This window comes from Mesobacillus zeae (assembly GCF_003570705.1).
GTDB lineage: Bacteria > Bacillota > Bacilli > Bacillales > Cytobacillaceae > Mesobacillus_C > Mesobacillus_C zeae.
The window spans coordinates 1-57,671 of record NZ_QWVT01000018.1 but is presented as its reverse complement, the minus strand read 5'-3'; the positions used below and the strand labels follow the sequence as shown (position 1 = coordinate 57,671).

The 57,671-nt window shown below is 42.7% G+C and carries 54 protein-coding genes and 1 pseudogene; 15 read left to right on the top strand and 40 right to left on the bottom strand.

The genetic code is table 11. The features are described from left to right. Positions 1 to 24: 24 nt before the first annotated feature. Positions 25 to 561 (bottom strand): CueP family metal-binding protein, encoded by a 537-nt coding sequence (locus D1970_RS22400; protein ID WP_181213356.1) that lies wholly within the window; start codon positions 559 to 561, stop codon positions 25 to 27. 283 nt (positions 562 to 844) lie between these two features. Then, positions 845 to 982 (bottom strand): hypothetical protein, encoded by a 138-nt coding sequence (locus D1970_RS22395; RefSeq protein ID WP_181213355.1) that lies wholly within the window; start codon positions 980 to 982, stop codon positions 845 to 847. Between the two features lie 250 nt (positions 983 to 1,232). On the opposite strand from D1970_RS22395, the gene D1970_RS23010 reads away from it, so the two are divergent. From D1970_RS23010 to D1970_RS11185, 3 genes are all read left to right on the top strand, one after another. Continuing rightward, positions 1,233 to 1,424, top strand: a complete 192-nt coding sequence (locus tag D1970_RS23010) for a hypothetical protein (protein WP_246370195.1) — start codon at positions 1,233 to 1,235, stop codon at positions 1,422 to 1,424. 407 nt (positions 1,425 to 1,831) lie between these two features. Beyond that, on the top strand, positions 1,832 to 1,990 hold the full coding sequence (locus D1970_RS23600) for a YybI family spore inner coat protein (RefSeq protein WP_498071987.1): 159 nt from the start codon (positions 1,832 to 1,834) through the stop codon (positions 1,988 to 1,990). Positions 1,991 to 2,054: 64 nt separating this feature from the next. Beyond that, positions 2,055 to 2,546, top strand: coding sequence for a hypothetical protein (locus D1970_RS11185; RefSeq protein WP_119112954.1), 492 nt, complete (start codon positions 2,055 to 2,057; stop codon positions 2,544 to 2,546). A 97-nt stretch (positions 2,547 to 2,643) separates the two neighbouring features. Here the strand turns inward: D1970_RS11185 and D1970_RS23405 are convergent, their stop codons facing one another. The 3 genes and pseudogenes from D1970_RS23405 to norA all read right to left on the bottom strand — a co-directional run bounded on the left by D1970_RS23405 (position 2,644) and on the right by norA (position 4,505). Beyond that, positions 2,644 to 2,757 (bottom strand): IS3 family transposase, encoded by a 114-nt coding sequence (locus tag D1970_RS23405; protein WP_374978552.1) that lies wholly within the window; start codon positions 2,755 to 2,757, stop codon positions 2,644 to 2,646. Between the two features lie 23 nt (positions 2,758 to 2,780). Further along, positions 2,781 to 3,263 (bottom strand): annotated as a pseudogene (locus D1970_RS23005) (IS3 family transposase); the annotation flags it as partial. A 48-nt stretch (positions 3,264 to 3,311) separates the two neighbouring features. After that, complete coding sequence (norA, locus tag D1970_RS11165; RefSeq protein WP_119112952.1) at positions 3,312 to 4,505, bottom strand: multidrug efflux MFS transporter NorA; 1,194 nt, start codon at positions 4,503 to 4,505, stop codon at positions 3,312 to 3,314. 119 nt (positions 4,506 to 4,624) lie between these two features. Between norA and D1970_RS11160 the strand changes: the two genes are divergently transcribed. Beyond that, positions 4,625 to 5,458 (top strand): MerR family transcriptional regulator, encoded by an 834-nt coding sequence (locus D1970_RS11160; RefSeq protein ID WP_119112951.1) that lies wholly within the window; start codon positions 4,625 to 4,627, stop codon positions 5,456 to 5,458. 425 nt (positions 5,459 to 5,883) lie between these two features. Here the strand turns inward: D1970_RS11160 and D1970_RS11155 are convergent, their stop codons facing one another. The 3 genes from D1970_RS11155 to D1970_RS11140 all read right to left on the bottom strand — a co-directional run bounded on the left by D1970_RS11155 (position 5,884) and on the right by D1970_RS11140 (position 8,002). Then, complete coding sequence (locus tag D1970_RS11155; protein WP_119112950.1) at positions 5,884 to 6,093, bottom strand: hypothetical protein; 210 nt, start codon at positions 6,091 to 6,093, stop codon at positions 5,884 to 5,886. Between the two features lie 883 nt (positions 6,094 to 6,976). After that, positions 6,977 to 7,213 (bottom strand): DUF3953 domain-containing protein, encoded by a 237-nt coding sequence (locus tag D1970_RS11145; protein ID WP_119112948.1) that lies wholly within the window; start codon positions 7,211 to 7,213, stop codon positions 6,977 to 6,979. Positions 7,214 to 7,390: 177 nt separating this feature from the next. Then, positions 7,391 to 8,002 carry a histidine phosphatase family protein gene (locus tag D1970_RS11140; protein WP_119112947.1) on the bottom strand — a complete coding sequence of 204 codons (612 nt, stop codon included), beginning with the start codon at positions 8,000 to 8,002 and terminating at the stop codon, positions 7,391 to 7,393. Between the two features lie 396 nt (positions 8,003 to 8,398). Here D1970_RS11140 and D1970_RS11135 point away from each other — a divergent pair, with 396 nt between their 5' ends. Next, complete coding sequence (locus D1970_RS11135; protein WP_119112946.1) at positions 8,399 to 8,881, top strand: DUF2975 domain-containing protein; 483 nt, start codon at positions 8,399 to 8,401, stop codon at positions 8,879 to 8,881. Positions 8,882 to 8,891: 10 nt separating this feature from the next. Continuing rightward, entirely contained in the window at positions 8,892 to 9,107 is a 216-nt protein-coding gene (locus D1970_RS11130; protein WP_119112945.1) for a helix-turn-helix domain-containing protein, read from the top strand. Between the two features lie 476 nt (positions 9,108 to 9,583). Here the strand turns inward: D1970_RS11130 and D1970_RS11125 are convergent, their stop codons facing one another. From D1970_RS11125 to D1970_RS11090, 8 genes are all read right to left on the bottom strand, one after another. Then, entirely contained in the window at positions 9,584 to 9,922 is a 339-nt protein-coding gene (locus tag D1970_RS11125) for a DsrE family protein (protein ID WP_119112944.1), read from the bottom strand. A 779-nt stretch (positions 9,923 to 10,701) separates the two neighbouring features. After that, positions 10,702 to 11,895: a PDZ domain-containing protein gene (locus D1970_RS11120; protein ID WP_119112943.1), complete on the bottom strand. Its 1,194-nt coding sequence runs from the start codon at positions 11,893 to 11,895 to the stop codon at positions 10,702 to 10,704. A 184-nt stretch (positions 11,896 to 12,079) separates the two neighbouring features. Further along, a complete protein-coding gene (locus tag D1970_RS11115) occupies positions 12,080 to 13,522 on the bottom strand; it encodes a S41 family peptidase (protein WP_119112942.1) in 1,443 nt (480 codons plus the stop codon). Positions 13,523 to 14,357: 835 nt separating this feature from the next. Next, positions 14,358 to 15,626: a murein hydrolase activator EnvC family protein gene (locus tag D1970_RS11110; protein WP_119112941.1), complete on the bottom strand. Its 1,269-nt coding sequence runs from the start codon at positions 15,624 to 15,626 to the stop codon at positions 14,358 to 14,360. 102 nt (positions 15,627 to 15,728) lie between these two features. Then, positions 15,729 to 16,628 (bottom strand): permease-like cell division protein FtsX, encoded by a 900-nt coding sequence (gene ftsX / locus D1970_RS11105; RefSeq protein WP_119112940.1) that lies wholly within the window; start codon positions 16,626 to 16,628, stop codon positions 15,729 to 15,731. Continuing rightward, a complete protein-coding gene (gene ftsE / locus D1970_RS11100; RefSeq protein ID WP_119112939.1) occupies positions 16,618 to 17,304 on the bottom strand; it encodes a cell division ATP-binding protein FtsE in 687 nt (228 codons plus the stop codon). The genes ftsX and ftsE overlap by 11 nt, the downstream gene beginning before the upstream one ends. Positions 17,305 to 17,707: 403 nt before the next feature. Beyond that, positions 17,708 to 18,016, bottom strand: a complete 309-nt coding sequence (gene cccB / locus D1970_RS11095; protein ID WP_119112938.1) for a cytochrome c551 — start codon at positions 18,014 to 18,016, stop codon at positions 17,708 to 17,710. Between the two features lie 52 nt (positions 18,017 to 18,068). Then, a complete protein-coding gene (locus D1970_RS11090; protein WP_119113041.1) occupies positions 18,069 to 18,908 on the bottom strand; it encodes a YitT family protein in 840 nt (279 codons plus the stop codon). A gap of 342 nt (positions 18,909 to 19,250) precedes the next feature. Here D1970_RS11090 and D1970_RS11085 point away from each other — a divergent pair, with 342 nt between their 5' ends. Beyond that, the gene (locus D1970_RS11085) at positions 19,251 to 21,728 is read left to right on the top strand and encodes a CoA-disulfide reductase (RefSeq protein WP_119112937.1); all 2,478 of its coding nucleotides are present in this window, start codon (positions 19,251 to 19,253) and stop codon (positions 21,726 to 21,728) included. Between the two features lie 768 nt (positions 21,729 to 22,496). Here D1970_RS11085 and prfB read toward each other — a convergent pair. Then, a protein-coding gene (gene prfB / locus D1970_RS11080) for a peptide chain release factor 2 (RefSeq protein WP_119112936.1) occupies positions 22,497 to 23,598 on the bottom strand; the annotation gives its coding sequence in 2 pieces (ribosomal slippage) (positions 22,497 to 23,525 and positions 23,527 to 23,598; 1,101 coding nt in all). A 178-nt stretch (positions 23,599 to 23,776) separates the two neighbouring features. Continuing rightward, entirely contained in the window at positions 23,777 to 26,293 is a 2,517-nt protein-coding gene (gene secA, locus D1970_RS11075) for a preprotein translocase subunit SecA (RefSeq protein ID WP_119112935.1), read from the bottom strand. Positions 26,294 to 26,871: 578 nt separating this feature from the next. On the opposite strand from secA, the gene D1970_RS11070 reads away from it, so the two are divergent. The 6 genes from D1970_RS11070 to D1970_RS11045 all read left to right on the top strand — a co-directional run bounded on the left by D1970_RS11070 (position 26,872) and on the right by D1970_RS11045 (position 34,986). After that, on the top strand, positions 26,872 to 28,233 hold the full coding sequence (locus tag D1970_RS11070) for a cytochrome c3 family protein (RefSeq protein ID WP_119112934.1): 1,362 nt from the start codon (positions 26,872 to 26,874) through the stop codon (positions 28,231 to 28,233). Positions 28,234 to 28,261: 28 nt separating this feature from the next. After that, positions 28,262 to 29,440 (top strand): NapC/NirT family cytochrome c, encoded by a 1,179-nt coding sequence (locus tag D1970_RS11065; RefSeq protein WP_119112933.1) that lies wholly within the window; start codon positions 28,262 to 28,264, stop codon positions 29,438 to 29,440. 25 nt (positions 29,441 to 29,465) lie between these two features. Next, positions 29,466 to 30,149 carry a tetratricopeptide repeat protein gene (locus tag D1970_RS11060; RefSeq protein WP_119112932.1) on the top strand — a complete coding sequence of 228 codons (684 nt, stop codon included), beginning with the start codon at positions 29,466 to 29,468 and terminating at the stop codon, positions 30,147 to 30,149. Between the two features lie 34 nt (positions 30,150 to 30,183). Beyond that, on the top strand, positions 30,184 to 31,152 hold the full coding sequence (locus D1970_RS11055) for a 6-bladed beta-propeller (RefSeq protein ID WP_119112931.1): 969 nt from the start codon (positions 30,184 to 30,186) through the stop codon (positions 31,150 to 31,152). Between the two features lie 108 nt (positions 31,153 to 31,260). After that, positions 31,261 to 33,000 (top strand): cytochrome c3 family protein, encoded by a 1,740-nt coding sequence (locus D1970_RS11050; RefSeq protein ID WP_119112930.1) that lies wholly within the window; start codon positions 31,261 to 31,263, stop codon positions 32,998 to 33,000. Between the two features lie 240 nt (positions 33,001 to 33,240). Beyond that, entirely contained in the window at positions 33,241 to 34,986 is a 1,746-nt protein-coding gene (locus D1970_RS11045) for a cytochrome c3 family protein (RefSeq protein ID WP_181213353.1), read from the top strand. A gap of 123 nt (positions 34,987 to 35,109) precedes the next feature. Here the strand turns inward: D1970_RS11045 and hpf are convergent, their stop codons facing one another. From hpf to D1970_RS10940, 21 genes are all read right to left on the bottom strand, one after another. Next, positions 35,110 to 35,655 carry a ribosome hibernation-promoting factor, HPF/YfiA family gene (hpf, locus tag D1970_RS11040; RefSeq protein WP_119112928.1) on the bottom strand — a complete coding sequence of 182 codons (546 nt, stop codon included), beginning with the start codon at positions 35,653 to 35,655 and terminating at the stop codon, positions 35,110 to 35,112. Positions 35,656 to 35,852: 197 nt separating this feature from the next. Further along, positions 35,853 to 36,197: a flagellar protein FliT gene (fliT, locus tag D1970_RS11035; protein WP_119112927.1), complete on the bottom strand. Its 345-nt coding sequence runs from the start codon at positions 36,195 to 36,197 to the stop codon at positions 35,853 to 35,855. Continuing rightward, complete coding sequence (gene fliS, locus D1970_RS11030) at positions 36,197 to 36,598, bottom strand: flagellar export chaperone FliS (RefSeq protein WP_119112926.1); 402 nt, start codon at positions 36,596 to 36,598, stop codon at positions 36,197 to 36,199. The genes fliT and fliS overlap by 1 nt, the downstream gene beginning before the upstream one ends. Before the next feature lie 20 nt (positions 36,599 to 36,618). Then, complete coding sequence (gene fliD, locus D1970_RS11025; protein ID WP_119112925.1) at positions 36,619 to 38,649, bottom strand: flagellar filament capping protein FliD; 2,031 nt, start codon at positions 38,647 to 38,649, stop codon at positions 36,619 to 36,621. 12 nt (positions 38,650 to 38,661) lie between these two features. Further along, positions 38,662 to 39,024, bottom strand: a complete 363-nt coding sequence (gene flaG, locus D1970_RS11020) for a flagellar protein FlaG (protein WP_119112924.1) — start codon at positions 39,022 to 39,024, stop codon at positions 38,662 to 38,664. 443 nt (positions 39,025 to 39,467) lie between these two features. Beyond that, positions 39,468 to 40,697 (bottom strand): flagellin lysine-N-methylase, encoded by a 1,230-nt coding sequence (fliB, locus tag D1970_RS11015; protein ID WP_119112923.1) that lies wholly within the window; start codon positions 40,695 to 40,697, stop codon positions 39,468 to 39,470. 125 nt (positions 40,698 to 40,822) lie between these two features. Continuing rightward, complete coding sequence (locus D1970_RS11010) at positions 40,823 to 41,656, bottom strand: flagellin N-terminal helical domain-containing protein (RefSeq protein WP_119112922.1); 834 nt, start codon at positions 41,654 to 41,656, stop codon at positions 40,823 to 40,825. Positions 41,657 to 41,803: 147 nt separating this feature from the next. Further along, the gene (gene csrA, locus D1970_RS11005; RefSeq protein ID WP_119112921.1) at positions 41,804 to 42,028 is read right to left on the bottom strand and encodes a carbon storage regulator CsrA; all 225 of its coding nucleotides are present in this window, start codon (positions 42,026 to 42,028) and stop codon (positions 41,804 to 41,806) included. A gap of 6 nt (positions 42,029 to 42,034) precedes the next feature. Continuing rightward, positions 42,035 to 42,463 (bottom strand): flagellar assembly protein FliW, encoded by a 429-nt coding sequence (fliW, locus tag D1970_RS11000; RefSeq protein WP_119112920.1) that lies wholly within the window; start codon positions 42,461 to 42,463, stop codon positions 42,035 to 42,037. 15 nt (positions 42,464 to 42,478) lie between these two features. Beyond that, positions 42,479 to 43,069, bottom strand: coding sequence for a DUF6470 family protein (locus D1970_RS10995; RefSeq protein ID WP_119112919.1), 591 nt, complete (start codon positions 43,067 to 43,069; stop codon positions 42,479 to 42,481). A gap of 107 nt (positions 43,070 to 43,176) precedes the next feature. Further along, positions 43,177 to 44,094 carry a flagellar hook-associated protein FlgL gene (gene flgL / locus D1970_RS10990; RefSeq protein ID WP_119112918.1) on the bottom strand — a complete coding sequence of 306 codons (918 nt, stop codon included), beginning with the start codon at positions 44,092 to 44,094 and terminating at the stop codon, positions 43,177 to 43,179. 10 nt (positions 44,095 to 44,104) lie between these two features. Next, positions 44,105 to 45,625 (bottom strand): flagellar hook-associated protein FlgK, encoded by a 1,521-nt coding sequence (gene flgK, locus D1970_RS10985; protein WP_119112917.1) that lies wholly within the window; start codon positions 45,623 to 45,625, stop codon positions 44,105 to 44,107. A gap of 43 nt (positions 45,626 to 45,668) precedes the next feature. Beyond that, complete coding sequence (locus D1970_RS10980; protein WP_119112916.1) at positions 45,669 to 46,145, bottom strand: flagellar protein FlgN; 477 nt, start codon at positions 46,143 to 46,145, stop codon at positions 45,669 to 45,671. 54 nt (positions 46,146 to 46,199) lie between these two features. Continuing rightward, entirely contained in the window at positions 46,200 to 46,469 is a 270-nt protein-coding gene (gene flgM, locus D1970_RS10975; protein WP_119112915.1) for a flagellar biosynthesis anti-sigma factor FlgM, read from the bottom strand. Between the two features lie 143 nt (positions 46,470 to 46,612). Then, a complete protein-coding gene (locus D1970_RS10970) occupies positions 46,613 to 47,005 on the bottom strand; it encodes a TIGR03826 family flagellar region protein (RefSeq protein ID WP_119113040.1) in 393 nt (130 codons plus the stop codon). A 123-nt stretch (positions 47,006 to 47,128) separates the two neighbouring features. Next, positions 47,129 to 47,839, bottom strand: a complete 711-nt coding sequence (locus D1970_RS10965) for a ComFC family protein (protein ID WP_119112914.1) — start codon at positions 47,837 to 47,839, stop codon at positions 47,129 to 47,131. A gap of 18 nt (positions 47,840 to 47,857) precedes the next feature. Further along, the gene (locus tag D1970_RS10960; RefSeq protein ID WP_119112913.1) at positions 47,858 to 49,369 is read right to left on the bottom strand and encodes an ATP-dependent helicase ComFA; all 1,512 of its coding nucleotides are present in this window, start codon (positions 49,367 to 49,369) and stop codon (positions 47,858 to 47,860) included. A 1,237-nt stretch (positions 49,370 to 50,606) separates the two neighbouring features. Continuing rightward, the gene (gene fakB / locus D1970_RS10955; protein WP_119112912.1) at positions 50,607 to 51,446 is read right to left on the bottom strand and encodes a fatty acid kinase binding subunit FakB; all 840 of its coding nucleotides are present in this window, start codon (positions 51,444 to 51,446) and stop codon (positions 50,607 to 50,609) included. Between the two features lie 137 nt (positions 51,447 to 51,583). After that, a complete protein-coding gene (gene sda / locus D1970_RS10950; protein ID WP_246370194.1) occupies positions 51,584 to 51,739 on the bottom strand; it encodes a sporulation histidine kinase inhibitor Sda in 156 nt (51 codons plus the stop codon). A gap of 262 nt (positions 51,740 to 52,001) precedes the next feature. Further along, positions 52,002 to 52,724, bottom strand: a complete 723-nt coding sequence (locus D1970_RS10945; RefSeq protein WP_119112911.1) for a response regulator — start codon at positions 52,722 to 52,724, stop codon at positions 52,002 to 52,004. A gap of 123 nt (positions 52,725 to 52,847) precedes the next feature. After that, positions 52,848 to 53,993 (bottom strand): sensor histidine kinase, encoded by a 1,146-nt coding sequence (locus D1970_RS10940; RefSeq protein ID WP_119112910.1) that lies wholly within the window; start codon positions 53,991 to 53,993, stop codon positions 52,848 to 52,850. Between the two features lie 535 nt (positions 53,994 to 54,528). On the opposite strand from D1970_RS10940, the gene D1970_RS10935 reads away from it, so the two are divergent. Both D1970_RS10935 and D1970_RS10930 read left to right on the top strand, forming a co-directional pair. After that, the gene (locus D1970_RS10935; RefSeq protein ID WP_119112909.1) at positions 54,529 to 55,170 is read left to right on the top strand and encodes a YigZ family protein; all 642 of its coding nucleotides are present in this window, start codon (positions 54,529 to 54,531) and stop codon (positions 55,168 to 55,170) included. A gap of 124 nt (positions 55,171 to 55,294) precedes the next feature. Next, entirely contained in the window at positions 55,295 to 56,329 is a 1,035-nt protein-coding gene (locus D1970_RS10930; protein ID WP_246370193.1) for an LCP family protein, read from the top strand. A 75-nt stretch (positions 56,330 to 56,404) separates the two neighbouring features. On the opposite strand, the gene D1970_RS10925 is transcribed toward D1970_RS10930, so the two are convergent. Next, positions 56,405 to 57,466 carry a glycosyltransferase family 4 protein gene (locus D1970_RS10925; protein WP_119112908.1) on the bottom strand — a complete coding sequence of 354 codons (1,062 nt, stop codon included), beginning with the start codon at positions 57,464 to 57,466 and terminating at the stop codon, positions 56,405 to 56,407. Positions 57,467 to 57,671: the final 205 nt, after the last annotated feature.

The following is a 57,671-nucleotide window of genomic DNA, read 5'->3' as shown; positions in this document are numbered from 1 at the left end:
CACTGACCTTTTGGAGACCCTCGTTTACCTCAATTGCATGGTCGTTATACACGTGTTATCACCTTCAATAGTAGAAAGCTCCGCCTCCACCATTTTCCCGCCATACTCGATTTTTGTTCGGTACGTTTTATCCCTTGGTAGCCACAAATCGATAAATCCGTTGGATTGGGATTTCAGCGTTTTATCCAGAATTACTTTGCCTTCACTGTCTTCGATGTATACATCAAACTCTTCATTCTCCATCTCTCCTTGACAACCTGTCAAGCTGTGGTTAGTTCAAGGATGTGTTTCATTGACATAAGGCGCAATGGAAACAAAAAATTCGTCTTTTGGCAAGTCATATTCATGTTTGTTTCCATCGCTATCCTTAACAAGAAGCTGTTCTGATGTGATGGAGGCAGACTCTGCTTTTTTATTGCCTGAGCTGTAATCCTGCACCAATTCTTTAACATTCTTCGTGTCATGATCTTTTGAAGCGTTATCCTCGTTTGTACTTCCTCCGCCACAAGCGGCCAACGTTACTGCAGTCAACAAAGTAACTGCAAGACCCCTCAATTTCAACTGGCATTCACCACCTTTTCTTACTCAATTTAACTGCTAACAATTGTAGATTCAAACAAATAATATCATTAAAGTTTGCAGAAATTATGGATTTGTACTAAATTATGATTTCTTTCCAGCCCCCCCTCATTCTCTGGCATGCTGTCCACTTGGAGTTAAACAAAAGAGACTTGGAAGTTAAGCAATTCTTTTCACTGAAAATAGACACTACCCACTCTTCAATAGTTATGGCACTGTTTTTTGAATCATTTGAGAAAGCCTTTATGCTAAGATGTATAGCCACCTAAGGGTTATTATTGAGTTTATCTTTGATTTCGGCAACTTCTTGTAAGGGAAGATTTAACTCTTTAGCAATTTCATCAGGATACATAAAATGCACTCCTTTACTTTTTAATCTCACATCATCAAATTCTTTAGTCATTTACCTATCAACTTGTACTCTCATAGATGTGTACTTATCTATAAATTAGTTATTTCTTGGTAACACTCCTTGCAGACCTTACAAAATTGTTAGCTCTTTCATGGTTCTATCAACAATACGCATTTTTTCACTTTGAATTCCCTTAGCATTACTATACAGAACATTTTCTTAACCTTTATTCGTGTCATATCGGTATTGACCTGCATATGGTACACAAAGTAATTGCCAAATGTTTATAGGGGGGAGTTATTTGTACAGGCAATTTCAAGAACAAACATATGGTAACTATACTTATTCTGGAAACGCAGCGCTGCTTGACCTGAAGCAAGGTGACGTTACAGGTGACGGTATAATTGATTACGTCTATTTATACGGAAGAAAAAACGTTGAAACCGAAATCTTCGCAGATCATATCACTTGTAATTCAAGATGGGCGTTCTAACCAGATTTCAACAATTAATCTTCAAAAGATTGCAGGATACAATGCTAAGCACTTCCTTGGGGATTTTTCTAAGATAACATATTGGATATTTTAGTAAGTATTGAATTGGGAGGAAGCGGGGGTTACAGTACTTTCTATATTTACTCCTTCAGAAATAATATTCCACGCCAATTGTTTGATTTCGAAAAATATAATAATAGCTATACATTCAAAGTCAATTATGAAGATCTTTATAAAGTAAGTGTAGGAAGTCCACTACTAGACCTGCTTTTCACCCATGACTTAGCTTCACAGGCTATGATTATCTATCACAGCTTTACCATGAAAATGGCAAATTAATACAACCAGTTCAAGGCGAGGTTCTTTCTGCTGGTGCTTAAAGTCCAATTGTTACTAATCAAAAAAGCATGAGTTTTGATTTACTTGTTATTCAACGGATTATTGGCATTTCTAATTCAGATACATTAGGATATGTTGAAAACCTTTTAACATGGAATGGCACTCAATTTATATCCACAAGATTGGCAACAGCGACACTTGGAACAAAGTTAATTAGTCTCTACTAATGTCGAAATAAAAGATTGCTTTATAGTTTAATGTACTATCTTTTTAAAGCAATGGAGGTATTGTATGACAAATTTTTATTCTTTTCACGGGACTGTCACTTTGATTAGTGATTTTTTTACAGGTCAAACTGGTAAAGGAGAAGGCTGCTATAAATTAATATCTGTAGAAAACGGATTGGGAGCATTAGTAAATTTCGTGGTGTCACCCACAACTTACTTTGTAGACCATGTAATGGTGGCAGTAGGAGATCGCGTGACTGGATATTATGACGGGAATGCACCTGCTCTACTTATTTACCCTCCACAATATCAAGCACTTGTCATGGTAAAAGATAGCCCATATCAGAATGTAAAAGTAGATAATTTTAATAGTGAGTTGGAGAGTAGTGATGGACGTTTACGATTAAATATTTCTCCATATACTCAAATAGTATTAACAAATGGGCAACTCTTTTCAAGATACCCAGCGAACCGAGATCTAATTGTTATCTATGGACCTGCCACGAAAAGTATCCCCGCGCAAACCACACCCTATAGAATAATAGTTTTGTGTTAGGGGCTATTATAGAAAATTTCCGTTTGGAATAAAAATTGGTATATAAAAACACAAAAAACTCATTAGTTTTGAAGTGACCCCATAAAGTTAGACACGGTTATTTCATTAGGCAGCGTCTAGGGCTTGAACCCGGTACTGTACCGGGGCTCATGCCTTTTAATTTTTCCTTAATCCGTTTGTGGTTATAGTATTCTATATATTTCCAGTTCATGTTTAAAGTATGCGCATCAGTCATTTAAGACCCAGTTCCTTCATGATAAGCTGCACTTTTTTATGGTTTACCTTAAGCCCACGATTTCTAAGTTCATCGCGAATACGGCGGTAGCCAAAACGGCCTTCATGTTCATCATAAATGGATTAAATCAATTCGTTCAGCTTTGCATCTGGATCCGGCATACCCGTGTTTTTCACCCCATAATAATACGTACTTCGCGGATTTCAGCGAGTTGTAGAAGTGCTTTCACCGGAAATTCATGCCTTAATTCATAGACTACTTGGGCTTTGTCTTGTTTGGTGATTTTTTTCCTTGTTTTGAACTAAGTCATTCAACTTTTTCAAATACACGTTCTCCATGCGCAAATGCTCTACTTCAGCCTGAAATGCTTCTACAGATCCTTCAACAAGTGTTGTTTTCTTCGAGTCTTTTTTCATGATTGCACGCCCCTTTTTTTTGTTTTTTAGGGCGTCTACTCCTTCTGATTCGAATTGAGTTTTCCACTTTAGAATGTACAATGTTTTACAATCGTCGTCTTTATTTCATTTTGATTAATCAGTTACACTAGCCTTCACTTTATTAAAAGAGTCATTTACTGGCTTCTTCCAGAACAATGTTAAAACTATTCCTAGAGTTAGTATTACAGTCGCAAAATAATAAGGGTAGTTAATATCTATATCAAATAATATACCCCCTAGTATTGGTCCACTAATGTTCGCTAAACTTGTAAACATAGAGTTCATTCCACCAACAAAACCTTGTTCATTCCCGGCGATATTCGAAAGATATGAAGTAACAGCCGGTCGAAATAAATCGAATCCTACAAAAACAATAAATGTAACAAGTAAAATTGAGAAATATGAATGAGCAACGGTCATTAAAAAGACAAGTAATGCTGATAATATTAAGCTGTATCGGATCAGTTTAATTTCACCCCAAATTCGTGTTAGCCTTTCAAATAGTATGACTTGTGACACTGCACCAAAAATTGCACCAACTGTGATAACAATGGCTATATCAGATGTTTTAAATTGAAATTTGTGGTCCACAAATAGACTAAAGAACGATTCAAAAGCAGCTAAACCAAATGAGGTAATAAAAACTAAAATAAACGCAACGAAATATTTTGGTGCAATAATACGTTTGAATCCAATCTTACCTTCTAAGGCTTGTTCATTATTTTCTTCTGTACGATTTGGCTCAGATAATAGAATAATAGAAAGAATAGCAGCAATTGTACCAAGTGCACCTGCAAAGAAGAATGGTATACGTGTTCCAAATTCCGCTAAAAATCCACCGATACCTGGTCCAATTATAAATCCTGTACTAATTGCAGCTGACATATAACCGAGTGCTTTAGGGCGAGTATCCAAATTTGTAATATCAGCAATAAAAGCTGTAACAGCTGGCATAATGAATGCAGCACTAATTCCACCTAAAATGCGAGAAATAAATAACATTTCGATTTCTTTGCTGATCCCGAATAAAAATTCTGAGATACCGAAAATAAATAAGCCAATTACAATCATAACTTTCCTACCCAATTTATCTACTGCTTTCCCTGCAAATGGTGAAACAATCAATTGAGCAAATGCAAACGCTGCTGTTAAATAACCAACTGTTGTTCCAGTTATGCCTAATTCATTCATCAACGTAGGTAAGACTGGAATTACCAGACCAATTCCCAAAAAGGCAATGAATAAATTCATTAATAATAATCCTAAGGTGACTTTATGAGTCTTCATCTTCTACATCCTCCTTAACAAAACTAATTACTGCAAACTAACTTGTTTTGTTTTTTTGTTTTACAAATTTTTATCCTAGTGTATATAGTAACTATATAGTCAAGGGGGTGCTGTAAAAAATGAACAATAAAAATGGAAAATATTTAACTACAGGTGAATTTGCAAAGCTTTGCAAAGTAAACAAACAGACACTTTTTTATTACGATCAAATTGGACTTTTGTCTCCAATATTGAAAGATGAAAAAGGATACAGATTTTATTCAATTCGCCAATTAGAGCTATTCATTGTTATTGGTTTATTAAAGGATTTTGGTATGTCGTTAAACGACATACAACAATACATGCAAAATAAATCGCCTGAAAGTTTTTTGACTTTAATGTATCAAAAAAAAGAAGAAATTGTGAAAAAACGTCAAGAAATTGAAACGAAGGAAAAAATTATTGAGGCAAAAATAGAGTTAATGGAAGAAGCGTCACGACTTGATTTTCATCAAGTACGGCTTGAACGATTACCAGAAGCAAAACTTTATTTAAGTAGAAATATTGAAAATATATCTGATGATGAATTTGTAGAAGTCGTTTCAGATTTTGTTGATGAATTGTACGTATCACAGCTTGATACAGGATATCCAATAGGTGGTATAACGAAACGGGAGCAAGTATTAAAGGGAGAATTCACTAATTATAGCTATTTATATATTGAGCAACCAAATCCAAAGGAAGGATATCCGTATTTTCAAACTGTTAAGGGATATTTTCTCATTGGATATCATATCGGCGATGAGCAAACAATACATAAAACATATAAGCGACTTTTTTCAGAGATGGAACGGTTAAATTTAGCCTTAGGAGATTATGTTTTCGAAGAGTATATTTATAATACAATTGTAAAGAACCATAAGGAACATTACGTCACCAAAATTATGATACATGTTGATCAAATAGAGAGCTAATTGTAGCTAAAAATAAATTCTAAGGTACAAATAGTACAACAAATCCCAAAAATACTACCAAACCAAGAAATAAAGCACTAACCTTTACCCAACCGCTGTCCTTAAACAAATTAAAAATTATTACCGTTTTGACAACAAACAAGCCTTTTGATATATCTTATTGGAAGTACCATTTTATCGAGTGCTTTAAGTATTGCAATTTTCGTGTTGACAATTTTTCATCATTTCACCACCCAGAAAAAAATTGATGAACTAAAGAAGGTTTAGAACGCTCTAGAAATAATTTGTTCATTTTAATTAAGTTGCCTTTCTACTTTAGATAATTTCATTCACTAACTCATCATCCATCATATTACTCCTGTAAAATAAAAATAGCGCCAACTTCTAATTAATAGAAATCGGCACTTCGTTTATTCGCTATACGTTTAGCGTGACACTTTTGGCGGTTGGCACACGTCACATTTACGTTGGCTATTATTTTTAAATTTCGTAAATGTTTTTTCAAAGTTGCTACCACATGCACATTTAAATAGTAACTTCTGAGAAAAACCGTGATATTCCGTCGTTAGCAACTTACTTTCCGAATTGTTCTCAACAAATTCTTTAATTTTACCGATCGTCCATCGTTTATTCATTCTCTTACACCTCCATATTTAATCGCTAGGCGAAGGCTTTTCTTGGCATCCGTTCAATTATGAGCAAAAGTCGTAATTATCCTAAGTTCCTCATTATAACATGAGCTGGCACACAATTAAACAGATCGTTATTTTGAACGCTTGATTAAATTAACAATGTTAGACTTGATATGAGAAAAAATAAAAAGGGGAGCGTCAATAACTTTGTGTAAATGACGAAATTCCTTTTCTTGTAATCCGTCATTAATCAGCGGTTTTGAACATGGCGGCGAGCTCTGCCCGGGCCTGATCGAAACCGATATGGCACCGCACGGCGAAGCGCTGGTTGTATTCTTCGAATTGTGAAACAAGAAACCGCTCTGCTAAACGATTTTATTATAGTGTTGTCTTTTTATTCTTCAGCCAGAGGGCAGGTTAACACAACAAAGAGCCATTTAAAGTTTTTTTGATTTCGTTTAAGGTGCAGTTCGGAGAAATTCATCTATAAATTCCATAATTAGAGTGTAAACAATAAGACTGATAGGCAATAAATTTACAATTAAAGCAAAAATTCTTTTAGCTAAATTTTCTTTGCTGAACATTGAAATGATGCTAAAAGGAATACTAATCAAGGAAATGAGAAATGCGAGTAATGCAAACACTCCTATGATAGAATCCACGCTCTCGTTTGAAGTTCTTGATAATATGTATACAGAAATTGGTAAAACAATAATCGTAGCCATTGCTATAAAGAACGAGATTTTAGTGAATATCTTCAGACCTTTCCTTTCCAAAAAATTCACCTCTCTTTAGATAATTAAAACAATAGGATTAGTTACCTCTCGTTAGCACAATAAGGAATTCAACAAAAAAGGCGTTAATCCTTCTTGGATCAACGCACCCGTTACTTCAATAAGAACCCTTCTATGACAACAAAAAAGGCAAATAAAGAAGCAATAATACTCATATACCCCCAAAATCCTTTTCTGTCTTGTTTAAGTTCAACTAATCCTGTCACCAACATAAGTGCCCCTAAGAAAAAAATCATATATGAAGATAGCTCAAAATTTTTAGTAATTAAACCATAACCTGATAAAGTAAGAACAGTTATCGAAAAAATGATTCTTAATATTTTTAACAAAGTATCCCTCCATTTCTTCCATATTCGCACCCGTTTGTTTAAGAAATAAGGCTGCTATTAACAACTGGTGACTCTGTTTATTTGTTCAGTTTATTTACTGAAGTGAAACGCCTTAAATTTAATAAAAATTATATCTTATTTATTCGCTAAATAAAGTGGCAGCTCAATTGCCTTCTATTAATAAAAATCATCATAATCTGAACAAAATCTTTCTATCTGGTTATCTGACAGCTTGAAGAAAGTATTCTGGGACACTTCCAAGACTAGAGCTTGCTCTTTATTTAGATTTTTATATACACCCCTTAAGATTCTTCCTGTAAGTCCATGTGACATCACTATTACTTTTTCTTTATTCCGTATAGTTTTTAACCAATCTGATACTCTCTCTACAACCGAATCATAGCTTTCTCCATTTGGAGAATTAAAATACCAATTGTAACTATTTGTATTTTCCATAAGCTTTGGCCAAGAATTTTCAATTTCTTTTGTGGTTAAACCAGCCCATTTACCGACTGAAACCTCTCTTAAACGATTGTCCATTGTAACTTTGGCTTTATCATATCCTATAACTTCACATATAATGTCAGTGCTCTGTAGAGCTCTCCCTAATGGACTGGAAATAAAATCCCACTCTCTAGGATTGTCTATAAACAATTTTAACAATTTAGCATTATTTTTTACTTGTTCAATTCCTTCAGTAGTTAATGGTGAATCAAGTTCTCCCTGATATCTACCTTTTACATTTAATTCTGTTTCTCCATGTCTAAGTAAATATATTATTTGACTCAAATGCTGCCCCTCCAAATAAATAGAATCCAATTCCTGTTTTGTATGTATTTAAATAGTTCCTAGCTTCATTTTAACCTGTTTGAATTAGAAACAAAACTTGCCTGTGGAATAGAAAGCATTTGAGGTCCATTCACAAATTTGATTATACTATGGATTAACAGATTTCTTACAAATCTTAAATAGTTCCTTTTAAGCTAAAGGGGCAGATTAGTTGAACAATTTATAAATTCAATAGTTTTAAGTTTTATAGAGCGTTTCTTGTAATAAGGAATGCTTTATATTTTTGTCTAAAATAAAACAACAACAATAATATAATTAAAGTCAATAACAATTTATTTTAAATCGATAAATTATATGTTAAAATCAAATTTACAATACATAAGTGAGGTGCTTTTTATGAAACGAGGAACAACACTCTTTTTAAAGATAGCTGTTATTATTATTGGAATCCCAGTTCTTGCTTTGTGTATATTTTTGGTACCTGAGATAGCGAATTATGCTTCAGAATTGTATCCAGATATTACTTATTTGAAATATCTCGTTTTAATCGGTTTGTATGTAACAGCAATACCTTTTTACTTTGCTCTGTATCAAGCTTTTAAACTTTTAAGCTATATTGACAAGAACAAAGCGTTCTCGGAATTATCTGTAAAGGCTTTAAAGAATATAAAAAACTGTGCAATTACAATCAGTATCTTGTATGTGGCAGGCATGCCATTCTTCTATCTCATGGCGGAGGTAGACGACGCCCCAGGTATCATACTAATCGGATTGGGCATTATTTTTGCTTCAATTGTGATTGCAGTCTTTGCTGCTGTTCTCCAAAAACTTTTACAAGAAGCTATTAATATAAAATCTGAAAATGATTTAACGGTCTGAGGTGAATAACATGGCAATTATAATCAATATTGATGTGATGCTGGCTAAAAGGAAAATGAGCGTAACAGAACTTTCGGAGAGGGTTGGAATAACAATGGCTAACCTTTCTATATTGAAAAATGGAAAGGCAAAAGCAATTAGGCTTTCAACTTTAGAGGCAATTTGCAAAGCATTAGAATGCCAACCTGGGGATATTTTAGAGTACAAAATTGAACAAGATACTTAAAATACTTGGAAAATACGGATTGATTATGACCTGTTTACCAGAATTGATATTTTTTGGGGTCACGATTATTAAATTAAAAAATTTCCTATTCAACAATAGAAGTTATTGTGCTACGGGGACTTTTCTTGAATAAGTAAGTCCTTTTCCTAAGTCCATTAAAAAGCAAAAATCCCCTCCTTTTTGTCCTAAAGTTAGGGATTTTTCTTTTGTAATGGATCAATGGTTTCCTCTAAACACTACATTTAAGTACAATTCTTCACTAACTTTCCTATAAAAGAATTAAAGAACACCTTGTAAATCCTTATCTATACTCCATCTTTTATTCGTACAATCACGAGATGAAGAGGCTCAGAATCAAGATTCTTGATTGAGCTAAGGTTACTATCCAGATTGTTCGCAATCTTTCCGAAGTGTTTGATCTGTAACTCCTTTTTAAAAAATGGATGCCAGACACCTTAGGGACAACCTCTTCTAACTTAAGATAATGTAATTACTTCATATTTTGAGGCTAACTCAATAAATTGGGCCATCCCGCTGATTTTCCCGGCTACAAGCTTATCATCAAGCTCATAATAGTCTACACATGTTTTACAAGCAAGAACGTCAACACCCTTTTCTTCCAGTTCATTTAATTGGAGAGAAACAAGCGAGCGTTCCGATAATGTAAACACACCGCGGTTCATGCAAAAAACAGCCGCAGGCAGTTCTTCCTTTTGCTTAAGAATGGTAAAGAAGGTTTCTAATATTCCTTCGCCCAGTTCTGTTTCTCCTTTACCAAGCTGATCTGATGCAAGTAAAATTACTTTATTTTTCAATTTCTCCACCTCACTGATTTAATAATGTTGGCATATTTGAAGCATATGGATTAGACACTTTTTTTAGCAGCGAGCTATTGATGTTAACAACTACAGCTATAGTCCTGTCATGTGTAACTTCTTTTATCGATGCGATTGATATTACTGCATACCTAGGAGATGTTTTTCTCTTTCTTAATTTTTTTACACATATATTGAATTTTAACATTAATCTTATTTATTGTTCCATTCAACCTATGTATACAATTGATAAATTTCTATCTACTTTTTGAATAAATATTTGATATTTCAAGTACTCCGCAAACAGTGCATTTTTTACCAAAGCAATAATCATTAAAAGGAACTTTAGGTCATCCGAAAAGTCAGAATACAACTTTTTATGCGGATTCTAAGCGAACCCCAGGTAATAATACAGAATGTTTTAACCAGCACCCTAAACTCCCCTCTTTAAGGATCTGCTATTTATACTTAAAAGTTGATAATGATTTTCTTTAGAAAGCCTTAGGATGTAGCCACCAAAACTTTCATCAACAAATGGCTTAGGACAGATTAGTAAAGGTTCCATACTCCACCCCACTGAAATTAATCAGTTTTCTCGTTAACAATACAAAACTTTTAGGTATTAAAAAAGAAGCGAAATTATTTCGCCCCTTCTTAAGAAATATGTTCCATTTGATTTTGAAGATTCATTCCAAGAAATTTTAATGAAGGTTCCGGAAGTTATTGAAAATTATTCCGGTAAGATTTAATTCCATTCCGGGAGTTAATGAAAAATTACATCACACCGCTGCACTGCTCCACTTTTTTTCATCCTGGACGAAAAGGATGCCGAGCTCGTGGTGGTCGCCTTCATAGAGGGCACGCTGGGCGAAGCGGACTTGTCCGGCTGTATCCAGTACTTCGAGCTTGCAGTGAGCACTGTTTCGCTGAAGCGCTTCGTATAACTGGGCCTCGTCATGGACAGCTTTCCCATTTACTTTTGCGACAATCTCTCCGGCCTGGAGCCCCATTTTTGCAGCTGGGGAACCTGGGATAATGCCAATAATCATGATGCCATCGTTCTTTTTTGAAAAGTAGAATGGAAGGTTTTCTTCTTTCATCCGCTGGGTTTGTGTGATGATTTCCCTGCCCACCATCGCAAGTGCCACTGCCGTAATCGACACGATTGGGTACCAGTAGCCTGCAGCTGCAACGGCAAGCGTCAGAACGCCAAGCACCACTACGCGGCTTCCAAGCCTCCTCAGCGCTACTTTTGGCAATAAGCCCTGTATCTGCTGGTGAAGCCCTGCCGCAAACGGGACGACTAGGAGTGAAAACGTGTGTTCACCCAATGAAAACACAGGCCACCATGGTAAAAATGGTTCGATTGCAGCTCCTGGGATGAGGAGGAAAACTGGAATCATCCATATTCTTCTCACTTCATGGACGCCAACCGTCTGGCCGCGCTTGCTTTTTTCCAGTTTTGGCGATGTACCTTTGACCGCATTCCTTTTAATCAAAACACCTTCCCCGATTGTAAGGAGCGCAAGAAGTACCGCGAGCGATGGGAAGATTTTTTCATCCAAAGAAGAAAAGCTTTCTCCAATAAACGGAATGTTCCAATCCTGTCCAGCCGCAAATATCAGCAGGAAGAAGGCGGCTCCGACCGTATAGGCAGGCGCTAGCAGTTTTACCTGCATAAGCACGACCCATAGGAGTGTTACTGCTCCAATCAGCAGAACGGCCGCAAATGGTATTGCAATACCGGCCCCTACAATAAAAGCTGAAATTGTCAATCCTATTAAAATACCAAGCGGCAAGAGCTGCCGCAATTCAAAATAAGCGTCCTCTGCACGGACGTGAAAGTTTTTACGTTCACGCTTGACCCTCGAAACGCCAAGCGCTGCTGCCATTAAGAAAAAACCGTAGAACAAAGGGTGAAGAAATAGCTTACCCGTCCCCTTCAGCAATTCCCATAACCATATTTGCGTCACCCGATGCCACCAGCCTTCATAAAAAATATTTCTGAAACGTTCAGTCCAGTTAAGCTTATTTTACCAAAAATGGACTAGAAAACATATGGCTATCTTGGCAGAATATAAATTTGGTATTTTTTACAACCTGTCCTACCTCAAAAAAATAGCTGCCCGGATTAAGGCAGCCATACTTGACGCATATTTACTTCGCAAGAAGGGTCATTGCCGCCTGTAGCTGGGCATCGTTCTCCTCTTTTTTCATTTCCTTTCGGGCAGTTTCTTCAAGTGCCGCTGCTGTTTTTTCATCAATGATGCCCGTTGCTTTTATCCCGTTTTTCTTTTGATATGCTTTTACCGCTGTTTCAGTCTGCTCGCTGAAATAGCCGTCAGTCCGGCCTGGAGCGAAACCAATGCCTGTGAGGATTTCCTGGGCGTTTTTCACTTGTTCATTGTTCATGTCCTGCTTCAGCGACACATCCGCCTTAATCGGGTGCGTCCGGTAGAGGCCCGGCTGCTTGACGGCAACTGTCGGCTTCACACCTTTTTTGTGAATCCAGTTTCCGTCCGGAGTCAGCCACTTGAACAGCGTCAGTTTAATATTGCTTCCATCACGCATTGGCACTGCCTGCTGAACGGTTCCTTTTCCAAACGTTTTCTCGCCGATTACCGGATATCCTCCCGCTTCCTTCAGAGATCCTGCCAAAATCTCGGAAGCCGACGCACTACCTTTGTCCACAAGAACCCCCAATGGATAATTTTTCGCTTCCTTCAGCGGGGATGCATATCTTGTTTTTTCGCCATTCCGCTCCTCAATCTGATATAGAGCTTTCCCTTCGGGGACAAGCTGCTTCAGGATTTCTCCGACGCTCGAGAGGAGGCCGCCAGGGTTTCCGCGGACATCAATCAGCAGCGCATCCATTCCTTTTTTCTCTAGGCTCGCTAGTTCTTTCTTGAATTCATACGCCGTATTTTCAGAAAAAGAAGTTACCTCTACATAACCAATTTTTTCTCCGTGATGCTTCTTCATGTCTGAATAGACGGTAATCTGGGGTATTTCATCCCGCTTGACGCTGACTTCAAGCGGCTCCTTCAAGCCTTTCCTCGCAACCTCCAGCTTCACCATCGTCCCTTTTTCACCGCGTATCTTCAGTGTCGCTTCATAAAGATCAAGGCCGGCCACACTATGTCCATCTACCTTAAGGATTTGGTCATTAGGTTTTAATCCGGCTTTTTCAGCAGGTGACCCTTTAAAAGGAGAAACAATGACAATTTTATCGTCCACCTTGCTCACCTCTGCGCCTATCCCCTCAAAAGTCGATTCAAGTGTATCGCTAAACTGTTTGGCCGTCTCCTTGTTCATATAAACGGAATACGGATCCTTTAAGGTTGAGAGCATACCTTGGATTGCTCCCTCTACCAGCTGTTCCTCCCCTACTTTTTCAACATAGCTGTTCAGGATCAGACTGTACGCCTGTCCCACCTTATCCAGCCTCTCTTCATCAGACTTTGCCGGTTTCGCCTGCTGCTGCATCACTTCCTCGGCAGAACTGCTCCACAGCTCGGACCACCCCATTGCAGCGTAAGTGCCACCGGACCCCACTGCAAGAGAGCACACCATCAACAAGGCTGTCCACTTTTGTTTCATCGTCATCCTCCTCGTCCCCACCCTGTTACGTCCAATCGGGTAAAAAAATTGCTGATCCGTTGTCTGCATCATTATATGAGCGTGCAGGACAAGTTATGAAGGATGATTGAAGACAATGAAGCTAGGTTGATCTTTTTGGAGTAAGCGGATGTTAAAAATGAAGCGAGGATGACTTTCTTGATGTGGCTGCATGCAATAAAAGAGGCCAGAGTGACCTTTTTGGAGTGGGCGGTACGAAAAAAGAGGTGAAGTATCCGGATTCTTAGAGTCTATCAAGTGTTCAGCTTGGGAAATAAGATGCTTCTCCCCGGAAATAATGTAATTCTCCCCAAAAACTGCTCCATTCTTTCCAAAAGTAGATTAATTCTCCACAAAATTCTTTTCATTCTCCCCGAAACAGGTCTGATTCTCCCCATTAGATAATATATGTAAAACCTCCGTATCCAAGTCATAAATGACACGGGGGCACGGATTGGAAGTCCACCATAAACCGTGCTCCCGCCTGATTTAACTGAGTATCTACTTCACTAGACCTTGGTGACACGGGAAATCGAGTCCCTTCCACCAAATCAACTGTGCTCCCGGCGGTTTTCCAAAGTAAATCTTACGAAATAATACAGTACTGTACCACGATACTCTCGGGAAATACTTGATTATCCTGGGAAATACTAGGATTCGGACAGAAAAGTAAATAATTCGGACAGGAATCTCCTTCATTAAGACAAAAAACAGGCTGATTCGGACAATTAGACAATATATGTAAAATAACATTCAAACTTAATCACACAATTAAAAAAAGGAAGAGACAAAGTCCCTTCCTTTTAAAATCTTATGATCAAAAATATCCGCTTGGATCGACCGCATTGGATTTAGCTTGGTTCCAATCGCCTATATGCAGTTCGAAGTGAAGATGCTGGCCAAAGGATTGACCTGTGTTGCCCATGACCCCAATTTGCTGGCCTCTTGATACGCTTCCGCCTGACACCATGCGTGCGCTCATATGAGCATAAACGGTTGTATAACGCTTGCCGTTGATAGAGTGAGCCAGGAAGATAACATTTCCATAGCTGGAAGAGTAATAGGATCTGATGACGACACCATCTGCTGCTGCAACAATCGGCACATTAGCGCCTCTGTTCGCAATGTCAAGTCCGGCGTGGAAAGATCCCCAGCGGCTTCCAAGTCCTGATGTAATCGTTCCGTTTGCAGGTCTCTGCAGCATCCCGTTTGAAGCTGGCGGAGCTGCTGACGGATTTGGAGCTACTGAGCCTCCGCCTCCCCCGTTGGAGGAACTTTGCATAGGCTGCGCTGCTGCTGCTTGGCGATTTTGCTCATTTTGAATAGCCTGTGCGAACGCAGCTTCCTGCGCTGAAGCCAATTGAGCTTCTTCCTCAAGACTTAATGTTTCAGCATGAATGTGTTCTTCTTCTTTTTTAAGCTCACCCATCAGACTATTCTTCTGCTTGATTTCAGCTTTCAGCTTGGCAGACAGTTCTTCAAGTTCTGCCTTCATCTCTTTAGCTTCTGCAAGCTTAGCTTCGACAGATTTTTGTTTATCTTCAAGTTCTTTTTTATCTTTTTTATGCTCATCCAAGATATCCTGGTCAGCTTCGACAATGGTTGCGACAGCATTCATTCTGTCGACAAAATCTCCGAAACTTTGTGCACCAAGGATGACATCAAGATAGTCGACCGTTCCGCCGTTTTCCTGGTAAGAACGAGCCCTGTCTTTTAACAGTGCGTTCCGTTTCTCGATTCTCTCCATCAAAACCTTGATTTCTGCTTCAAGCTTCTTAATTTCTTTTTCAATTTGCTTAATTTGCTCGTTTTTCTCTTGAATCTTCAGGGTTGCATCTTCAACTGCAAGGTCAGATTTCTTGATTTGGGCTTCAAGACCTTTTTGCTGTGTTTGAAGGTCCCCAATTTTCGACTTCTTTTCTTGGATGGTTGAATTAAGCTGGACTTTTTCCTGATGTGCTTTTGATTGCTTTTCTTTTAGCTCACTCAGCGATTCTGCTTTTGCCTGGTTCACTCCAAATGGGATTGCCAAAGAACCAAGGCTTAAAGTACTGACTATTGCTAGTGAGAGTATCTGTTTTTTCACTAGGTTTTCCCCTCTCAAACTTTTTATAGTTTCGTAGCTCTCTATCTTAGGTTACAGCGCAATGCCCAGGAAAGAGCCGGTTCTTTGCCGGCTCACTCCCCATTACACTTTCAGGAACTTGCGTACAGACATAAGGCTTCCCCAGATTCCAATGGCTGCGCCCATGATGAGCAGGACAGCGGAAAGCTGGTAAACAAAAGGATTGAAGTCAATCAATTGGATGAAGTGCTCCTGGTCCTTCAGTTTTGCCTGAATAAAATCAAACAAATAGTAGTATGCACTCGAAACTGCGGCAATTGGAACAATTGACCCTAAAATTCCGAGCCAGAGGCCTTCAAGGAAGAATGGCCATCTGATAAATGCGTTCGTGGCGCCAACAAGCCTCATGATTTCTATTTCGCGGCGGCGGGCCATGATCGTAATTTTTATCGTATTGGAAATCAGGAACATCGCTGTGAACAAGAGGCCCACAATCAGGACCATTCCGACATTCCGGCTGATTTTAATTACTTTGAACAGCTTTTCAACTTTGCCCTGCCCGTATTTCGCGGACGAAACATAGTTCATTTTTTTTATTTTTTCTGCTGCTTTGATTGTATCGGTTGGGTTTTTCGTCTTTACGATGAATACATCGTTCAGAGGATTATCCTGTTCGAACAGCTTAAAAGAATCTCCCTTATCTCCAAGGCTGTCAATTAGGTTGTCCAATTCTTTTTCCTTTGACGAATAAGTGATGCTCTTAATGCCGCCAAGCTCGCTGATCTGTTCTTCAAGTAAATCCTTATCTTTCTCGTTAGCTGCTACATCAATATGTACGCGTATTTCCACATCTTCTTCTATCGTTGTAGCCATTTTATTTAAATTCATCATAATGACGAAAAAGACACCGACTAGCAATAATGTGACCGTTACCGCACTAACAGAGGCAAATGTCATCCACCCGTTCCGCGTAAGGTTCTTGGAACTTTCTCTCATATGGCGGCGGAAGGTTCTAGCTTTCATATCCGTACTCACCCTTCGCTTCATCGCGGACGATCTTGCCGCCTTCAATCGCGATTACTCGATGTTTGATTGTGTTTACAATCTCCTTGTTGTGGGTGGCCATTACAATGGTCGTTCCCCTAAGGTTAATCTCTTCAAATATGTTCATAATTTCCCAGGATGTTTCGGGATCTAGGTTACCGGTAGGTTCGTCTGCTATGACAACTTTCGGGGCGTTCACAATTGAGCGGGCAATTGACACACGCTGCTGTTCTCCTCCGGAAAGCTCTGTCGGAAGCATTCTCGCTTTATGTTTCAGTCCGACGAGTTCAAGTGTCTCCATGACGCGTCTTTTGATCACGGCCGGCTGTTCTTCAATTACTTCCATTGCAAAAGCAACGTTTTCATATACTGATAGATTCTGGAGAAGCTTAAAGTCTTGAAAAACCACTCCGATATTACGCCGGAGAAGCGGCACTTTGTTTAACCTGAGTTTTGAAAGGTTAATGCCGTTTACACTGATGGTTCCCTCAGACGGCCGAACTTCGCGATACATCATTTTGATGAAAGTGGACTTTCCTGCTCCGCTCGTTCCTACAACGTATACGAATTCACCTTGCTCAATGTGTATATTAATTCCGCTAAGTGCGTTGACTCCATTTGGGTAGGTTTTGCTCACTTCCTGCATTTCAATCATTATAAAATCACCTTAACTAATTAGTTAGTATTTATCACCGTGGCTATCATTCGACATTTTTTGTAACAAACCCATTATAACATCTCACTCTTTCAATAAAAGCCTTTTAATATTACAGTTTCTTTTCAATAGGTGCATTTTCATCCACTATATTACACCTAAGTCAATTACTGTTATCTTTGTAATCGTTGTAATTGGCTGAAAAACTTATCCGCTTGCACCTATGACAGGCTTCCACACTGAGTTGCTAATAACCTTAACTTTCTGTTTTATTTCAGTTTTATTACAAAATTGCGATGAAGATTAATAGAAGAAGTTTTAAATTAATGTGACATTCTTTGTTTTTGTCAAAAAATAAAAGCCCGCAGCATAATGCCGCGAGCTTCTCCCTTTTCCTTATAACCTACTTCTTTTCACTCAGCCATTTTGCAACAGTAGTTGCGTCTTCCCCTTCAATCAGCTCCGGAGGCATCGAGCCTTTACCGTTCTTGATGGTATTTTCAATATCTTCCTGTGACATCTTTGCACCAATCTTTTCAAGCTTTGGACCTGCGCCGCCTTCAAGATTGCCGCCATGGCAGCTTGAACATTTTTGGCTAAATAGTTTTTCTGGATCTCCCGCGCTCTTGGAATCCCCAGCTTCATCTCCGCCGCCGCACGCAGCCATAACGAGTGTTGCCCCCATGAGCATTGCCGCTAGCTTTTTCTTCATTTTTAACTCCCCCTTAATAACAATTTGCATACATATTCATTTTATACCAAATCTAGGCTCTTTTAAAACCTTCACCTACTACTTCTGAAGCATCTGTCACAATTACGAACGCAGCAGGGTCAATATCCCTGACAACTTGTTTCAGTTTTGTGAACTCCGTTTGGTCCACTACGCACATGAGAATCGGTTTTTCCTGGTCTGTATAGCCTCCATAGGCAGACAGCCGAGTCACACCACGATTGATTTTATTGAAAATGGCTTCCCTCACTTCATCCTGCTTCACAGTAATAATCAACGCCATTTTTGAACTGCCGATGCCGACTTGGACAAGATCGATTGTCTTGCTTGTCACATAAAGGGCAATCATTGCGTACAGTCCTCTTTCCACATCAAAAATAATAGCTGCAGACAGGACAACCATTCCGTCAATTAACGCAACACATTTCCCAAGTGAAAGGCCGGTAAACTTATGAATGATTTGTGCAGCAAGGTCTGTACCTCCCGTGGATGCCCCGCCCCGGAACACGAGGCCAAGTCCAAGCCCTACACCAATACCGCCAAACAGTGACCCAAGCAGCGGGTCAAAAGTCCATTGCTCCATGTCCTTTGTCAAAAAAACAACCATCGGGAGAAAAATCGTCCCAACGAGCGTTTTAATCCCGTATCTCCCTCCAAGCAGGATCACTCCTGCAGTAAACAACGGGATATTAAATGCCCATTGTACATAGGCTGGCTCCCATCCGAACAAAGCATGAAAAATCGTACTAATACCGCTTATACCGCCTGACGCAACCCGGTTCGGCAGGAGGAATTGGTTAAAGGCTACCGCCACAATGCCCGAACCAACAAGAATATAGACATACTCCAGCACTTTTTCAAAGCCGGGCCCCATTGATCTATTCCACTTTTTTTTCAACTTCTCTTTCCCCTTTATATATAGTAAGAATTCATCTGCAAGAAGCAGCCTTTATATTTCACGCATTTCCCCTTAGACTGCACTTTTGTCTTTCTATTTTCCGTCGTGAGTATAGCATGCCCAACCTCTTCTGTAAATGAGAGCAGCCTGCCATACTCAACGCTTCGTACGGACAGGAGCCTTGCTTTTCTTTTTGAAAAAAAATGCAGGAATTGAACTTTTTATGGAAAGTTTCTATATACCCTTACCCCCATCAGTAATTTGTGTTATATTTCACACATGAGGTAAACCAAAATACCATGAAAGAAGGTTTTAAATATGTCGAAAAAAATTATCATTGTAGGCGGCGTTGCAGGAGGCGCAAGTGCTGCTGCACGTCTGAGAAGATTGGATGAAAATGCTGAGATTATTCTCATTGAACGCGGTGAATACATTTCTTTTGCCAATTGCGGTCTTCCTTATTATATTGGCGGCTCCATTTCAGAACGGGATGCATTGCTCGTGCAGACTGTTGAAGGAATGTCAAAGAAATTCAACTTGGATATCAGGAACCTCAGTGAAGTCACTGAAATCCATCGGGACCGGAAAACCGTTGAAATCAAAAAGTGCGGCGGTGAGACATATGAAGAAAGCTATGACGTTCTCATCCTGTCTCCAGGTGCCCGCCCAATAAAACCGGCCATTCCCGGAATCGAAAACGCAAGTACCCTTTTTACGCTTCGCAGCATTCCGGACACCGATAAAATCAAGCAGTACGTTGACGAGAAAAAGCCTCGTCGTGCTGCAGTAATCGGCGGCGGCTTCATTGGTGTCGAAATGGCAGAAAACCTACGGGAACGCGGACTTGATGTCTCTTTGGTAGAAATGGGGAACCAGATTATGGCCCCTCTTGATTTTGAAATGGCGTCAATCCTGCATCAGCACCTTCAGGAAAAAGGTGTGGATCTGATTCTTGAAGATGGCGTAAAAGCCTTCGAGCAGGACGGAAAGGTATTGAAGCTCGCCAGCGGCAATGAAATAGAAGCTGACATGATTATTCTTGCGATTGGTGTAGTCCCTGAGAACAATCTGGCGAAGGATGCAGGCCTTGAGCTTGGCGTAAAAGGTGCCATCAGGGTGAATGAACGTCTGCAAACATCCGATTCTAACATTTTTGCCCTCGGGGATGCGATTGAAGTAACTGACTATATTAGTGGAAAGCCGACGCATATTCCCCTGGCCTGGCCGGCAAACCGACAAGGCCGGATAGTTGCTGATGTCATCTGTGGCATTGATTCGAAATACAGCGGCACTCTGGGAACCTCGATTGCCAAGGTTTTCGACATAACCGCTGCGGCAACTGGCAACAATGAAAAAACATTAAAGCAGCACGGAATTGATTATGAGGTTGTCCATGTACATCCAAGCTCCCACGCCGGCTATTATCCAGGGGCTTTCCCAATTGCGATGAAGCTGATATTCGATCGTCAGACAGGGGAAATTTTCGGAGCACAGGCGGTATCATATGATGGGGCCGACAAAAGAATTGATGTGCTTGCAACAGCGATTAAAGGCGGTCTCACAATTTTTGACCTTCCTGATTTGGAATTGGCTTATGCACCTCCGTATTCCTCTGCAAAGGATCCTGTCAATATGGCGGGCTATGCGGCGAAGAACATTGCTGAGGGTCTTGTCGAAACCATTCAATGGCATGAGCTTAACGATATCATGGCAGACGGCGGCTATCTTCTTGACGTCCGTGAACCAATTGAACGGGAAATGGGCTATATCGATGGATCCGCCAACATTCCGCTTGGAAGCCTCCGCGAACGGGCGCTGGCTGAAATCCCAACAGACAGGACCATTTACCTTTACTGCCAGGTTGGCTTGCGCGGCTATCTAGCCGCAAGAATTTTGAGCCAGCTCGGCTACAAAGTGAAGAATCTCGACGGAGGCTATAAGACATATTCCTTTGTGTACGGCCAGGGAGACAGCGGGAAACATGAAGAAGCTGCTTCTGCTGCCGTCGCGGTAAGCGCAGAAACAGTAACTGAACGGAGTACAGTGACCATCGATGCGTGCGGACTGCAATGTCCCGGACCCATCATGAAGGTGTACCAGACACTTAACAGCATGAATGAGGGAGATATCCTTGAAGTGGTGGCGACTGATCCGGGATTTAAGAAAGATATCAGCGCATGGTGCAGCAAAACCGGCAACACCTTACTTGAAGCTGTTTTTGAAAATCGGCGTTTTAAAGCGGTTATCCAAAAAGTTGCCGGCGAGATACCTGAGAGTGCGGCCGCCTGCCCTGCGGACGGCAGAAAAGCCGCCCAGGTTCCAGCTAAAAACGGTGCAACGATGGTTGTCTTCAGCGGCGACCTTGATAAAGCAATTGCTTCCTTCATTATTGCATCAGGTGCTGCAGCAATGGGAAAAAAGGTCACGCTATTTTTCACCTTCTGGGGACTGAATGTCCTGCGCAGGAAGGACGCACCTGATGTTGAAAAAGATATGATGAGCAAAATGTTCGGGATGATGATGCCTAAAGGCGTGGACAGTCTGCCTTTGTCAAAAATGAACATGGGCGGCATGGGTGCCAAAATGATAAAAAATGTCATGGCGCAGAAAAATGTCGACAGCCTGGAAACATTGATGAAGAACGCAATGGAAGCGGGCGTCAAACTCGTAGCCTGCTCCATGTCGATGGATATCATGGGCATCGCGAAGGAAGAACTTATCGACGGGGTTGAAATTGGCGGAGTCGCTTCCTACCTTGGAGATGCCGAGGATTCCGGTTTGAATTTGTTTATCTAAAAGCGAAAAAGATACAGAAAGCGGCCCACGGGCCGCTTTTTTTTAACTTTTGGTTAAGCATTGGGCTGCAGGATCAAAGGGATAACTGTTCGATTTGAAAAATGGGGGCGGGCAGGAGAAGACATGATTTCAAAAAAATAAGGGTGGGTGGAAAAAGACATGATGGAGGTGAAAAATGGAGGCGGATGCAAGATTTTAAGAATCACAATGTTGGATAGGAAAAATAGAGGGCTCAACGCAAAAAAATCACAATATTGGAGATTGTTTTGGTTTAAAACTGGATTCGGTTAGTCGCAGTTCGAATGATAACTTTACATATATTGTCTAATTTTCTGAATCACTATGTTTTTTGTCCGAATGAATAAGATTTCTGTCCTAATCAGCTTTTTTTTTGTCCGAATCATCCACTTTCTTGTCCGAATCCTGATATTTCCCGAGAGAACAAACTATTTCCCGAAAGAAGACGTGATTTCCAAGTCAAAAACTGTGCCACTCTCCCCCTTTTTTAGCCCAACTCTCATCATTTTCATTGTATTCCGCAAAAAAACCGCCGGGGGAACACGTTAATTCCGCTCCCGGGTCATTTTGATCTTGTGCAGCCAGATACTCATTTAACCAGGATAATGGGATACCGCTACACTTTGGCATACATTACTTTTTGGTCGAACCAGCATCATCTCCACACCCCGCCTCGAACCATCCCAGCACCTCGCTCCACCCTCTCCAAAAACAAAAACCCCGGCCATGATGGCAGGGGCCCGATCTCTTTTAGTCAAGCTTTGAACGCAGGTAGGCGTTGATGAATATGTCAATATCGCCGTCCATAACGGATTGGACACTTCCAACCTCGGTGTTTGTGCGGTGGTCCTTTACGAGCGAATACGGGTGGAACACGTAGGAACGGATTTGGCTTCCCCAGCCAATTTCCTTCTGCTCACCGCGAATTTCGGCTAGCTTCTTTTCTTTTTCCTCGATTTCACGCTGATACAGCTTCGCTTTTAACATTTTCATTGCATGGTCACGGTTTTTGATCTGCGACCGTTCCGTCTGACAAGTAACAACAACGTTTGTTGGAAGATGCGTAATCCGGACTGCAGAATCGGTTGTATTAATGTGCTGGCCGCCCGCACCACTTGCACGGTATGTGTCAATTTTCAAATCTTCCGTGCGGATATCGATTTCAATACTGTCATCAAGCTCCGGCATCACTTCGCAGGAAACAAACGAAGTATGGCGGCGGCCGGATGAATCAAATGGCGAAATCCGGACAAGGCGGTGAACACCCTTCTCCGCCTTCAGGTAGCCATAGGCGTTATGACCTTTAATCGAGAGTGTCACACTTTTGATTCCCGCTTCATCACCTGGGAGGTAATCTAGCGTTTCCACCTTAAAGCCACGCTTCTCTGCCCAGCGTGTATACATACGCAGCAGCATTGAGCCCCAGTCCTGGGACTCCGTGCCCCCCGCTCCTGGGTGAAGCTCAAGAATGGCATTATTTTTATCATAAGTCTCGCTGAGCAGCATCTGAAGTTCAAAGTCACTCAATCTCTGGATCAGTTCCGCCAGTTCGCTTTCAAGATCAGACTGCAGTTCGGCATCCGGTTCGTCTTTCACAAGCTCATATGTCAGTTCAATGTTTTCAAACGTTTCGTAAAGGTCGTGAAAAACATGCACCTGGTCTTTTAACGCATTCGATTCATTGATAACAGTCTGTGCCTGCTGCTGATCATCCCAGAAGCCGGGCATCAACATCACTTCATCAAGCTCGGCGATTCTTGCTTCCTTATTTTCGAGGTCAAAGAGACCCCCTAAAGCCCGCTAATATCTTAGCTGATTTTTCGAGTTCGTTCCTGATTTCTGCCAATTCCATATTATTCACCTCATAAATTAGTTGCTTCTATTATATCTCTTCCATTTAGGAATTTCACATCAAGCATGAGTCCGGGAAGGCTATGATGGAAAAAAAGAGTCGGCGGATCGTCCGCCGGCCCTCTTTTTCACATTATTCACGGTGCAGGTATTACACCACAAGTTTTTAAAACAAAAAGTTAGGCTTCCAGCTTGCCATGGCAGTTTTTGAATTTCTTGCCGCTGCCGCAGTGGCAAGGGTCGTTACGGCCAATATCAACAGATTTGGTAACAGGTTTTTTCTTCACTTTCTCGCCATCTTCTTTTGGATTGACGGCATGTCCCTTCACGACTTCCTGACGTTCCAGATTATTGCGGATTTCCGCTTTCATAACGTAGCGGGCTGCATCCTCCTCGATTGAAGCAATCATGTTTTCGAACATCAGGAAACCTTCCTGCTGGTATTCACGGAGCGGGTCAATCTGGCCATAGGCGCGAAGATGGATTCCCTGGCGGAGGTGATCCATCTGGTCGATATGGTCCATCCACTTCGAGTCAACACTGCGAAGAACGATGACCTTCTCGAATTCCCGCATTTGCTCATATCCAAGCTCGGTCTCCTTCTCGTCATAGCGCTCCTTGACCATGGAAAAAATAAACTCGGAGATTTCTTCACGGTCCTTGCTGCGAAGATCATCCGTATCAATGGCACCTTCATGGAGAAGATTTCCGTTCACATAATCAATGATTCCCTCAAGCTGCCAATCCTCCATATCCTCGCCTGCTGGTGTATGGACCGCAACTACGCGCTCAAGCACTGACAGAATCATTTTTTCAACTACTTCGCGGAGATTCTCGGCTTCGAGGACATCATCGCGCTGCTTGTAAATGATTTCACGCTGCTGACGAAGCACGTCGTCGTATTGAAGAAGCTGTTTACGGGCGTCAAAGTTGTTGCCCTCGACACGCTTCTGGGCTGATTCAACGGCTTTTGAAACCATTTTGCTCTGAATCGGCTGTGTGTCATCCATTCCAAGTTTGGCCATCATGGCTTTCATATTATCGGAGCCGAATCGACGCATCAGTTCGTCTTCCATTGAAAGATAAAATTGCGTCACCCCCGGGTCTCCCTGACGGCCAGAACGTCCACGCAGCTGGTTATCGATCCGGCGGCTTTCATGTCGTTCGGTACCGATGACCGCAAGGCCGCCAAGCTCCACAACGCCTTCACCAAGCTTGATATCCGTACCGCGGCCCGCCATGTTTGTTGCAATGGTAACGGAACCCTTTTGGCCTGCTTCCATGATAATCTCAGCTTCACGCCCATGGTTTTTCGCGTTCAATACATTATGTTTAACACCTTTTTTCAAAAGCATCTTTGAAATCAGTTCGGACGTCTCGATGGCAACCGTACCGACAAGGACTGGTTGGCCTTTATGGTACCGCTCTGCAATATCCTCTACAACAGCGCGGAACTTGCCTTCCATTGACGCATAAATCAAGTCGGCCCGGTCATCACGGACGATTATACGGTTTGTCGGGATGACGATGACATTCATATTATAGATGTTGCGGAATTCTTCTTCTTCCGTTTTCGCAGTACCAGTCATACCTGAAAGCTTTTCGTACATACGGAAGTAGTTTTGGAATGTGATGGTCGCCAGTGTCATGCTTTCATTCTGGATTTCGAGGCCTTCTTTTGCCTCGATCGCCTGGTGAAGCCCTTCGCTGTAACGGCGGCCTTTCATCAGTCGGCCTGTAAACTGGTCGACAATGATGATTTCGCCATCCTGGATAACATAATCCACATCAAGGTGCATGCTTGCATGTGCTTTTAGCGCCTGGTTAATGTGATGGTTCAGCGTAACATGCGAGATATCGAAAAGGTTGTCAATTCCAAAACCCTTTTCGGCTTTTGTGATTCCTTCTTCTGTCAGCTGTACACCCTTCGTTTTTTCATCGTACGTAAAGTCTTCGTCTTTTTTCAAAGTCCGGACGAACGCATTTGCCTGAATATAGAGATTTGCTGATTTTTGAGCCGTTCCAGAAATAATCAGCGGCGTACGCGCTTCGTCAATCAAGATGGAGTCAACTTCATCAATGACCGCATAGTGGAGTGGGCGCTGAACCTTTTGCTCGCTGTAAAGCACCATGTTATCGCGCAAATAATCGAAGCCGTATTCATTGTTAGTTCCGTAAGTAATATCCGCATTGTAGGCTGCTTGCTTTTCTTCTTTTTCCATTCCTGTCAGGTTGAGGCCGACAGTAAGGCCTAGAAATTCATAGAGCTGGCCCATTTCGGTGGCATCGCGGCTTGCCAGGTATTCGTTGACTGTAACAACGTGGACGCCTTTACCGGTAATTGCATTCAAATATACCGGCATTGTTGCAGTCAGCGTTTTACCTTCCCCTGTTTTCATCTCGGAAATATTTCCGTCATGAAGAGCCACGCCGCCCATCAGCTGTACTTTATATGGATAAAGTCCAAGCACGCGGCGGGCAGCTTCGCGGACAACCGCGAAAGCTTCAACCAGAAGATCCTCTGTCGTTTCTCCATTCTGATACCGAGCCTTGAACTCTTCAGTCTTGCCTCTCAGTTCATCGTCAGTTAGTTTTTCTGTATCTGCAGCCAGCCTGTCAATCTCGTCGGCAAGCCTTGTAAGCTTTTTTAAATCGCGTTTGTTCTGGTCGAAAATTTTATCTAGAAATCCCATAATGACGCTCCTTTTATCAATTAAGTCTTAGAAAGACATAGAGTAAGCGATTTTATTTTTGGCGCTAAATAAAAAAGATTCGCCATAAAACCTCCCGAATCCTTGTAAAAATTCGATTTTAGTTCTCTCTAATTTTAACACTTCCAAAAAGCAGTGACAACAGATGGGGGACCTTAAGCCAACATTTTACAAAATGGGTATGAGACCAGCCTTATTATCCAGTGAATATAGCTGCTGTCCTTATATAAAAATTATTCAGCTATTTCTCTATTTTTTCATCCTTCTTTCATAGAAACAGCGTAGCATCATGGTTCTCACTATACCTTTTTCCATTAATATAAACGTATATTTATTCTCTCTCATCCTAGCTAAGTTTTTACTGTAAATACGTTAAAAAACTCTTGAATGCCTAGTAAAAATAAGCAATTTAGACCAATATGTGAAATATTTTTCAAAAAGATGTTTTAACAGTTTTATTCACAAAAAATACATTGGAAAGGTGTTGTGAATATTGGATACTCAGAATATAGGGAAGAAAATGTAAACTATAAAGAAAGCCGTTGGTAAAGGGGGAGAGTACTGTGGGCTTCAGGAAAAAGAAAAAAACAGATCCTGCCGGGGAAATAGAGATAAAACCCAAAAAGCCAGGCGTGTTCAAGAGGCTCTGGAGAAAAATCAAAGGAATCGACTGGAGTAATCCAGTTAACAAATGGCGTCTTCTTTTCGCCTCGTTATTTGCTGTTATCGCAATGGTGGGCATAGTGTTTGGTGCTGTAACAGCCACCAATAATCCAAAGTTTTGCGCATTCTGCCATGAGATGGGCCCTGAATTTGTTACATACGAGGCGAGCGCGCACAGCGAAATACAATGCGTGGAATGCCACGTTAAACCTGGAGTGGTAAATGAAGTTGTGCACAAAGTGGAATCACTGAAAGAGGTTTATTACCACGTAACAGGTGTACCTGACCCGATCGTCCAGACCGTCGCGGTTTTAGATGAAAATTGCCTGCAATGCCACTCTGAAAACAGGCTGGTCACAGCGACCGGGGACTTAAAGGTCAACCACGAAGAACATATCAAGGAAGATATCCCCTGCATCACTTGCCACAGCGGGGTCGCGCACGCCAAGGTGGTTGATCGGGGCATCAATAGCCAGAAAGATATGGGCTACTGGAAAAAAGACAACGCCGATAAACTAGTAACCCCTGAATATATGCGCCCTAACATGGGAACTTGCATTGACTGCCATGACAAAGTCAACAAGGGCGAGCGACCATGGAAGGATATTCAATACTCCCTGCCAGATAATCCTCATGAAAAAGGCGAAAAGAAAGAAGCATCACACGCCGAAGCAGCCACAGTAGATACCGCAGCCGCAACCCTGACTGCCGAAGAACAGGCAGTGCACAACAAGAAAACTCAGCAGGAAATTATCCTGCAGGCTATTGGAAAGCAGAAAAAAGATGTCAAGCTGTCCATGGAATGCTTCACCTGCCACAAGGAAGTCAGCACACCAAAGGACCATGAGCAGAAAGACTGGACGCAAAACCACGGCGGCAATGCCATCCAGGATCTTAATAACTGCCTTGACTGCCACAAAGATACTAAATGGATTAAGAAAGTTCCTACCCAGAATATTGTCAGCTTAATTGAAGCAGGCGCAACAAAAACGGCCTACAAGCCAAACCTGACGGTGGTCAAGAACGATTCGCGCGAAAGCAACTTCTGCTCCTCCTGCCACGGCTACCGCCCGCTAGGCCATACGAACAGCGATACTTGGCTGACAGCACACGCACCGCATGCAGCGACAAATGAGCAAAAAGCCGAATGCTATGTCTGCCACGACCGGAAGAAACCGGCTGAAGGAGAAAAAATCAAGGCGCCGACAGATGTGTACTGTGAATTCTGTCACCGTACCGGATTCAAGGATGAAAAGAAATAATCGTTTACATATTTAGGAGGGATCCAAGATGGATGAGCATATCGAAGACAAGCCGACCCCTCCCCCTTCACGTTTTCGGAAAGTATTCCAAAAGAACTGGAGCAAAATCGCGGCGCTGACGCTGATTTTCACCGCGATTCTCTTCGGGGTTGGCTACATCGGCCTCGAAGGAAGTTCCAGCTCAAAGTTTTGTTCCTCCTGCCATGAGATGAAGCCGGAGTACTATACGTGGAAGGCTTCATCCCACAGCGAGGCTGATTGCGTCAGCTGCCATGTCGATCCAGGACTTGAAAACCTGGCAAAAGCAAAGGCTGACGGGGCCAAAGAAGCTGTCAAAAGTATCACCTCCACCTATACAGCACCTATTGTTATGCCAAAAGAAATACCAGACAGCGCCTGTGAAACATGCCATAACATGAACAACAGAAACACTACGCCTTCAGGCGACCTCATCATTCCCCATGACCGGCATAAAAACAAAGACATCAAATGCACCCAGTGTCACAGCGGCGTTGCCCATGGCAAAATCGCCGAAAGAAAAGTGACCTTTAAAACAGACTACTCCAAGTGGGACGAGTCTCTCGGGAATGCCATGATGAGCGACAGGAAATATATAAAACCTGAAATGAAAACATGCATGGAATGCCATTCAGCCCGAAAGGTGTCTACAGCATGCAACACATGCCACACGACCGGCATGTACCCGGCAAGCCATAAAAAAGAAGACTTCAAGCTAGCATCACACGGAATGGATGCCAAGACTCAACTGAAAGAATGCAATGACTGCCATGAATATATGTCAACAGAAGAAATAAAACTGTTTGACGATATGCCGGCACATGATAAATACCTCCAGGCTGGCCGAATTACGGACAAACAGGTCAGTGTAAAAGATTATGCTAAAGTAAATACCTTTTGTGAAAAATGCCATATGCAACCCCCGCCAAGCCACCAAAAAGGCTTCACAGCCAAACACGGGGCAATTGCAGATGAGAATCCCGACAAATGTCTGGCATGCCACGATTATCAAAACAATGGAAAGACAAAAAACAAAATTGTGACATGCAACAGCTGCCACCCAAGCAACCACAGTGACAGCAACTGGAGAGTCACTCACCCGGTAAAGATTCCAAATGGAGGAAGACCTTCAACCTACTGTTATTCGTGCCATTCGAAAAAGAATTGTACTTCATGCCATCAAGAATGAAAACTGTTTGAATAGGAGGATCCTTATGGAAACGCAGGAACAGATTACAGCCCAGGAGTCCGATAAAAAGCCGAAAAAACAAAAAAATGAAAGGTTTAACTGGTGGCAAGCATCACTTATCCTCATCGGGACATTGGCCATCTGCCTTTCTGCAGGATATTACATCAGCGAACGATTCCTATGGGACAAGAATGAATCCGCCAAGCTTAATGAGCGGCTGGACTACTATAAGGAAGAAGTAAACCAGAAGCCCAATTCTCCTGAAAGCAGGGTTCAGCTTGGATACACTTATTTCCTGAAAGGCGACGATGATGAAGCGATTAAGCAATATAAAACAGCCATCACTCTCGATAAAAAATTCTTCGATGCCTATCTGAATTTAAGCATTGTCTACGACAAACAAAACAAAACGGACAAAGCATTACAGCAGGCGGTAAAAGCAACCGATCTGTCTCCTCTCGACTATAAAGGGCACTTAATGAAGGGCAAAAGCTACCGGAAACTAAAAATGTACAAAGAATCGGAAGAGGCTTTGGAAGAAGCGTACCGCTTAAAAGCAGGGAACGTTGATACATTGTATGAAATCGGTATGGTCGCAGAAGCCCAGGGCGATAAAAAAGAAGCGGAAGCGATCTATAAAGAAGCTCTATCATTTGATCCGCTCTACAAGCCAGCCATCAAGGCCCTAGATCGATTATCAACAAAGTAATACACACACGAACGATTGAAAGGAGACAAACTCCATGAAAAAGAAAAACGTTTATAGGTGGATGGCTGCGATTGCAGTGTTAACGGTTATCCTGTTTGCCATTATTTATTATTTTAATCTCCAAAACAAAGCAAATCGAGTAACGGACATTGGACAGGATGGCCCGCCTACCTTCAGCCATTTCATTCAGGGCGATTTCAAGACGCCTCTGGAAAAGCCAATGGATGTGGCAAAAATTGGTGAATACATTTACGTAACAGATACGAATCATAAGCAGGTCCAGGTCTTTGATTCATCAAGCACCCCAATCTTCAAGTTCGGCAAAGAAGGAGAAGGCAACGGAGAGTTTAAATTCCCTTATGGCATTGCAGGAGATGAGAAAGGGAACGTCTACGTCGCTGACTTGTACAATGGGAAAATATCGATTTTTAACCCAAAAGGCAAGTTCATTCGGAATTTTGAAGAGAAAGGAAGCAAATCACCTTCTATTAAAAGTCCGGCCGGGCTTCGGATCAACCACAATAAACTGTATGTTACAGATGTCCAAAACGCTAAAGTACTGGTCTTTACCCTTGACGGCAAAAAGCAGATGGAGATTTCAGCAGGTAAAAACAAAGAGGATGTTTTGAACGCTCCAAATGCGGTAGCCATAGATGATGATAATAATATTTACGTAGCAGATTCCGGGAACCAGCGGATGGTTGTTTACGATAAAAAAGGTAAGTTCAAGCAAGTGATCAATGGAACGAAAAACGGCAAAGGGGAATCTGTACTCGTTAATCCGCGTGGTCTGGCAGTAAATGCCAAGGGAACGATTTTCTTGGTCGATAATATGACACATTATGTTTACGGTTTTGACAGCAAAGGTGAAAAGGTCTATCAATTTGGCGGGCTTGGAAGCGAAAACGAACAATTTTTCCTCCCTAATGGATTGTTTGTTGATGAAAAAAGCCAGCTTTATATCACGGATACCTTCAATCAGCGCGTAGCAGTTTACTATTAAAACTATCATTTTTCCTTAAGGGAGGTGATGCCCGAAAGAGCCATAATCGTTTTAGACGGGAGAATCTTATAGAGAGAAAAAGTATTTTACAAGGGAGGTTTGCAGAACATGAGTAAGTTCAAATTAAGCTTCTCACTAATTTTGGCCGTTCTTTTAGTGGGAATGCTGGGGACGGCTGCATTCGCAAAGGATGCGTACGGACTGAAAGCCTACCGTATTGCTGGTACCAATACGATAAAGGTAGACTTCAACGGGACAGCTGATGACACTCCGTCCACGACTGCATTTACCATCACAGTCAACAACCCGGATAATACAGTATTGGAAACAAAAGACATTACAATCGGTGCTGACCGGACAGCGTCATACACCACTCCAGATCTGGAGATAGGCAAAATATATACCGTTCTATTGGCACGCCAGTCTGCACCGACAACGTTTGTGTCCGGCGCCACGATTACCATTTCGGACGCATTTAACGTTGAGTTTAAACCGTTATCACCAGAACAGCTGAAAACAACAAAAATAAATGCGAACGAAACTGGTTTCAACGTATTGAAGAAGAACAGAACCGGACACAAAACTCACGGTTCGTACCAAAACAACACTAACTCCTGTGCAAGCTGTCACCAAACGCATACCGCGGAAGGCGACTACCTTTTGTTCAAGGATGGAACATACAATACATGCGCAGCCTGCCATGATGGCACAATGGGAGCTAAGGGTGTGTTTGGTGCCCCTACCAACGCTGGTACTTTCGGCGGTTCCCATGACGGAAACATGTCCATCCATATGTCTGATGGATCCGTATCTGTACAGGCAGCGCCTGGCGGAAATAAAGCCGCTGGAACCGGCTCATGGACAGAAGATTTCACATGCGCCAGCTGTCACGAACCGCACGGATCGCCAGGCAGCAAACTGCTGAAAGTCAACCCGCTTGGACTTGGCGGCGTTAAACCATCTGACGATCCAGCTGGCAAGAAGTTTGTCGGCGTCCCAGTGAAAGACACTGTCCCTGCAACGAAGGAAGCAAATATCATCCTCTCCAAGTATACAGTAACAGCGGATGATATCGGTACTGACCCGGCTAAAGCCAAACCTGGCTATAAAACGGCTGGGCTTACTGAAGGCACTGTGATTCTGCAAACATACAAATGGAATCCAGGAGCCAACCATGGTGCGGGCGGTTATAGTGCCGACTACTCACTATGGCTTCAGGAAAAAGGCTGGCCATATAAAGCGAATACTGTAATAAAAGATTCTGCAGGAACGGATATCACCAGTCAGTTTAACGTCGCCTGGCTGGACGGTTTCATTTCTGAAAAATCGGGTGGTAAGACGATTGCCGATGTTGCAACAGCGGATATTTCGCAGGGTATCGCTGTAACAGTAAAGTCAAACCCAGAATCTCTGTATAACAACTACTCAGCAGATTATGTTATGGATAGCGGCGTCCAAATGAGCAACTTTTGCTCTTCCTGCCATGCAGACTATCTATCAGGAACGTATAAAAACTCGGATACTGGTGTTTACACAACTGCACACCGTCACCAGACCAATACGGATATGCTGACATGCTCACGCTGTCACTTTGCGCATGGTACTGATGCAACCATCATGAAAGATGCCAGCAATAAAGGTGTAGCTGAGCTGACAGCAGCTGGAGGTAAATTCGATCCTGTCAATTTTGCCGGTGATACTAACGCAGCTAAAGCCGCAGCGATTGAATATCTGAAAGATCCTAACCCTTCTTCCGCACTGAAGAAGCACACAGGTATGTCAGTATGTTATTCCTGCCACGGTTCGGGCGTTTCATTCATCAATGATCCTAAGTCCGAAAGACCTTAAGTCCGTGAGCACAGCTAAAAATAAAAAAACTATCAAATAGCGCCACTATTTGATAGTCCATAAGAAAAATGTTTCTATGAGCAAGGTGACAATTTAACGTTGTTACCTTGCTTTATTATTATTCTTCCAGCCCCTTATAATGTCAATAATTATATGATTTCTCCTTGTTTATGCCTATTTTCGCGTTGCTATAATAGATACATAGATAATAATTCCAATTACGGAAAAGGGTTGAACGTCTTGAAAAAACTGAACTCATTACAATCCATATTATCGCCGCTAAGTGCTGTTTTTCTTATTTTTTTCGGTTCTGTTCTCCTGCCTTTTCCTTCTGATACAGCCCTTTCACTCACCAATAATAGTACAGATCCCCTGCAGACTGAAGAGGAACAAACAAACATCGAAGAAAATGCCGTAACAGGCTCCGACTCAGAACCATCATCCAATACTGAAGAAACGCAGCAGGAGCCCAGCAACACAGTACCTGATGGACCGCCAAATGCTCCGGAATCCAGTGATGCAGTAATTGACAATACAGAAAATAGATCAAGTGGAACAGAGGAACCACTACAGCAAGCTGTGCCTCTTCCAGCATTAACCGCATCCGTTGCAAGACCCTTTGTGACTGATATCAAAATGATCCTGCCTGGTGAGAGTCCTATATCCATAGAAGCCGAAGACATGAACGGCTTGCCTGTAAATCCAAAAATCCAAGTAATGATCAATTCTGAAAGTTTTTTAAAAAATGTAGACCTCATCATCAATTCTTCAAAAGGACAGCTCATACATGCAGTGGCTGGCACACCAAATATTGAAGGAAATCTATATACCTATACTTTTATGCTGGACCCGTTAGATTATGGCACGACTTATTTTGTATATATAAGCTCCTATATTACCGACCAGGAAAACGACTTTATTTATCCTAAGTTCTTTACGTTTTCGACAGCAAGAGAATCTACAAAGGAAATAGAAGAAAACCAACTGACGGCAAATCCGCATGGTTCTTATATGTCCAACACGAATATTTGCGCCAATTGCCACAATACCCATATGACCCGTGCCCCAGAGGAAAGTATGTATGGCGGTGAGCAGCCGAAGCCTGCTGAGGGAAAGACTTATACAAAAATCACCTACAATACCGGAAACTATTGCATGTCCTGCCATGATGGAACGATGGGGATCAACCAGCCGGAAAACTTGGATAATGAGCATACGCATTTTTCCTATGACAAAGAGGTTAATTCATGTACGAGCTGCCATAATCCGCATCTGACACGGACTGAGAAAAATCCAAATTTATTGAAGGACCATTATGTGTTTGACCATAACACTTCGGATAAGCCTGCCTTACAAGGAATCGGCATTCAGGATAGCGATATTCAATTATGCGAGACATGCCATGACCCCATGAATGAGAAAATCAATGTAAAAACAGCTGCAACAAACAAAGGAAATCATTATGACAAGAACCTTTGGAAACTGGAGGCTCTCGGCGGGGACAATAAGCCTCTATGCTTTACATGCCATAACGGAAGCAAAGATCCGGGAAAGCTGGTCGATATTGAAAAGTATTACGACAAGGATCCTGCCAAGATCAACTCCGGCCACTATATAACAGCTGGCGACGGCAGCAAAGGCTACTTGCCATGCGCAGATTGCCATGAAACACATGGCTCGAAAAACATCAAACAGCTGAGGACGAAGCTGGGAAATGCCCCTGTATCTGATGCTGATCAATTCACTACCTCTGGGCAGACCTGGACGGTTCAGGATGAACGGACATTCTGTTTAAAATGCCATAACGGTACAAAAGATTTTTACGGAAAGCAGCCTTCATTAAAAACAACCGACAGCCTGGGAGCAAACATTGCAGGGCATCAGGAAAGCGATAGTGCAGCTTGCTCATCCTGCCATGCTGACAGCTATGATACTTCCGACTTAAGCAAAGGGTTTCTCGAAGCGGCCCACAGCCCTAAAAGATAAAGCAATAGCAGAAGCACCTCCCTCCGGAAGGTGCTTCTGCTATTAGATTTCCCGTCCCGTAAATGATAACCCCCCGCAGCCTTCAGCAGCTGCGGGGGGGGGTTTGGCGTTATAATAATGTGCTTACTGTGCTTCAATCAAGCCATAACGGCCGTCTTTACGCTTGTAGACGACGTTGGTGTGATTTGTGTCAGCGTTATGGAAAACGTAGAAGCTGTGGCCAAGCATGTTCATTTGGAGGATCGCTTCCTCGCTGTCCATCGGCTTCAGGTCAAAGCGCTTTGTACGGACAAGCTCAAGCTCTTCTTCTTCCTCAAACGGAACAGCTTCAGTGAAGATTGGTGCCGTTTCCTTAATGCTGTCGCTGGCCCGGAATTTGCGGTTTACTTTTGTTTTATGCTTGCGGATCTGCCGCTCTAATTTATCTGTAATCAGGTCGATCGCCGCATACATGTCTTCGTGGATTTCTTCGGCCCGGAGGACGAGGTTTTTCATTGGAATCGTAATTTCCACTTTAGATTTTTTATCCTGATAAACTTTCAGGTTTACGTTCACGCTTGCATTTGGCGTTTCTGTGAAATAACGCTCCAGTTTGGCAACTTTCTTTTCGATATACTCTCGAATTGCCGGAGTTACCTCAATGTTTTCACCACGAATGTTGTAATTCATAAGCGAACTCCTCCTTTAATCTTACTATGTATTTATATTTCTATTTTACCCTAAAGAACTCCTGCAAAAACAGGGAAAAGATTTGACGAATTATTGAAGTTTTTCATTGTCGGGATAGTATTAATGCTGTAGGGTGTTATCAAAAAATAGCAAAAACCGCCGAACTCACGGCGGTTTTCGTCGAAAAATGGCGCATCCTACTTCCTCTGATCATAAAACATGCCATCAATAGACATATTTTGATAGGGGTTCACATACTTCATATTCGATTCCTTTTTCTCATTGAGACCCTTAAGATCACGCTGGATGCCTGCCAATTCCGAAGACAAGAGCTTTGTCAGCTTTTGATCAAGAGAGATTAGCTGCTGCCCAAGTATTTGCTCTTTCTCTGTGTAAGGAGGCACCATTGCAGCCATAAGCCCTTCACGCTTTTCAAGGAGCATTTCGACTGCACTAATTTTTTCATCACGGTCAATTTCTCCGCTTTCAAGAAGATCAACCATCGAAGCAGTATGCGCGTAAAACGTTTCTACAGCACTCATTATGCTCGTCCACCCTGCCCATATTGCTTCTGACGGTTCAGCTGGATCACTTGCTTCCATGTGTCACGGAAGTCTGCAGCAAGGCCCCCCACTTCGTCCAGGATCGCCGGGTCATTCTTAATGTTGGCTTCGATCAGGCGACGATTCATATAATCATAAAGCGACAATATATCTTTTGAGACCTCGATATCCTGGTTTAAGGTTACCATAAGCTCACCAATAATTTTTTGAGCCTTTTGGATATTTGTATTTTTTTCTTCAATATTTTTATTTTCAATGGCACTCTTTGCCAAACGAATGAACTTGATGATTCCGTTATAAAGCATAAGAGTCAATTCACCTGGGGATGCGGTCGTCACGGAATTCTGCTGGTAAGACTGGTAGGGATTTTTGATTGCCATTTTTTGTTCTCCTTTTTCGCTTACTGACCGCCGAACTGCTGCATCAGGTAAGCAGATTGGCTGTTTGATTTCTGAATGGCTTTTTCCATTGCAGTAAACTGGCGCCAATACCGATCTTCGACTTGCTTCATCCTTGTCTCAAAACGGCCAATTTGACTATCTACATTTTCAATCTGTCTGCCAAGAGCAAACTGCTTGTTGGTGGAAAATGAATTTCCCGCACGCTGCTTTAACTTATCCATTGTTTCATTGACAGAGTTATATAAGCGGTGGGCAATCCCTTGTGAAGAGGAAGTAGCTCCTTCGCCCCGGAAAAGATTTTCCACGGACTCTGGATTTTCTTCAATCGCTTTTTTGAGCTTTGCTTCATCGATTTCAAGCTTTCCGCCTTCGAGATAATTCGCACTGGTCTTGATGCCAATGCTGGTAAGCTGTTTCATCATTGGATCAACGCCCGCGTTCTCAACAGGTGCGTAAAAATCACTGCGCATCTTGCTTAGAGCTCCTGTCAGGATAGGGTCGCGTTTTAAAAGTCCGCTCTTGGCTTTTTCTTCCCATTGCTCCTGCTGTTTTTCAGAAAGGCTTTCGCGCTGCTCATCCGTCAGTGGTTGATAGGATTTGTATTTCTCCTCGGATGTTTTTTTGCCAATTTTATCAATGAGCTCATTATACTTATCAACAAATGCCTTAATATTATCATATACCTGGTTCGCATCGTTGCTGACATTCAAAGAAACGGCATTTCCGTCATTGAAGGTTTGTTTTAGAGTGAACGTAACCCCGCTCATTTCAAAAGTGTTGGAAGAGCGCTCTGTCTCAAGGCCGTTAATGGTGAAAATGGCGTTTTGCCCGCCTGTTTCAGCCTGCCCTCCAAATTTCAACACATTGTTGACGAAACTTCCAGATGTAACAATTTCATTCCCGCTGGTGTTAAAATCACCTGTTTCTTTCCGGGTCAATGTCACCTGATCTGTAAAGCTGTCATAAAACATTGTTACACCTGCACCCGAGCTGTTAACATGGGACATGACCTGATTGAGTGATTCTGATCCCTGGACACCAAAGTTTTCTGTGACCAAGCCTTTAGAAGTATGGGAGGCAACGGAAAATGTAAAATAGTTCTGGGTGTAATCCGCTTTAATCGCCGCTCCCGTCTCCATCGCAGAATCCAGAGTAACCTTGCCTGTCGTCGTGTCGACGCTTCCTACCTTTTCACCGGCATCATTTTTCAGCTCTTTAACGGCGCCTGCAGCTGTGGGATCCATCGTAAGAGTAGCAGCGCCAACCGTAAGCGTAAGTCCATTCACAGAACCTTTGGCAAGCTGGATCACTGTCTGTCCCTCAGCAGCTGTGCTGCTTTCGATTTTTTTATCCGCAAAGTAATCAACATTAATGGTTGCACCGCTTGCAGGGGCTGTTTTAAATGTCAGCGTCCCATCGGCTGCTGCAAGAACCTGATTATCGGCAAGTCCTTCAGGCGGTGTCACGGAAACTACCTGGAACGCTTTCCCGTTAACTTTGACGTTCATCGACTCAATATCCTTGAGCGACACCGTATCGTCCAGTTTCAGCTTGATCGGTCCATCAGCTACTTTAATTGTCTGAGACTCAACACTGCCGGAAGCCCAGTTAAAGTCAGCTGAGCCGAAACTGTTCTTGGCTTCATATAGACTGCTGCTTATGTTCACCTTTTCCGTTGATGAAGCAGATATGCCTCCACCGTTCTTCAGGACAGCCGAGGTGGCAAGCTGTGTCACTTTATCGATTGAATAAGAAGCTGTTGATGCGGCGCTACTAGCCGTTGCTGTAACCCTATCCGAATACGTTGAACTGACTGTCCTAGCACGGTACTTTGTGGAAAGCTTCATGCTTGTCAGCTCAGACCTGAAATTAAGCAACTGGCTGTTCATCGCGCGATAATCATCCCGCTGCCATTCAATCACTTGTTTCTTTTGTTTCAGTTTATTAAGCGGAATCCGCTCGGCCTTCATCATGTCGCCAACGATTTGGTCAATATCCATCCCGCTGGCCAATCCGCCAACTCGTACCATATGAAACCACCCTTAAATTTTTTTATCAACCATAAGTCCTAGAAACTCCGTCATCGCAGCATAAATATCAAGCATTTTCTTAGGTGGAATCTCGCGCACCACTTCATCCGTCTCAGTATCAACAACCGTTACATAATACTCGTGCAGCTTCTCATGAAATTCAAACCTGATTGAAGTGAGGGAAGCCTGGACAAAATCATTCAAACCCTCAACAATTTCTTCAACCTTTTCTCTAGGAAGCATCCCTTCCTGCGCCCGCTCATCTTGTGGCAGGCCACTATAAATTTCTTCAATCTTGCCTGAATGCATTCCAATGCTTTCTGAAATTCTATGCTGTGAGGAAATAATATTGTTAGCTGAAAGTTTGTCTATCATCGTAGTTTCCCCCGTATATTATCTATAGTTATTATATCGGTATCTTCTTTTTGTTCTTTAGTATTTTTTAACAGGTTAAAATATGCTGTAAAGAAACATTCCATGCTCTTCCGTACAAATGAACGATTAAAAAAAGTGGTACAGTATTGAAAATATATTTCTATCACCCAGCCAGTTCACTTAAACAGAAAACACCTGATCAGGTTCTTTAATAAGTACACAAAAAAGAGGCATGCCCCCCTTCTTTGGGCAGCCCGCCTGATTCCAAACGATAAGCGCAAAAGTCATTAGCTACGTTAGCAAAAACATCAGTTGACCTTTGTTTAATCATTTCTTTAGCTATCATAATTGAACTTTTTATCTATCCGAAATCTGGAGATACCAAGCCGTTTTAAGTCAATGAACGGTGCATCACCCTCAGATATCAGCTTCAATTTAAAAAATTAATTTTTCACCAAAATAGACATATAGCCAAGGCTTACCATTCCATTTTCTTTTAGCAATCCCATTATCTTTTCAAAATACGTAGGATTATGTTCGAAAGCCTTGGACATAGATTGAAGTAATTTAATGACGAGATCGAGTGTTAACCCTTCGTATTGGTTTGCCATCCCCACTAGATGCAGCTTGATTAAAGAATAATGTAAAATCATCCTTGTATAACTTTCGAATGGAGTCACACAATCGATTGGCATACAATTTTTAAACACATAATTTACTAAATAGTTTTCAAGGATATACTCGTATTCCTGTATGAATGGTAAATAATGTTTTGCATAAGAATATTCGTAAGCTTCTTTTATTTCCTTATCTGTTGAATTTGTCTCTATTTTTAAACCTTGCATCATATCCCTTGAACATTCCAAATATCTTGAAGAAGCGATTCCATCACCAAGACGAAGGACAACTAATTCCCTGCAAATCTGAAGTTGCAAATCGAGGCGGTTGGAAATATCATCAAACGCTCCCTTGAATGTATCATCTTCCACACTTTGCAAATATTCCCCCAATAAATCAGGAATCCTGCTTAAATTATTGCTGGTTATACATTCTTCTAATTCATTATAAAACATTCCCAAAATAAGCAGACGCTCTGCAAGGGGATAATTCCTATTTTGCAAGATTAGAATCGTTATATATCGATATTCATCCAGACAGTCCTTCCAATGCGTAATTGTTTCCTTGCTGGTATTAACCACACTGGAAAGTCCCCTAATCGATACCGCTTCTTGACCCTGTATGAAATTAATTCCGTTTTCATTCAGCAATACTAGCCTTGCAGCCTCAGGACAGGAGACTGTTAAAGACTGCTCAATCACATGATTAATTTTATTCATTCTTCTTGGATATATTGCACATGTATTACATAAGTAATCTTCGCCTAATTGTGATTGAATATCACACCAGCCTTCTTCACTTAAAAAGGAGCATCTTCCTTTTTCCATATTCATTTTCGCTGCGTTGTTCTTATTTGGATTGGACCGGTTTCGAATTATGTTTTTTTCTAACCTGGACTTTATTTCATGCCTTTTTACTTTTTTATATTTTTTATACGCTTCTTCATCAATAATTACTCTCCATCCTGAACAGCACGTGTCTTCACATGCTGCACCGATGCAATTAAACTGCTTAATATATTCTGGAATCAGCATTTCAACTAATCTCGTTGTCATTGATCTTTCTCCTTAATGAAGTGTAATTTTTCCAAAGAGAAAACTAATGATTTGTTGTCTCTTTGGAAAAATCAACTTACAAAAAAATAAAAGGGAATGAAAGATTCATTCCCTTTTAACTTTTATTAACGAAGCAGTTGAAGCACGCCTTGAGGTGCTTGGTTAGCTTGTGCAAGCATAGCTTGAGCTGCTTGAGAAAGGATGCTGTTTTTTGTTTGCTCCATCATCTCTTTCGCCATGTCCACATCACGAACACGAGACTCAGCAGCAGTCAGGTTTTCAGAAGAAGTGCTCAGGTTGTTAATAGTATGCTCTAAACGGTTTTGAGCTGCACCAAGGTAGCTTCGGCCTGAAGAAACTGAAGCAATTTGAGTGTCAAGAGCGTCAATTGCTGTTTCAGCAGCTGCTTGGGTTGAAATATCCGCAGTACCTAGAGCAGTATTTACAGCAGTCAAATCAACGCCTGCAGTATCTAATTTAAGATCGAAAACTTGGTCTTTATTGGCGCCAATGTGAAGTTTAATCACACCTGAAGTACCTGCAGTTTTATCTAACAGGTTCATTGTGTTGAATTGAGTTGTATCAGTAATGCGCTTAACTTCTGTTGTCAATTGAAGGAACTCATCTTTTAATGCTGTGCGGTCTGCAGCCACGTTAGTGTCAGAAGCTGATTGTACAGCAAGCTCTCTTTGGCGTTGAAGAATAGAATGAACTTCGTTCAAAGCGCCTTCAGCAGTTTGAATCAAAGAAATACCATCTTGTGAGTTTTTAGCAGCCATGTCCAAGCCACGAATTTGACCACGCATTTTTTCAGAGATAGCAAGACCAGCTGCGTCATCTCCAGCACGGTTGATGCGAAGACCTGAAGCTAATTTCTCCATTGATTTTGCTTGTGCGTTGTTTGCGCTACCAAGCTGACGATGTGTGTTCAGTGCTGCGATGTTGTGATTGATTCTCATGATTTGTTTTCCTCCTTGAATTAGGTTGTCCACATCCATGTGGACAATGGTTTATTTGCTTGGGTGAGCCGGTCGGCCGCCCTTTCACCCTTACAATAGTTTTATCGACCCTTTGGAGGATTGTTTAATAGTTTCAGGAAAAAAAGTTTATTCTTTATTTTTAGTTATGAATGGAAGCAGGCTGCTGATATCTTTGGAAGCGTGCTGATTTTCGCTCGTGATAAGGTCATAGATTTCCTTGCGGTACACTTCCACGTTTTTCGGCGCTTTGATTCCAATTTTGACTTGGTCATTTTTCGAAGACAGAATTGTGATTTCAATTTCGTCTCCAATTTTAATGCTTTCTCCATTTTTCCGGGTTAATACCAGCATCCATGCTCACCCTTTCGCTGTTCCAAAAATTGCGTGCTTCGTCTTGTACTCCTCACCATGCAGAATAATCTGCTTCCCCTTCAGCTTTTTACCATTGATAATTATTGGCGCCTGCAGATTGGCTGTTGTTTTTGCAAACGGATCTTCCACCGTAAGGATCGAATACACAACTACATCTTGCTCCGATTCTATTCCCAGTTCTTCAATTGCTGAATCCTCCAGCTGAAAATCATAGGTTTTAAAAAAGTGAAACGGATTGCTTACGATAAAAGCCAACCCGGGAGTGTTAATGGATTGCAATGCCATAAATACCCCATCCTCCGATAACGGAAGCAGGGTGAATTTTTTTTCATCTGGAAAACCAGGGATACCCTTTTCAAACTTTATTATCTCACTGACTTCCGTCTCGCCATGATACCTCGTCAGGATTTTCATTCATACATCATTCCTTTAAATGGATTGTTCGTAGTTGTTGCCCACAAATTTCAGGTTCTCAAAATCAATCTTCAATGAAGGATAGTTTTTCAAGGACACTTCAGCTTTTCCCGGTGTATAACTGACACTTGCCTTATTCGCTTTTATGGAAATCACTGGCTTGTTGGCTTTTGCCCTGATTTCCACTTTGCCTGGATCATAATCTATTTTCACACTTCCTGCCGAAGGGATCCAGCCAATATTAAACTCGTAGAGAGGTGATTCGCTGTTCCGCTTTGCCTGCTCGGCTATCGGATTTCCACGGTTCTCAATCATCATTAACTCGTCGCCATCCTGAGAGCGGCGGGCAATGCCTGCCAGCCAGTCCTCATAGCCGCGGTCGGCTGCTTCTTCTATACGACTTCTTATAGACTTTAAATCCATGTCTTCCCGTGCTTTTGTCTGGTCAATCGTCATTCTTGACGGCGTTCGCTCAATCTGGAGCTCTGCCTGAGGCTGTTCCATGCTCATTTCAGGGCCAGGCTGCTCAATCTCCAGCACAGCCGGCGTTGTCTGGATTTGTGTTTGGGCAAACGTCGATTCCAATCTTATTTGCGGTAGCTGCATATAGTTTCCTCCTAAGAAAAGCGCAAACACCCGTATAGCGAAGAACACAAATCACTGGGTGCTAAAGCTAACAATTAAGAAAAAAAGCTATTCCCACTGGAAATAGCTTATCGCAAAAAGTCCATCAATGTCGGCTGGATGATCCGCGCACCCACGCCTAGTGCTGCACGGTGGACGGTTTCCTGCACTTTCAGGTCAACGATGACACGTTCAACATCAGCGTCTTCATTATCAGAAAGAACACGGTTGGCCATCACTTCCTGATGGGCAATCCTCTCGTCCACCATCTCAAGCCGGTTGTACCGGGCGCCCAACTCAGAACGTTCGGAGGACAAACTGCCCATTGCCTTGTCTAGGTCTTTTAGCAAGTCGTCAAAATTGAGTGTTGCTGGATCAAACTTTTGAGCTGCTTCACTGCTAGGATCCATGGCAGCCTGAATTTTTGTCAGTGTATCAAAAAGCTCCTGGCCGAATACGTTTGACGGATTGATATTCGCCTTCAGGGAAACTCCCCTGGACACTTCTACATTATAGTTTTGTATATTTGGATCATTGATATTAGCCGCTACTTGCGGAGGTATACCATCTGCAACCGGAGGATGATCAGTATCAGTTCCATGGAAAATATACCGGCCAGCGACTTGTGAATTTGCAATGGACACAATATCCTTCTGAATCTGCTCAATTTCAGTCGCAACAGCTTTTTTATCCTCAGGGTTCAGCGTACCGTTCTTCCCCTGGATAACGAGCTCGCGCACGCGCTGGAGACCCTTGTTTGTCTGCTCAATGCCAGCTTCGGAATTTTCCATCCATAAGTATAATTCTGAAAGGTTCCGCTTAAACTGCTCTACCTCGGAAAGATTGGAACGGTAAAACATCCCTTTCATCGCCACGACAGGATCATCGGACGGCCTTGTGATTTTTTTCCCTGTTGCCAGCTGTTCCTGGTATTTATCCATTCTTCGGTAACTTTCACTCAGATTCTTAAGCGAGTTGTTTGAAACCATCGATTGGGTTATCCGCATTTGCTTTCACCTATCTTCCTCCGGTTCCCATGCCGTTAATGATTTTATCAAGAAGCTCATCGGTCAGGGAAATCATCCTGGCCGAAGCATTGTAGGCATGCTGGAACTGGATCATATTGGACATTTCTTCGTCAAGAGAAACCGCGCTTACGGACTGTCTCCTTGTATCGACCGCATCCTTCAGTGAACCGCTGTTGTAGGCAAGCCTATCAGCCTGCTGGGACAGGACGGCCATCTCACCAATGACACCTTCATAATAACTCCTGAAGTTCGCTTCTCCGCCACCATTTTCGCCATAGGTAAATTTATTATTGATGACATTGGCAAGGTCCAGAATACCCTTGGAATCGCCCAGGTACGGATTGGATGGATCTGCTGTCGCGATATTATCGACATTAGCTAAAATTTCCGATGCAATAGCCATTTTTCCAGCATAACCTTTCCGGCCACCATCAACGGAAAAAAACGGAATATCCTGTGGGCCATTTGCAATCTCGTTAGGGCTTAAATTTGCCTGATGAACCTTATTGAACTCAGTGGCAAACGTGTAGGCCAGATTATCCAGCTCTGCCAGCATATCCGGATACACGCCGGCCGCTTTGCCATCTTTTTCAAATCCGTAGGAATCAATCAATGCCTTCAGCTTACCCTCGGACTTGGTGAAATCATAGCTTACTCCGCCTACTGTCACTGATTTAACAGAGCCATCAGCGCCTGAAAAGTCTACGTCGAATTCCTTGATCTCACTACCATTCACAAGCTTGGCAAGTTCATTACCCGAACCATCAACTAGTGTGATGACTGCCTGACCTTCTGCTAGGGCACTCGGGTTCCCGCCCGGCTTCGTATAGTCAACCTTGACGCTTACAAGCGTTGACAGCTCATCAACAAGGCGATCACGCTCATCGTAAAGGTCATTCGGAAGATAGCCATGCGGCTCCACTTCGCCAATCTGCTTGTTTATCTGGCTGACTTGATAAAGGATAGAATTAATTTTGTTCTCAGTCACATCAATTTCATTCTTCAAATCCGTCTGGATTGAGGAAAGAGAATTGTGCAGATAGTTGAACGTTTCGGAGAGGGCAATCCCCCGCTGCCTTACGACCGATTTTGCTCCTGGATTTTGCGGGTTGACAGCAAGGTCCTGCAGAGCCTGCCAAAACTCATTCATTGTCGCAGAAAGCCCTGAATCGGATGGCTCATGCATGACTTCTTCAAGCTTTTGCAATGATTCGGCACGTGATTGCCAGTAACCGAATTTATTGCTTTCACTGCGGTACTGGACGTCAAGGAAGCCTTCCCTGACCCTTTGGACCGAGCCGGCTTCCACACCTGTTCCGATTTGTCCCGGGAGTTGCGGCCGGTTCAGGGAAGCTGGCGGATAAGGATCTGTCTGTACGAAGTTTACTCTCTGCCGTGTAAAGCCTGGCGTGTTGGCATTGGCGATGTTATGTCCGGTTGTATGCAAAGCGCCCTGCTGCGTGAACATGCCGCGGCGTGCCGTTTCCAGACCCATAAAGGTTGAACGCATATTTCGTTCCTCCAAGCGTTGAATAGATGTGTTTTGTTTTTTGCTATGCTTTTGAGTTAAATAGCCCCTGTCCGCCTGATTTTGCCTTACCCTTCGGCGGTCCGTAATTGTAGTTGTCCTGCTGCGGCATGACAAGGCTTCTGGAAAAATTGATAAACTGCAAGGATTGGTTAATTAGCTGCTGGTTCAGACGGTTATGTTCTTTAATTCTGCTGATGACCTCTATCAGTTCTTCCCGTATCTCTAGGAGCTGTTTCTGACGTGGTCCGCCAGCCATTCCCGCAAGCTCGGTAAGAGAGGCATTTTCCATGTGTGGAAAGCTTGCGGCAGCTATTCTTGAACGCTCCTGGTTAAGCTTTTCGATTGCTGCAATATGGACTTGCTCTTCTTTTATGATGCTTTTGAGGGAGTCCATGTCCCCTTTTTTTACGATTCCTGTTTTCCTGTCCGATAGCTCCAGAAGGCTTTTATGCAATTTGAGGAGTTTCTCCAACACAGGCTGCAATTGTTCTATAGACACGGAATCCCTCCTTCATGGCAAAAAGAAACACTCGTCAGGAGACGAGCTTTTCACTTACTTTTTAAAAAAGAAATCATGCAAACCTTTTGCCGTTTCTTTTGAATCATGCTTATAAGCTCCAGTTTGCACCTGATTCTTTAATTCTTCCACGCGCTGCTGGCGCTGCACGGCAATTTGGGACATTTGCTGCATTTCTTTTGCAGCTGAAGAAATTTCAACTTTGTCAGTCTGCTGACCGAGATTCTTTTCAATATTGTCCATTTTATTTTTCGCCCTCAAGTATGGGTTGATGCCTGCAGGGCCTGCGTTATTATTAATCTTCATAAACATACCTCGCTTTCATTCCGTCCGTATATACTACTGATTATATCGGCAAATCCGGCTGATTTGTTTAATAAGTAGACAAAAACAAACCTTTAGGCCCATCATTTATTTTCTTATTCATGATATAAGTCCCGGTTATTTTCTTAAGACTTTTTCGAGAAGAAAGTTGGATTTCTCTGGATCTGCTTTTTCCGTTCTTCTTCCTTGTTGAACTGGTCGAGTTCTTCTCTCATCTTAGCTGCACAGCTTCCGCATATTCTGCCTTCCCGTATAATGCTTCCACATTTATCACAAGGATAACCGAGATTCGGGAATTGGGCGATTTGCAGCCGCCCTGTCTTCACAAACCGCAAAATCAGTTCCTCATCCACGCCAGTGGCTTCCACTACCTGCAAAATGGTGGCCGCCCGGTTCTCACGCTTCCTCATATATTTCGAAACAACATCATATGCTTGCTCTTGTTCTTTCCAACAGTTCCCACAAACATCCCGAAATTGGTTTTTAACAAAAATTTCCCCGCAGGCGGGACAATTCATTAAATTCACTGCCTGACCCCCTTCTCACTCCATTTGCGGTGACGCAGTAAAACATCACACTCCCAAACCGTGCCTGACCCCCGGCGCGGTGGTGTGATAAAGCACGTCGCACGCCTTGCTTAGTCACCGTGCGATTGTCAGCGAGCTGACTTTATCTGCCCCGGCTTCTTTTAATATTCGTGCTGCATGTCGCAGTGTTGAGCCTGTAGTATATATATCGTCAACGAGTACAATATTTTTACCGGTTAATTTTTCTTGAGATTCCAGACGAAATACTTGCGGGAGATGGATACGATCTCTTCTCGTCTTCTTCGATTGCTTCTCGGAATGGATTCTTGCAAGGAGAGGGACAGGCTTTAAACCCGCACCAACAATCAAAGCTTCGGATTGATTAAAGCCCCGCTCGTACAATCTTTCGGCGCTCAGCGGGATGGGGACGATGTAATCGCCTGGAATCCCTTTCAGCACCGACCTCAACTTTCCTGCAAATACACTCGCAAGACAATAGTCGCCGCGAAACTTAAACCGGGCAATCACTTCTTTCATAAAATCATTGTAATGATAAAGCGAAATATTTTTCTCAAGACAGCCCCTCCAGCTTTCGTCTTTTTCCCAGCGGATACAATCAAGACAAAGACTTCCTTCACAAAACGAGAGATCAAGCTCCCGCCCGCAAACAGTGCATTTTTCCCCCTCAATCGGAAGAAGCATGGACTCACATTTCCGGCAGACTGCTTCTTCCTTTGTTCTATTAAGAAAAATACTTCGCCAGGAAATTTCTGCTTCTATCTCTCCATGGCAGATAAGACATCGTTTTGGCGAAAATAGGTTCATATCGAAAGCACCCTTTCTTCAATCGAGCAGGCAGCGCTTTGTGGCTTCCCTGTTCATTTCTTCAATCACCCTTTTGGCACGCAGCATTTCCTCCGTCCTGCCATAGTGAAAAAAAGTCACATCGCCCGTTGGGTGGCTAGCACTCCGGCCGGCGCGCCCGGCAATTTGAACCAGTGCGCTTTCTGTAAAAATCTCTGCCTCCGCTCCAATCACAGCAACATCAATATCAGGGAAAGTAACACCTCGTTCGAGAATGGTCGTGGTAAGAAGGAGTGGAATTTCTTTGTTCCGCATTTTCATCACTTTTTCTTTCCGGTCGGGATCTTCCGCGTAAACAGACTCTATGTCAGGATGCAGCTTTCTGAGGCGGGTAAGAATCTTTTTCATGAGTTCAATTTTCGGGGCAAAAACTAGTGCCTGCTTTCCGGCATCAAGCCGTATCTTTACCCAGCGGATGACATTGTCAGGCAATTTTTCTCTCTCCAGCTGTTTCCCCCAGTTGCCGCACCATATCAGTTCGGGTACGGGAAGGGGATGACGATGAAAACGGGCAGGAATTGTAACATAAGCCCGCTTTCCAAGCCTGCATTCCCGCTGCCAGCTCCGGCTCGGCGTAGCTGTTAAATAAATGACCGTAGATTCCGGCTTTCTGGCATTTTTCACGGCATGACGCAGCGTTTCATCAACAGAGAATGGAAAGGCATCGACTTCATCAACGATGAGCGTGTCGAATGCGTGGTAAAAGCGAAACAGCTGGTGTGTTGTCGAAATGGTGAGCGGGGCATGATTGTGGCGGTCTTCGCTGCCGCCATACAGGGAGGCGACAGGAATTTCCGGAAACACAGCTTTCAAGCGCGGAGTCAGTTCCAGTACAACATCCGTCCTTGGTGTTGCAATGCAAACGCGTTGGCCTCTTGCCAAGGCTTGTTCAATTCCTTTAAAAAGAATCTCAGTTTTTCCAGCCCCACACACCGCCCAGACCAGGAGTTCCTGCCCGCTGATGACGGCCTGCTCTACTCGGCCTGATGCTTCCCGCTGGCCGTCAGAGAGTGAACCTGTCCATTGCAGGAGTTTCATGGAAGACAGGATGGCGATATTGGTACGTCCATCAGCATCGGGATCCCTCCAGCCAATCAACGGCGTGCAGGCACTCACTCGCCCCATAATCAGGCACCTTCGGCAATATATGCAGCTCTCACCGCAGCGCGCGCACGGAAAGCTTGCAAACCAGCTGCTGTCGCTGTTGCCGCATCGCTGGCACAGAACTGTTTTTCCATGAAATTCTATTCCATTACGGTATGTTAGCCAGCCATTTTCGTAATGCTCCTGGATTTCTTCCAGCGAGAAAGGCAAGTCATCCATTAAAAGCTGTTTGCCTTGCAGGACTGCTTGGATTTCAGGATTGAAGTGGAAAGACAAGTTTTGCTGCGGTGTGGGGATTGAAGAGATTTTTGAAATAGGAAGAGTGGGTGAAGGGGATTTCAGTAGAGATTCGGGGACAACTTTCTGGCCAATAACAGCAAATCTCATAAAAATCCTCCGATATTGGAGTAAAACAGCAACATTTTTCCTGCCTCCTTTTTTTACAAAACTTATTAGTCAAAATTCTCTCAATCTCTCAAGTTTCCTACTACATTCTACGGATAAATATTAAGAAAAGATGACAATATACAATCATGGAGAATTACTGTGAACAGAAATATTTGATTTTTGGTTGAATTGGAGTTTTTTTAGTTACATACACTGGTTTTTCACGAAAAAATACTTATTTCGTATTTAACAGGCTTATTTTTCCTAGAACCGGGCAGTGTCCCAGACTCATCATTATAAATCCTCCATCACCCGCAGAAGATTTATTCCCAATTGTAGGTGAGTTATTGCCGATTGGGTACCGAATATTCCCGGTTGCACGTGATATATTCCCAGTTGCACGTGATATATTCCCAGTTGCGCGTGATATATTCCCGGTTGCGCGTGATATATTCCCGGTTGCGCGTGATATATTCCCGGTTACGCGTGATATATTCCCGGTTACGCGTGATATATTCCCGGTTCCGCGTGATATATTCCCAGTTGCACGTGATATATTCCGGTTCCGCGTGATATATTCCCGGTTCCGCGTGATATATTCCCGGTTCCGCGTGATATTCCCGGTTACACGTGATATATTCCCAGTTGCGCGTGATATATTCCCGGTTCCGCGTGATATTCCCGGTTGCGCGTGATATATTCCCGGTTGCACGTGATATGATATATTCCCGGTTGCACGTAATATATTCCCGGTTGCACGTAATATATTCCCAGTTGCGCGTGATATATTCCCGGTTACACGTGATATATTCCCGGTTGCGCGTGATATATTCCCAGTTGCACGTGATATATTCCCAGTTGCACGTGATATATTCCCGGTTGCGCGTGATATATTCCCAGTTGCGCGTGATATATTCCCGGTTACGCGTGATATAATATATTCCCGGTTACGCGTGATATATTCCCGGTTACACGTGATATATTCCCAGTTGCACGTGATATATTCCCGATTGCGCGTGATATATTCCCGGTTACACGTGATATATTCCCGGTTACCATTCGTTTATTCCTTTTAACTGTATTTATTCCCCAGCCCAGAATCAATATGGAAAAATCAAATCACATCATCCTCAAAAAAAATCATCGTCAATACCTTACTTATTCCCCAACAACGATCCCTTCCTTCCGAAAAAAACGCCATCCCTAAGCAACTCCGGGATGGCGCATAAAATCGTATTTACTTCTTGTACCAGCCCATGCCCATGGCGCCTTCGCCCAGGTGGGTGCCGATGACGGGACCGAAGTAGCTTAGCATAAATTCAACATTGGGAAACTCTGCCTCAAGCTCTGCCTTCCAGTCCAGCGCTTCCTGCTTACGGTTTGCATGGATGATGACAGCACGGTAGTCCTCTCCGCTCCCGGCATCCTCACCTAGAAGCTCGACCACGCGGTTCATCGCTTTTTTGCGCGTCCGCACTTTTTCAAACGGGACAATTTTCTTATCGATAAAGTGAAGGAGCGGCTTCACTTGTAGCAGGCTGCCAATGAACGCCTGGGCACCATTCAGCCGGCCGCCGCGCTGGAGATGGCTTAAATCATCCACCATGAAATAGGCACGGATCGACTGCTTCATCTCGGCAAGGCGGTCCATGATTTCCTCCGGACCCCTCGCGAGTGCAGCCAGCCCGGCTGCTTCAAGGGCATAAAACCCCTGGACCATGCAGCTGATTTCCGAGTCAAACGGATACACTTTTATGCTGTCCACCATTCCCGCAGCAGCAACGGCACCCTGGTATGTCCCGCTGATTCCGCTGGACAGATGGATGCTGATGACCGCGTCGTAATCCTTCGCAAGACTCTCAAACAACTCGACGAACTGTCCCGTCGGCGGCTGGGAAGTTGTCGGCAGCGCCTGATGCTTAACCTCTTCATAAAACTGCCCTGCGGTAATATCTATTTCTTCCCTGTATGTCTCATTTCCAAAAATCACACTGAGAGGGATTAGTTTAATATCCCATTTTTCCCGCAATTCCTTCGGTATATATGCCGTACTATCCGTAACGACTGCCGTTTTCATGATATATTTACCATCCTTAATCTTTTTGACTAATATATGTACAACCACCATTTTAAATGAATTCTAATCAAAATGCATTAATTTGGTGGATTACCCTAAAAAAGAAAAACACGCAGGTCTAGTAGCCTGCGCGCCAGTTAATTTAATATGTATTGTTTTTTAGGTTTCAAACCTCTTATTTCCATCTCTTCCAGAAGCATCAAGATAAATTCTTCATCAAGACCCAGGCTGATGGCTTTTTGGTAGGCGTAATACAATTCTTCGTCAGATAACGCACCCAATTTTGTCATCATCACTGCACTCCTTTATATATTTAGAAAATTATATCACAGAAAATTCATCAGACAACCTTATCATATGACTTTTGTTGCGAAAATTTCAAAAAAAGCACAAAAAGGCACATCAGCCGTAAAAGGCCAATGTGCCTAACTAAAAACATATGTAAAAATCGGTTAATTTAGACAAGCTGGATGGGGGTTACTGCTTTTTCCAAAAAACGGAGGCGAGCCTTCATCAATGCTTCACCGTTACCCGCCTGTTTTAGGCAGGACTGGTTTACTTGACTTCCACCCAGCCATTCTTAATGGCAAAAACAACTGCCTGCGTACGATCATTCACATTCATTTTTTGCAAAATATTGCTCACATGGTTCTTAACCGTTTTCTCACTGATAAACAGTGATTCTCCAATACCTCTGTTGCTTTTTCCGTCTGCCAGCATTTGGAGTACCTCGCACTCACGGCGGGTCAACAGATGCAGTGGCCTTCTAATTTCCACTTTCGGTATGTACTGGCTGGTGGATGCTGCTTCATCTACAGAAAGGCGGCGATATTCTTTTACAAGATTATGCGTCACCTTCGGATGCAGGTAAGAACCACCGGCCGCAACGACCTTAACGGCTTCAATCAAAGCATCTGCATCCATTTCCTTTAGAAGGTATCCAGTTGCACCAGTCTTTAATGCATGTGTGACATAGTTTTCATCATCATGAATGGATAGGATGATTACCTTTGAATCAGGATATTTCTCAATAAGCTGTCGGGTCGCCTCCACACCGTTCGTGTGCGGCATATTGATGTCCATAATAATAACATCGGGTCCGTATTCTTCTGCAAGGCTGATTGCTTGGCTGCCATCATCACCTTCGGCTACAACTTCAAACGAATCCTCAAAGTCAAGAATCCGCTTTACCCCTTCTCTAAACAGCTGGTGGTCATCTACAATGACAATCTTAGTTGTCAATACATTCGCCTCCCTTAACCTTCTGTCTCTATTCATAAACGTTTCTCCCTGCACGGTTTTTTTGGCCTGTGTTTCTAACCAGGCAGCAGGCTTTTTACAAAAGCTGCAGGCTTAATGTTTTCCGGGCTGCCGGGCTGCCGGGCGTTCTTGTTCGTTCCATCATCCACTGACAAGCGGGACTTGAATCATTACAAGTGTTCCTGAACCAATCTTAGAATCAATGGTCAAATCGCCTTCAAGAAGCTCCACTCTTTCCTGCATCCCCATAATACCAAAAGATTCAGGACATTTTTTATGAATATCAAATCCTTTTCCATTGTCCTTCACCACAACCAAGACCGCATCTTTTCTGATCTCAATTTTCACCTGGATGTGAGTGGCTTGGGCATGCTTCAAGGCGTTCTGGACCGACTCCTGAATCAGTCGAAAAAGGGCCACCTCATATTTTGTCGGCAGGCGCCTGTCCTGTCCCATATTAGAAAAAGATATTTTTGTGTGATTATGATATTCTTCGGTTGTCTGCAGGTATTTTCTGAGGGTAGGCACAAGACCAAGGTCATCAAGAGCCATCGGGCGCAAATCATAAATGATCCTTCGCACTTCATATAATGCCGAACGGACCATTTTTTTCATGCTTCGAATTTCCTGAAGGGCTTCCTCTGATCCGCGTTCCCTGAAGATCCTATCTATTAGGTCGGAACGCATCATCACGTTTGCCATCATTTGGGCCGGTCCATCATGAATCTCCCGTGACAGCCGTTTTCGCTCTTCTTCCTGGGCCTCAATAATTTTCAAACCGAAATCCTGCTTTTGCTTGGCAGTTTCCAGTGCTTCGCCCATCTCCCTAATATCGCTCATCAAGTAATTCATGACTACGGATATTTGTGAAACAAGATGCTCGGCCCTTTCAATTGTCTCGCTTAGGCCGACCAGCCTGCGCTCCAAATCATCACGCCGCTCGCGGAGCTGCTTTTCCTGCTGGCGGCTCATCGTCAAGTCCATTTGCAGCTTGTGTGCTATTTCATATGCCTGGCGGACTTCTGCTTCTGTATAATCCTTGAAATGTTTGCTGACTACAGAAAGTCGCTTCCGGGCAAACCGCACCTGAAGCTCCACCTTGTCTCCTTCATTAATGATATGAGCGACCAGCCGCTTGACTTCCTTTAGTTCGGAAGTGATATCTGCGAAATCATGCCGGCACTGTTCCCCAATCCTGAAGATTTCGTCCTTTGAACTCTCGACTGTATCTATCATGCTTTCAAGGATGTGGTCAAGCGCTTTAGTATCCATTTTTTTTAAGGCCATACATATTCCCCCATAGGCAGCGCATGATAATATTCTAGCTTGAAAAATCACTGGATACTATGGTTCATACTTGGAAAAATTGTGATATGCCATAAATTCGGTAAAAAGGCATAACAATATTTCCATCTTTCATGTCATATATCCTAGGATTTTAACAGGAAAATCCATGAAATTCTTCCTTTAAAGTGAAATGATTTTCTTCATAGTTGAAATATCATGCTGCCAAATCTTTCTCTTGCAGTCCGGGATTCTTGGGACCCTTCCTCAATTATGTCAAAATAAGGTCTATATTATTAAGACGCTTTCATTATAACATCCTGTCTGTCTACTTATATTAAAGTTTTATTACATTGCCACTTAAGATTGTCCCGCAGACTCTGTCGATTTATAATGAAAATTGGAATCTAAATTGCATAGCTCAACGTCTTTATTCATTAGACATGAGAATTCCGGAGGGCATTGCTCCCATTCTATCATTCGAAACCAGATGGCAGCCTTCCCTGATAGACTTTCTTTATAGAAAGGAGCGGCAAAATTGCTCCCACATTACCTGACTGTTAAAGGCCCTGGTGAATGCGAAATCCTCATCCAGAAATCCCGCTTCATCTCCCACGTAACCCGTGCGGAAACAGAAGAGGCCGCACAAAATTTCATCATGACAATCAGAAAGCAGCATTGGAACGCGACACATAATTGCTCAGCGTATCTCATCGGCGAACATGACCAAATCCAGAAGGCCAATGATGACGGCGAACCAGGCGGAACGGCAGGCGTCCCCATCCTTGAAGTCCTTAAAAAGAAAAAGCTGAAAGACACAGTTGTAGTTGTTACCCGTTATTTCGGAGGCATCAAGCTTGGCGCGGGCGGTCTCATCAGGGCATACGGCAAAGCCGCATCAGAAGGAGTGGCTGCCGCCGGAATCGTGGAAAGAAAACTGATGAAAATTATGCACACGACATTAGAGTATACCCTGCTTGGGAAAATTGAAAACGCACTTCGCTCCTCTATTTTTGAAATAAAGGAAATTCACTACCTTGAAAAAGTAGAAATTGAAACATTTGTCGAAGAAAGCCAAACACAGTCCTTTATTGAGTGGATGGTCGAACTGACAAACGGGCAGGGGCAAACAAAAGCCGGCCAGGAGCTTTACTTGGAAAAAAATATTTCCCAACCTTGACGACAAAGTATGACAAATGTGATAGCGGGGTTGCATTTTTCGTTGTATACTGTAGTTTAGCTTAAATAAAAGTATACAGAAAATGTAAAATCAGATTCAAATTGAGCCAAAAGGAGAATTTACATTGAACAATAGATCACGAAACAGCAGTCTGATAAGGAAGAAAAAGAGGCGGAGAAGAGTTTTCTTTTTCATTTTCCTGCCAATCTTCATGTTGACTCTAAGCGGACTAGGTTATGGTGCCTATCTCTATACGAAAGCCGCCGATGTTCTTGGATTATCCAAAGTTGAATTAAGCCGCGGCGACCAATCTGCGAAGAGATTTAAAAAGGTCGATCCGAAGCATGACAATATTTCCATGCTGATCATGGGCGTCGACGATAGCAAAACGAGGGACCAAGGCAAAGCTACCAGAACAGATGCCTTGATTCTCGCTACCTTCAACAAAGATGATAAAACGGTAAAAATGGTCAGCATTCCGCGTGATTCGTATGTGTACATCCCAGCCGAAGAAAAGCGTGACAAAATCACACATGCGCATGTTTATGGCGGAGAAGAAGGAACGATTGAAACTGTGGAAGAAATGTTCGATATCCCAGTTGATTACTTTGTTAAATTGAACTTTGATGCATTCATTGATGTTGTTGAAGCTCTCGGCGGAATTAAAGTCGATGTACCTGTGGAATTCACTGAACAAAACAGCAAAGACACAGGCGATGCCATCCATCTGAAAAAAGGCGTACAAGAGCTGAATGGAGAGGAAGCTCTTGCTTTGGCAAGAACAAGGAAGATTGACAACGATATCGAAAGAGGCAAGCGGCAGCAGCTCGTGCTGAAAGCCATCATTGACAAAGCGATCTCAGCAGGGTCACTCACCAAATACGGTGACGTCATGGAAGCCCTTGGCGATAATATCACAACCAATATGGAATTTGGCGAGTTGCTATCGCTTTATGACTACGCTACAAAAGGCATTGACATTGAATCGCTGACAATGGAAGGCGAAGATGCCTATATCGATGACGTTTACTATTACCAGTTGGACGAACAGAAATTAATCGAGCTTTCAAGCATGTTCAAGAGCCACCTGGCACTTTCAAGTCTCAGTTCCGACAGGAGTGATGGAACTGAGAGCGAAGATACCGAAAGCAATTATTAAAAACATAAATGCTGATTTTAAGCAGATGCCTTTTACATTCAGGCTCTTCTTAAAATCAGTTTTTTTTATTTCTGACTAGCTCTTATTTTTTAATGAAGGAAATAGTAGGTCCATCGTTTTAATAATCGGTTTGAATCTCTTTCCGGCCCATTCAATTTTTTCCGCGAAAAATTCAATCAATAAAATAGTTATAAGGAGGAAAACATTCAAACCATGAAAATCACTTCTTGAAACCATAATCCCCATTATCCCAAAAATGCAGGCGAACAGATAGATCATCAGTACGGACTGCCGATGGGAAAATCCGTAGTGGAGCAGCCTGTGGTGTAAGTGAAACTTATCGGCACTTGAAATCGGCTCCCTGTTCGTAATCCGCCTAATAATAGCAAACAGCGTATCTGAGATGGGAACGCCAAGGATCAGGATTGGAACAATCAATGAAATAAACGTTAAATTTTTAAAGCCCATCAGCGACAGAATTGAAATCATGAAGCCGAGAAAAAGAGACCCAGTGTCCCCCAGAAAAATGCTGGCAGGATGAAAATTATGGACCAAAAAACCGAGCGTGCACACAAGCAGTAGCAAACTGACAGCATAAACATAAGCATCGCCCATCATAAAAGCCATGACTGCCATCACTATAAAGGCAATGGACGAGACGCCGGAAGCAAGCCCGTCCAAACCATCAATCAGGTTGATTGAATTTGTCACACCAATGATCCAGAACACGGTCAAGGGAATGCTGAACAGCCCTAAATTCCACTGGCCCCCAAATGGCATGTTGATATATTCTATTTTTAAATCCCCGAAAAAAACAATGACAAGAGCAGCAGCAAGCTGTCCTGCCAACTTTGCTTTTGGGGAGAGCTCCTTTAAATCATCCATGATTCCTACAAAAAAAATAATGGCGGCACCCAGCATGAACGGCAATAAATAGGGGCTTTCCGGCCTGAGGATAAGAATGCCAGCAATGAAGCTTGCAAATATGGCAGCGCCCCCCATCCTCGGTATCAGGCGTTCATGTACTTTCCTCTCATTCGGGCGATCGATTGCGCCCAAGGCTATAGCAAGATTCTTCACCAGCGGGGTAAGAAACATGGAAAAAAAAAAGCATAAAATCAAGGTGAAATACAACATGTCCATCCTCCTTGATCTTAGCGTATCCAATCATGACAAAAAGAACCAAAAAATTTACGGTTGGAAAGTAATCCGGGGCATAAGGGTGAGATTTTTACATTAAATCACATATACGGAATCAGGATACAGCTACTTGGAATAAATGAGTGATGAACGGGAATAACTGGGACCTAATCGGGAATATATCGCTCGTAATCGGGAATAT

Excerpts from the sequence above, each read along its gene's own strand:
- D1970_RS22395 (WP_181213355.1), bottom strand. The coding sequence starts at position 982 with ATGACTAAAGAATTTGATGATGTGAGATTAAAAAGTAAAGGAGTGCAT.
- D1970_RS23600 (WP_498071987.1), top strand. The coding sequence starts at position 1,832 with ATGAGTTTTGATTTACTTGTTATTCAACGGATTATTGGCATTTCTAAT.
- D1970_RS11185 (WP_119112954.1), top strand. The coding sequence starts at position 2,055 with ATGACAAATTTTTATTCTTTTCACGGGACTGTCACTTTGATTAGTGAT.
- D1970_RS23405 (WP_374978552.1), bottom strand. The coding sequence starts at position 2,757 with ATGAACTGGAAATATATAGAATACTATAACCACAAACGGATTAAGGAA.
- norA (WP_119112952.1), bottom strand. The coding sequence starts at position 4,505 with ATGAAGACTCATAAAGTCACCTTAGGATTATTATTAATGAATTTATTC.
- D1970_RS11160 (WP_119112951.1), top strand. The coding sequence starts at position 4,625 with ATGAACAATAAAAATGGAAAATATTTAACTACAGGTGAATTTGCAAAG.
- D1970_RS11155 (WP_119112950.1), bottom strand. The coding sequence starts at position 6,093 with ATGAATAAACGATGGACGATCGGTAAAATTAAAGAATTTGTTGAGAAC.
- D1970_RS11135 (WP_119112946.1), top strand. The coding sequence starts at position 8,399 with ATGAAACGAGGAACAACACTCTTTTTAAAGATAGCTGTTATTATTATT.
- D1970_RS11130 (WP_119112945.1), top strand. The coding sequence starts at position 8,892 with ATGGCAATTATAATCAATATTGATGTGATGCTGGCTAAAAGGAAAATG.
- D1970_RS11115 (WP_119112942.1), bottom strand. The coding sequence starts at position 13,522 with ATGAAACAAAAGTGGACAGCCTTGTTGATGGTGTGCTCTCTTGCAGTG.
- ftsX (WP_119112940.1), bottom strand. The coding sequence starts at position 16,628 with ATGAAAGCTAGAACCTTCCGCCGCCATATGAGAGAAAGTTCCAAGAAC.
- ftsE (WP_119112939.1), bottom strand. The coding sequence starts at position 17,304 with ATGATTGAAATGCAGGAAGTGAGCAAAACCTACCCAAATGGAGTCAAC.
- cccB (WP_119112938.1), bottom strand. The coding sequence starts at position 18,016 with ATGAAGAAAAAGCTAGCGGCAATGCTCATGGGGGCAACACTCGTTATG.
- D1970_RS11090 (WP_119113041.1), bottom strand. The coding sequence starts at position 18,908 with ATGGGGCCCGGCTTTGAAAAAGTGCTGGAGTATGTCTATATTCTTGTT.
- D1970_RS11085 (WP_119112937.1), top strand. The coding sequence starts at position 19,251 with ATGTCGAAAAAAATTATCATTGTAGGCGGCGTTGCAGGAGGCGCAAGT.
- D1970_RS11065 (WP_119112933.1), top strand. The coding sequence starts at position 28,262 with ATGGATGAGCATATCGAAGACAAGCCGACCCCTCCCCCTTCACGTTTT.
- D1970_RS11060 (WP_119112932.1), top strand. The coding sequence starts at position 29,466 with ATGGAAACGCAGGAACAGATTACAGCCCAGGAGTCCGATAAAAAGCCG.
- D1970_RS11055 (WP_119112931.1), top strand. The coding sequence starts at position 30,184 with ATGAAAAAGAAAAACGTTTATAGGTGGATGGCTGCGATTGCAGTGTTA.
- D1970_RS11050 (WP_119112930.1), top strand. The coding sequence starts at position 31,261 with ATGAGTAAGTTCAAATTAAGCTTCTCACTAATTTTGGCCGTTCTTTTA.
- hpf (WP_119112928.1), bottom strand. The coding sequence starts at position 35,655 with ATGAATTACAACATTCGTGGTGAAAACATTGAGGTAACTCCGGCAATT.
- fliT (WP_119112927.1), bottom strand. The coding sequence starts at position 36,197 with ATGAGTGCTGTAGAAACGTTTTACGCGCATACTGCTTCGATGGTTGAT.
- fliS (WP_119112926.1), bottom strand. The coding sequence starts at position 36,598 with ATGGCAATCAAAAATCCCTACCAGTCTTACCAGCAGAATTCCGTGACG.
- fliD (WP_119112925.1), bottom strand. The coding sequence starts at position 38,649 with ATGGTACGAGTTGGCGGATTGGCCAGCGGGATGGATATTGACCAAATC.
- flaG (WP_119112924.1), bottom strand. The coding sequence starts at position 39,024 with ATGATAGACAAACTTTCAGCTAACAATATTATTTCCTCACAGCATAGA.
- fliB (WP_119112923.1), bottom strand. The coding sequence starts at position 40,697 with ATGACAACGAGATTAGTTGAAATGCTGATTCCAGAATATATTAAGCAG.
- D1970_RS11010 (WP_119112922.1), bottom strand. The coding sequence starts at position 41,656 with ATGAGAATCAATCACAACATCGCAGCACTGAACACACATCGTCAGCTT.
- csrA (WP_119112921.1), bottom strand. The coding sequence starts at position 42,028 with ATGCTGGTATTAACCCGGAAAAATGGAGAAAGCATTAAAATTGGAGAC.
- fliW (WP_119112920.1), bottom strand. The coding sequence starts at position 42,463 with ATGAAAATCCTGACGAGGTATCATGGCGAGACGGAAGTCAGTGAGATA.
- D1970_RS10995 (WP_119112919.1), bottom strand. The coding sequence starts at position 43,069 with ATGCAGCTACCGCAAATAAGATTGGAATCGACGTTTGCCCAAACACAA.
- flgL (WP_119112918.1), bottom strand. The coding sequence starts at position 44,094 with ATGCGGATAACCCAATCGATGGTTTCAAACAACTCGCTTAAGAATCTG.
- flgK (WP_119112917.1), bottom strand. The coding sequence starts at position 45,625 with ATGCGTTCAACCTTTATGGGTCTGGAAACGGCACGCCGCGGCATGTTC.
- flgM (WP_119112915.1), bottom strand. The coding sequence starts at position 46,469 with ATGAAGATTAATAATAACGCAGGCCCTGCAGGCATCAACCCATACTTG.
- D1970_RS10970 (WP_119113040.1), bottom strand. The coding sequence starts at position 47,005 with ATGAATTGTCCCGCCTGCGGGGAAATTTTTGTTAAAAACCAATTTCGG.
- D1970_RS10965 (WP_119112914.1), bottom strand. The coding sequence starts at position 47,839 with ATGAACCTATTTTCGCCAAAACGATGTCTTATCTGCCATGGAGAGATA.
- D1970_RS10960 (WP_119112913.1), bottom strand. The coding sequence starts at position 49,369 with ATGAGATTTGCTGTTATTGGCCAGAAAGTTGTCCCCGAATCTCTACTG.
- fakB (WP_119112912.1), bottom strand. The coding sequence starts at position 51,446 with ATGAAAACGGCAGTCGTTACGGATAGTACGGCATATATACCGAAGGAA.
- sda (WP_246370194.1), bottom strand. The coding sequence starts at position 51,739 with ATGATGACAAAATTGGGTGCGTTATCTGACGAAGAATTGTATTACGCC.
- D1970_RS10945 (WP_119112911.1), bottom strand. The coding sequence starts at position 52,724 with ATGAATAGAGACAGAAGGTTAAGGGAGGCGAATGTATTGACAACTAAG.
- D1970_RS10940 (WP_119112910.1), bottom strand. The coding sequence starts at position 53,993 with ATGGCCTTAAAAAAAATGGATACTAAAGCGCTTGACCACATCCTTGAA.
- D1970_RS10925 (WP_119112908.1), bottom strand. The coding sequence starts at position 57,466 with ATGTTGTATTTCACCTTGATTTTATGCTTTTTTTTTTCCATGTTTCTT.